A 57,388-nucleotide genomic window follows, 5' to 3' on the forward strand; every position below is an offset into this window, starting at 1 on the left:
CGGAAGACGCGTTGTCGTCGGGCAGCTGAGTGAAAAGCGGGCGAAAACTGTACAACCCGGGCGCCGCCGAAAAAAGCACGACACAAACCGCGCATTGCAGAAAAAACCGCGGATTCGAAGCAGCGGAACGAAAAAGATCGCAGTGTCAGGCGACGTAAAGTGAATGCAGATCAACGCTCTTTCCGGAGACTGACATGCTGCTGGGCCATCCCATTCTCTTCAAGTCGTTGTGCTACGTCGGCGGACGCTGGATACATAGCGACAGCGCCGCGAGCGTCGCGGTGCAGAACCCCGCCAATCAGGAAACCATCGGCCACGTGCCGATGCTGGATGCCGCACAGATCCAGCACGCGGTGACGGTCGCCGATCAGGCGTTCCAGCAATGGCGCTGGCTGCCGGTCAACAAACGCAGCGCGCTGCTGTTGCGCTGGCACGAACTGGTGCTGCGTCACGCGGACGATCTCGCCGGCATTCTGTCGCTCGAGCAAGGCAAGCCGCTCGCCGAAGCGCGCGGCGAGATCGCGTACGGCGCGAGCTTCATCGAATGGTTCGCGCACGAAGCGAAGCGCCTGAACGGCCGCACGATTCCGACACATATCGATGGCGCACAGCTTGGCACGTCGATGGAACCGGTCGGCGTTGCCGCTTTGATCACGCCGTGGAATTTCCCGAACGCGATGATCACGCGCAAGGCCGCGGCCGCGATGGCCGCCGGCTGCACGGTCATCGTGAAGCCCGCGCACGAAACGCCGTTCTCCGCGCTCGCGCTGGCGCAGCTCGCGGAAGAAGCGGGCCTGCCGGCAGGCGTATTCAACGTCGTGATCGGCGAGCCGCAGATGGCGATGGAAACGCTCGTCAGCGACAAGCGCGTGCGTTCGGTGAGCTTCACGGGCTCCACGCGCGTCGGTTCGCTGGTGATGCAGACGGCAGCGCGCGCTGGCATCAAGAAGCTCGCGCTCGAACTGGGCGGTAACGCGCCGTTCATCGTCACCGAAGATGCGGATATCGAGCATGCGGTGAAGGTCGCGGTCGCGGCGAAGTTCCAGACCTCGGGACAGGACTGCTGCGCGGCGAACCGCATCCTGGTTGCGCGGCCGCTGTACGAGCGCTTCGTGCTGCGCTATGCGCAGGCGGTGCGCGAACTGAAGGTGGGTACCGCATTCGAAGCGAACGTCGACGTCGGTCCGCTGATGCACCAGGCCGCGTTCGATACGACGCTCGCGCGCGTCAAGGATGCCCGCGAAAAGGGCGCGCGCATCCTGACGGGTGGCGCTGCGCACGCGCTCGGCGGCTGGTTCTTCGAGCCGACGGTGGTGGCCGATGCGGCGCCCGGCATGCGCATCTACGACGAGGAAAATTTCGCGCCGATCTCCGCGGTGTCGTCGTTCGACACGCTCGACGAAGCGGTGGAACGCGCGAACGACACCGAATACGGACTGGCCGCGTACGTCTGCTCGCGCGACATGAACACCGTGTTCCAGCTGCTGCGCTGTCTCGACTTCGCGATGGTGTCCGTCAATGGCGCGAAGTTTACCGGCGCGCCGATCCCGTTCGGCGGCGTCAAGGCTTCGGGCCTCGGGCGCGAAGGCGGCGCCGAGGGCTTCGAGCCGTTCGTCGAAACCCGTTACTTCTGTCTCGGTCAGCTCGGTCTGCCCGTGGTGAGCGTCGACGCCGTCGAAGCCGCTGCGCACGCCGCCTGACATTCATCATTCAAGGGAGTTTGCGATGACCCAATACGATCAACTGTTCGAAGCCGACCGCGCGCATTTCATGCACCCGTCCACCCACGCGCACGACCACGCGAGCGGCGCGCTGCCGGGCCGCATCGTGACCGGCGCGAAAGGCATCCGCATCGAAGACCATCAGGGCAAGCAGTTTCTCGATGCGTTCGCGGGCCTGTACTGCGTGAACATCGGCTATGGCCGCACCGAAGTGGCCGATGCGATGTACGAGCAGGCGAAGCAGCTGGCGTACTACCACGCGTACGTTGGCCATTCGACTGACACGATCATTGAGCTGTCGTCGCGCATCATCGACTGGTCGCCGAAGGGCATGAAGAAGGTCTACTACGGTATGTCCGGCTCGGACGCAAACGAAACGCAGATCAAGATCGTCTGGTATTACAACAATGTGAAGGGCCGGCCGAATAAAAAGAAGATCATCTCGCGCCAGCGCGGCTATCACGGCTCGGGCATCGTGACGGGCAGCCTCACCGGTCTGCCGAGCTTCCATCAGTTCTTCGATCTGCCGATCGATCGCGTGAAGCACACCATTTGCCCGCACTGGTATCGCCAGGCGCCGAAGGGCATGAACGAAGCGCAGTTCGTCAACTACTGCGTCGACGAGCTCGAAAAGCTGATCGCGAAAGAAGGCGCGGACACCATCGCGGCGTTCATCGGCGAGCCGGTGATGGGCACGGGCGGCATCGTGCCGCCGCCGGCCGGTTACTGGCCCGCGATCCAGGCGGTGCTGAAGAAGCACGACATCCTGCTGATCTGCGACGAAGTGGTGTGCGGTTTCGGCCGTCTCGGTTCGAAAATGGGCGCGCAGCACTACGGCATCGAGCCGGACCTGATCACGGTCGCGAAGGGCCTCACGAGCGCGTATGCGCCGCTATCCGGCGTGATCGTCGGCGAACGCGTGTGGGACGTGATCGACAAGGCTTCGCAGGAATCGGGCGCGATGGGCCACGGCTGGACCTACTCCGGCCACCCGGTGTGCGCGGCGGCGGCGCTCGCGAATCTCGACATCCTGGAGCGCGAGAATCTCGCGCAGAACGCGGCCGATACGGGCGCGTACTTCCTGAAGCAGCTGCACGAAACCTTCGACAGTCACCCGCTCGTCGGCGAAGTGCGCGGAGCAGGCATGCTGGCTGCTATCGAGTTCATGGCCGACAGCGCCGAGCGCCGTCCGTTCGATGCCGCGCTGAAGGTCGGGCCGCGTGTGTCCGCCGCCGCGCTGCAACGTGGACTGATCGCACGGGCGATGCCGCACGGCGACATCCTCGGCTTCGCGCCGCCGCTCGTAACGACGCGCGCCGAAGCCGACGAGATCGTGCGGCTCGCGAAGGGCGCGGTTGACGACGTGGCTTCGGAGGTTTTGACCCAGCACGCATAACGCTTCTCACACGGTTCTGGCCGCTCTTGTTACAGCGGCCTTTCGCAGCGATTTCCTGCTGCGCGCGCGCCGCCGGATCATCGCGCGTCATCACGGCTTCATGCGAGCCGCTCGATGCGCACGATGGTTTGGCGGCGCGCGCGTCTCGTGTAGAGTGCTGCCCTTGCGGTCATGGCCTATTCAATCAATAAACCGACTGGGGGCATTCAATGAGCATCAGCAGTATCGCAAAGGGCACCGTGACGAGTATCGCGCTCGCGGCAGCACTCGTCGTCGCAAGCGGTTTCGTCGAGACCTCGCCGGCTTACGCGAAAACCGCCACGCAGCAGCCGGTGTTTTCCGCGTCGGCGATCGCCGCGGCGGACCAGTACAGCGCCAACGCGGCACAACAGATTCTTGACGAAGGCGGCAACGCGGTCGATGCCGCGGTCGCCATCGCGTTCACGCTGGCGGTCACCTATCCGGAGGCCGGCAACATCGGCGGCGGCGGTTTCATGACGCTGTATGTGAACGGCAAGCCGTACTTCCTCGACTATCGCGAACGCGCGCCGCTTGCCGCGACGAAGAACATGTACCTCGACGACAAGGGCGAGGTCGTGAAGGGCAAGAGTCTCGTCGGCTATGCGGCGGTGGGCGTGCCGGGTACGGTCGAAGGCATGTGGCAGGCGCAGCGGCGCTTCGGCAAGCTGAAGTGGAAACAGGTGCTCGCGCCCGCCATCCATTACGCGACCGACGGCTTCACGCCCGATGACCAGTTGATCCAGCGCCGCAACGATTCGCAGAAGGACTTCGGCGGCACGACCAATTTCGACACCTACTTCGGCAGCATGAAGTCGGGCGTCAACTTCAAGCAGCCCGAGCTGGCCGCGGTGCTTACGCGCATCGCCGACAACGGCGAAAGCGACTTCTACCGCGGCAAGACCGCGGACCTGATCGCGGCATCGATGCGCGGTCACGGCCTCATCACGAAGCAGGACCTCGAGCTGTACAAGGCCGTGTGGCGCCAGCCGGTGGAAGCGGACTGGAACGGCTATCACGTGATCACCGCGCCGCCGCCGAGTTCCGGTGGCGTCGGCCTCGTGCAGTTGCTGAAGATGAAGGCTGACCTTGCCGACGACTTCAACAACGTGCCGCTCAACTCGGTGCAGTACATCCATCTGATCGCCGAAATCGAGAAGCGCGTGTTCGCGGACCGGGCGCAGTATCTCGGCGATCCGGATTTCTACAAGGTGCCGGTCGCGCAGCTGATCGACGACGCGTATCTGCACAAGCGCGCCGCCGAAGTGAACCCGAATACGCCGTCCGATACGAAGAGCGTGCAGCCGGGCCTCGGCACGTCGATGCCGGAGAAGGCGGAAACCACGCACTTCTCGGTGGTCGACAAGTGGGGTAACGCGGTGTCGAACACCTACACGCTCAACGGCTACTTCGGCTCGGGCGTCGTGGTGGATGGCACGGGCATCGTGCTGAACGACGAGATGGACGACTTCTCGACGAAGCCGGGCGTCGCGAACCAGTTCGGCGTGGTGGGCAGCGACGCGAACGCGATCGAACCGAAGAAGCGTCCGCTGTCTTCGATGACGCCGACCATCCTGACGAAGGACGGCAAGGTCTCGCTCGTGATCGGCACGCCGGGCGGCTCGCGCATCTTCACGTCGATCTTCCAGGTGATCAACAACGTGTACGACTTCCACATGCCGCTCGCGGACGCGGTGGCGGCGATGCGCTTCCATCACCAGCTGCTGCCGCCGAACACGATCTTCTGGGAGCCGTACAAGCCAATCACCGGCGAGCTCGCGCAGCAGCTCGAGGCGAAGGGCTACAAGCTGGAAGGGCAGGACTTCAACGGCGACATCCAGGCGATCAAGATCGACGCCGATGCGCCGCACGCGGTGGCCGATCCGCGTGGGCGCGGCGTGGTGCGGCTGATTCCGTAACGCACGCCGGCGAGCTGGCCGCGAAGGGCTAGCTCGCCTGTTCGACCGGCGTCAGCGTCAACGCGACCCGTTGCGCGCCGCGCAGCACATCGATCGCGACGGCCTTGTCGATCCGCGACGCGTCGAGCACGCGCTGCAGGCTGTCGACGCTCTCCACCGCGATGCCGTCGATCGCCGCGATCGTATCGTCGGTACGCAGCCCCGCGAGCGAAGCGGGGCTGCCTTTTACCACCTCCATCACGCGTACCGCGCTCGTCGATTCGAGCGCGAAGTAGCGTTGCGCGCGGCGCGACAGCGGCACCGTCGTGCCCGCGACGCCGATGTACGCGCGCCGCACGCGGCCGTGCGCGAAGAGCTGCATGATCACCCACTTGGCCGTATCGATTGCGGTGGCGAAGCAGATGGCCTGCGCGCCCGGAATGATCGCGGTGTTCACGCCGATCACCTGGCCCGCCGAGTTGATCAGCGGGCCGCCCGAGTTGCCCGGGTTCAGCGCGGCGTCGGTCTGGATCACGTCGTAGATCATCCGGCCCGAAGTGGAGCGCAGCGAGCGGCCAAGCGCCGACACCACGCCGGTCGTGACCGTTTGCGCGAGCCCGAGTGGATTGCCGACCGCGATCGCGATCTGGCCGACGCGCAGCTTGCCGGAATCGCCCAGCTCGACGTGCGGCAATGCCTCGGTGGTACCGATGCGCAGCACCGCGAGGTCGCTGCCGGGGTCGTCGCCGATCAGGTCGGCGTCGTGCTCGGTGCCGTCCGCGAGCGTGACGCGCAGATGCGTCGCGCCGTGCACGACGTGGCTGTTGGTCAGCAGATATCCGTCGGGCGTGAAGAGAAATCCCGAGCCGGTGCCGCCGCGCGCGCCGCGGGCGTTCTGCCGGCCCGGCAGATGGCGTTCGACCGAAATGAACACGACGGCCTGCTGCACGCGTTCGAGCGCGCCGATCACGGTGCGCGAGTACGCGTCGAGCAGCGCGGCGTCGTCACTTGCGGCGGGATTCGATGCGGGATTCGGGCGATCGCGATCGTCACGACCCTGCGCGGCCTCCGACAGGTTGTCGATGAAACGTGGACGGCTTCCCATGATTTGAAGCTCCAGCGAAACGGGATCGCACTTGCAGGGCAGCCGGAGTGTTTTCAAGGGCGGGGGCGGGCGGCGTGCCGGCAGACGCGGGTCAGGGTCCGTGCGACACTGGCAGGCAGCCCCGCGGGCTGGATGGCGCGCGGTCGAACACGAGAACGGAGACATCCCATGACGACACAGCAGCCCGCGAACCGTCCGGACAGCCATAGCGAACCCGAAGCCGTGCGGGTCGAATCGCTGAGCGCGGTCACGCTCTCGACGGCCGATATGGCGCGCGCATTCCGCTTCTACGACGCTTTGGGTTTCGAGCTGAACTATGGCGGTCCGGACACCGCGTTCACGTCGTTCGCGCTGGGTTCGTCATACCTGAATCTGATCGCCGAGTCGCGCGGACCGATCCACTGGTGGGGGCGCGTGATCGTGTACGTGTCCGACGTCGACGCGATGTACCGGCGCGCGCTCGCCGCCGGTCTGACGCCGCAGATGCCGCCCGCCGACGCGACCTGGGGCGAGCGCTACTTCCACATCGACGATCCGGACGGGCACGAACTGAGCTTCGCGAGGCCGCTGCGGAGTTGACGCGGGATTCGCATGGGCGCGCCCGCGCGACTGGATTAATATGGCTGACACTCCGCGAGCCGAGAATCGGGCGCGGTGGCGCTGCATACGCGCCTGATCCGCACGCCATTCGCCAACTTTCGCCGCACAGGAGAACGTGATGAACCAGGAAGATCCGCGATCCCTTCCCGATACGCTCGAAGAAGCTGAGCGCCAGCGGCGCTTCCGGGAAGACATCATCGACAGCTATGACGAAGAGCTGGAGATGGAAATCGACGACCGCATTCTCGACGGCGACGACGCTTACTCGGACGAGTCGCGCGCCGCGCGCAAACAGTATTTCCGCGAGCTGTTCCGCCTGCAGGGCGAGCTCGTGAAGCTGCAGGACTGGATCGTGAACACCGGCCACCGGCTCGTCGTGATCTTCGAAGGCCGCGATGCGGCGGGCAAGGGCGGCGCGATCAAGCGCGTCACGCAGCGTCTGAATCCGCGCGTCTGCCGCGTGGCCGCGCTGCCCGCGCCGAACAACCGCGAGCGCACCCAGTGGTACTTCCAGCGCTATGTCGCGCATCTGCCGGCGGGCGGCGAAATGGTGCTGTTCGACCGCAGCTGGTACAACCGCGCGGGCGTGGAGCGCGTGATGAACTTCTGCACCGACGAGGAGTACGAAGAGTTCTTCCGCTCGGTGCCGGAGTTCGAGAAGATGCTGGTGCGCAGCGGCGTCCAGATCATCAAGTACTGGTTTTCGATCACCGACGAAGAGCAGGAAGTGCGCTTCAAGGCGCGGATTGAAGACCCGCTCAAGCAGTGGAAGCTGAGCCCGATGGACCTCGAGAGCCGCCGTCGCTGGGAAGCGTATACGCAGGCGAAAGAAGTGATGCTGCAGCGCTCGCATATTCCCGAGGCGCCGTGGTGGGTCGTGCAGGCGGTCGACAAGAAGCGCGCGCGCCTGAACTGCATTCACCATCTGCTCTCGCAGGTGCCGTACAAGGAGGTCGATCACCCGTCGGTCGTACTGCCGGGCCGGGAGCATCATGCCGACTATCTGCGTCAGCCGGTGCCGGGCAATATGATCGTGCCGGAGCTTTACTGAGTTTTCTTGCTTGCGGAAGCGGGGCGTCGCGTGGCGGCGTGCACCGCTCCGCGGATAAACGAAGGGCTGGCAGCGTGTGAACGCTGCCAGCCCTTTTTGCTTTCGTCGCTTGCGAGAGACCGATCAGAACAGGTGGCGGAACAGCCAGTACAGTCCGCCCGCGAGCGCGATCGACACCGGCAGCGTCAGCACCCACGCGAGCACCAGGCTGCGCACCGTGCCCCACTGCAGGCCCGAGCCGTTCGCCGCCATCGTGCCCGCCACGCCGGACGACAGCACGTGCGTCGTCGACACCGGCAGGCCGTACACGTCGGCCATGCCGATCGTCAGCATCGCGACCGCTTCCGCCGATGCGCCCTGGCCGTAGGTCAGGTGCTGCTTGCCGATCTTTTCGCCGACCGTTACCACGATCCGCTTCCAGCCCACCATCGTACCGAGCCCCAGTGCAATTGCGACCGCAACCTTCACCCACGTCGGGATGAACTTGGTCGCGTGATCGAGCTGCTTCTTGTAGTTGTCGATGATCTTGTGATCGTCGGCGGAGAAGGCCGGCTGCTGCGCTTTGTCCATCAGGCGAATCGCTTCGGACGCGATATACATGTTGTTGCGCACGTTATCGACTTCCGACACCGGCACGGTCGAGATCGCACCCGACCGGCTCACCTGGTCGGCGATGCCCAGCGTGAGTTGCTGCAACGCCGGCACCGTGTCAGGTGTGAGCGTGCGCGTCTGCACGAAGCGTTCGACCGTCTGACGGGGATGGTCGCCGGCCGGCACGCCGTTCGCGTATTTGCCGATCGTCGCGGCGCTCTCGTGCGACACCGCGATGAAGGTCTGCGTCTCGGCGCTGTTGACGGCCTTGTTCAGCGCATACGCGGTGGGCACCGTGCCGATCAGGATCAGCATGATGAGGCCCATGCCCTTCTGGCCGTCGTTCGAACCGTGCGCGAACGACACGCCCGTGCAGGTCAGGATCAGCAGCGCGCGGATCCAGAACGGCGGCGCTTCGTTGCCCTTCGGCTCGGCGTACAGCGCCGGCACGCGCACCACGGCCTTCAGGACCAGCAGCAGCAACCCCGACAGCAGGAAGCCGACGATCGGCGAGAACAGCAGCGACTTGCCGACGCCGAGCGCCTGGTTCCAGTCCACGCCGCTCGTGCCGTTCGCGCCGTGCATCAACTGGTTCATCAGGCCGACGCCGATGATCGAGCCGATCAGCGTGTGCGAGCTCGACGACGGCAGTCCGAAGTACCACGTGCCGAGGTTCCAGATGATCGCCGCGATCAGCAGCGCGAACACCATCGCGAAGCCCGCGCTGCTGCCCACCTGCAGGATCAGCTCGACGGGCAGCAGTTGCAGCACGCCGAACGCGACCGCGCCGGTCGACGTCAGCACGCCGAGGAAATTCCACGTGCCCGACCAGATCACCGCGAGGTTCGGCGACAGCGAGTGCGTGTAGATCACGGTCGCGACCGCATTGGCCGTATCGTGAAAGCCGTTTACGAACTCGAAGCCGAGCGCGATCAGCAATGCGATGCCGAGCAGGATGAAGGGCAGTACCGACGACTGCCGGACGCCTGACAGATCGTCGACCAGATGGACCGCGCAGTAAGCCGCGCCAATCAGCAGTACGAGGAGAAACAGGCCAAAGCTCAGGCTGCGGCCGCGCGTGGCGGGCCCGCCCGGCTGGGCATAGGAAGTGTCCGGCATGGCTGTGCCCCTGGGATCGGTGTAAGGCGGATGGGAGAACCTCCGATCCTGACGCTGCTTTGTGTCGGTTCGATGACAATGATGTGTCCATTATGCCCTTTCACTGTCAGGCGCCGTCAGCCGGGCGTCAGCGCGTTGTTAGCGGTTTGCGAAGACGCGGGCACTCCGCCGCGGCATCGGAGCGCCCCCGCGTACCGCGTAAAATGTGCGTCCCTGACGATTGCCCATCGAGCCTCCGTTGAAACGCAAGATGCCCGCGCTGAACGCGCTGAAAGCCTTCGAGATTGCCGGCCTGACCGGCAGCTTCACGCACGCGGCCGAACTGCTGAACGTGACCCAGGGGGCAGTGAGCCGGCAGGTTCGGCAGCTCGAAGAGCAGCTGGGCGAAGCGCTGCTGCTGCGCCGTCATCACCGGCTCGAGCTGACCGCCGCGGGGCGCGTGCTGCTGCGCGCGCTGCAGCAGTCGTTCGACAAGATCGAACTTACGGTGCGCGGCATCCAGGAAAAGACCCATCTGAACCGGCTGCGCGTGAATGCGCCACCGACCTTCGCGAGCCGCTGGCTGCTGCCGCGGCTCGGCCGCTTGCGCGCCGAGCACCCGGAACTCGAGATCAGCCTGACGTCGAAGCTCGCGGACAATCTCGCGGAATCGAGCGTGCTCGACTGCGCGATCCGCTTTGGCAACGGCGAGTGGGAAGGGCAGGACAACCGGCTGCTGATGAACGAGCAGCACGTGGCCGTGTGCTCGCCGGCGCTGCTGGCTCGTCACAGTCAGGATGCCCATCAGCAGCAGCCGGTCGACCTGAATCAGTTCACGCTGCTGCACGTGCTGGCGAGCGAGGATCAGCGCTATCTGACCTGGCAGCACTGGCTGAAGGCGGCGGGCATCGAAGGCGTGGATACGAGCGACGGCTACGAATTCGATCTGCTCGACTTCGCGATCCGCGCGGCGATCGACGGTCTCGGCATCACGATCGCTGACCGCCACATGATTGCCCGCGAACTCGCAACCGGGCAGCTCACGCAGGTGCTCAACGTGCACGTCGACGGACACCAGTCGTACTGGCTCGTCACGCGGCCGGGGCAGGGCGACCTGCCGCATATCGCGCTCTTCGCGGCCTGGCTCGAACAGGAAGTCTGGCTCGCCACGCGCAGCTTCGAGTCGTCGGCCGCGCCGGGTTCGCGCGCTTGATGCCACACGATGCGCCGCAATCGCGCAATGCCGCGCAATGCGGCGATTCGACGCAACCTGTATCGCTCCCCAAAAGTTCTCGAGGTTTTTAAGGCTGAATTAATTTTCCGTCCTCATCATCAAGCTCCCCATACCTGTTAGGCCGCCGGAGTATTGGCGGCCCCCTTTTTCCCCTAGGGACTCAAGATGGTCGAAAAGGAATCGAAGCGCGGGCGAGCGTTGGTTCAGGATCGGGTGAGAGAACTGCTCAGAACGATGTCGCGCGCCGAACGGGGTTTCGCGCCGCGCTCCTGCAAGGTGTCCGAAGCGGTGGAGCCGCTGTTCGGACGTCCGTATCGTGTCGTCGAATGGTCGGTGCCGCGCGAAGGCGATGCGCGTCGCCGGGTGGTGCCGGCGGATAGCTCGGCCATGGAAATCGTGTCGCTGGTGATGTCGCACGTGCCGGGCCGTCGTTTCAGCCTGGCATTCGACGATAGCGACCTCGGCGGCGATACGCTGGCGCTGCCGGTCGCGCACGCGGGCTGAGGCAAATTCGTGGCTAACCCGTCGCGCGGGTACGGCGCGGCTGGTCCATGCGCTTCGGCGCAAGGCCGCGTAGCGTCACCGGTTTGCACGGTGTTTCGCCGCTAATCGCGACGTCCTGTGCCGTACCTGAAGCGTCGTCGCGCGACGACAGTTGCGACATCCCTCGCGTCATCTCTCCTGCCGGCATCGTGGCCTCCACCGGATAGCCGCGCCGTCGCCACGCATCCACATCCCCCTTGCGCGAACGAACCTGCGTGAAGCCGCTGCTGCGCATGCGCGCGCTGACCTGTGAAGCGATCGCCTCGTTCGGACACACGCAGTACACGACACCGCGATGCATCGCGAGCGCCGCATCCACGTTACCGGGCGATTCAAGGTCGAGCGGCATCGCGTTCGCTTTCCATGGTTCGCGGTCGATGCGCGCATAGGCCGGCCGCCCGTCGATCACGAGTGGCATCGACGTCCTGCGCAGCGACAGATCGACATCGTTCGATACGAGCGGCGTGGCGGTGCGTCCCGGGCGGAAGCGCCGCAGCAGGCGCCACGCGAGATACGCGACACACACCACGACGAGCAGATCGATCACGGTCCAGCCATGCGCGCGGACCAGTTCGACCGCCATGCGCAGCTGATCGCGCGCTGCGGCGCCGCCTAGCAGCCAGAACGACGCCCAGGCGGCCGTGCCCGCCGCATCCCACGCGACGTAGATGCGCCAGTCGACGCGCGTCGTGCCCATCAGCGGCGGCGTGATGAACGCGAGCCCCGGCACGAACTTGCACACGGCGACGAGCGGCACGCCGAAGCGCTCGAACAGCGCGCGGGAGGTCTGCAGATGCGCGTCGATCTGCGGTGCGAGACGTCCGAGGGTGGTCAGCACGCGGCGCCCCACCACGCGGCCCGCGGCAAACCAGCTGCTGTCGCCGAGCATCGCGCCCGCGACGGCCGCAACGAAGATCGCCCAGAACGACAGCGTGCCGCCCGCGATCGCGGAGCCGGCAAAGAGCAGGATGGGGATGGCGGGAAGCGGCACGCCGAGCCGGGTCAGCAGCACGTTCAGGAACACGATCGCGCCGCCCCACGTGGAAATCGCCGTCGACGAAATCTGGATCACTGCAGCCGCTCCTGCGCGATTGCCGAAGCTAGAGAGTTGAAGCCGGTGGTACCCCGGGCAGAGCGTTGGTTCGGCCGGTCGATCCTGGTCGGCATCGCATCCTGCGAGGTCGATCCAGAATACCTGATTCGGCCGGGTACCGCCCGCGGCGACGCATGGGTATGCATGGGGCGAAAGTCACGTGGGTGGTGCGTCTCGCGGCGCCCGGGCGCGTGTAATTTTCCACGCCGGCCGCCGTTTTTACATAGTGAGCTGACCTGCGGACGATCAGTGCCGAAGCGGAGCGAGCAGGCGGATCAGTTCGAGCAGCCGCGCCGCGGCGAACGGTTTGCGCAGGAACCCGCTGATCGGCACACTTGGCGCGGACGCGACCGCGGACGTCAACACCACCGGCACGTCGGACAACAGCGGGCTCGCCTTCAGCGCGAGGCACAGCGCCTCGCCGTCCATCACGGGCATCATGCAGTCGGTCACGACCACGTCCGGCCGTTCGTGCTGCGCGATATCCATCGCAGCCTGGCCGTTGGGGGCTGTGCGGACCCGATGCCCAGCGCCGTTGACGAGCGTCTGAAGCGCCTGCAGCAGATTGACGTCGTCGTCGACGAGCAGCACTGTCGCCATGCTTCCAAATCCTCCTTTGCCGGTCGGATGGAGCAATGACCGTTCCAGCGCGCGTTGCCGCGCCAGCCGGTGCTCCCGGCGCGCCCGGCAGGATTCGCATTTTGCAAATTGGCGCGCGATCGTCCAATACTGGAGAAGGGCGCGGCTGCGCGCGTTGCGGAACGCATTCCGCGGAGATCAGGGCAGTCCGGAATGGCTGAGGGCATGGCCATGCGGTAGCGTTTTGATATCGGGCGCTGTGGGGCGCCTCGCGACGCGCGGTGTGTCGACACCGCGGTTGCGGATCCGATCGGGCGAAACACGAGGGAGACAAACGCGCGTGGGATACCAGGTTCTTCCGCTGCGCTGGCGCTGGCGGAAAAGTCTGCGTCAAAGTGCCGCGGCGATGTCGCGAGCGGTGGGCAATCGCCCGTTCGCGACCGGACTCGCCGGCACGCTGATCGCGGCCGCAATGGCGGTGTTGACCTTCGCGACGTTGCTCTCGGGCCGTTACGATGCGCTCGAGCATGCGCGCGAGACGTCGGAGAGCCTCGTGTCGATTATTTCGAGCGACCTCGAACGCACGGTCGAGACGTCCGATCTTTCGTTGCAGTCGATCGTCGAGGGCGCGGAACGCAGCGACATCTGGCAGTTGCCGGTGGATGTCAGGCAAAGCGTGATGTTCGATCGCGCGACGACCGCGGGCTATCTCGGCGGCGCGTATCTGATCGACGCCGAAGGCAAGGTGCTCGCGGTGCAGGATGGCAAGCTCAATCCGAACGTTCGGTTGAACGATCGCGACTACTTCACGGAGCAGGCGCGCAACCCGTCGCTCGGGCTCTTCATTTCGCATCCGTACCGCTCGCGTCTGCGCGCGAACGACTGGTCGATCGGCCTCTCGCGCCGGATCAATCGCGCGGACGGATCGTTCGGCGGCATCGCGCTGCTGGCGATCCGCATCGACTATCTGCAGCGGCTCGTCGATCGCGTCAATGCCGGGCGCGTGGGCTCGGTGTTCGTGGTGCTCGACGACGGCACCCTGCTCGCGCGCAAGCCGTTTTCGCAGACAGACACTGGTGCGAATATCGCGGCGTCGCCAACCTTCCATCAGATGACGTCGCAGCAGTCGGGCTCGTACGTGGCCCAGTCGTCGCGCGATGGCGTGTCGCGGATCTTCACGTTCGCGCGCGTTCCCGGCACGCCGCTGATCGTCGCGGTGGCACCCGCGTACGACGACGTGCTGCAGCCTTGGCGCCGTCGCAGCCTGTTCGTCGGCGCGCTGACGCTCGGCTTCGGCGCGGCGCTCGTGCTGGTGTCGTGGTGTCTCGCGTTCGCGCTGCGCGGCAAGGTCGAAGCCGAGGCCGAGCTGACCCGTCTCGCCGCCACGGATCCGCTCACGGGCCTCGGCAACCGCCGGGTGCTCGACCGGCGGCTCGACGAGGAGTGGCGGCGCGCACGCCGGCTCGGTACGGCGCTCTCTGTGCTGTTCATCGATATCGATCACTTCAAGCTCTTCAACGACACCTATGGGCACGCGGCCGGCGACGAAGTGCTCGCGGTGGTGGCCGAGTGCATTGCGTCGACGGTGCGACGGCCTGTCGACACCGTCGTGCGCTACGGCGGCGAAGAGTTCGCGGTGGTGCTGCCCGACACGCCCGGCCCGGGCGCGGCGAAAGTAGCCGAGAAGATCCGCGCGACGGTCGAAGCCGTGAAGCTCGTGCGGCACAGTTCGACGCAGGACGAGCGCGTCACCGTAAGCGTGGGCTGCGCGACCTGCCTGCCGGCGGACGGGATGACGGCGCTCGCGCTGCTCGCCGCCGCCGACGAACGGCTGTACGCAGCGAAGGCGGCGGGACGCAACCGCATCAGAAGCGTCGTGGAGGGCGTCGCCACGCGAGGCACGCTGTATTCATGAATTGCATGATGCGTTCGTGACGCGCGGCAGGTTCGCCCACGGCACGTTGCGCGGTGCATTTTTCGCGCGCAGGCGGTGGCGGTATGACGTATGCTTCCCGCGCGAGGGGGGCTCCGCGGCGCGTGGCGTCGCTGGCGGATGTCCACTGGACGCATGCAGAGGAACGGAAGAACAGAGGACCGTCAATTGCCAATCGATGCACTGAGCGAATCGAGCGAACCTGCGATACCGTCGCGCAATTTTGCCGCGACGCGCCGCATCCTCGCGACCGTGCTGGTTGCATCGGTCGTTCTTCCGCTCGTGTGTTTCGCAGGCTATGCATACTTCGACTACCAGCATCGCATGGCCGTCGCCAACGACGATCTCGCGCGCCTCGCGCTCGTCGGCCAGGAACATTCGCTGAAGGTGCTCGATCTCAATACCGCGATCGCGGCGCGTGTTACAGACTGGCTCGGCGGGAGCAACGACGACGACATCGCGCGTCAGGAAAAGCAGATCCATACGCGTCTGTCCGACATGAGCGACGACTACCCGCAGGTCGCGTCGATGTCGCTCTACGGGCGCAGCGGCAAGCTGCTCGCGAGCAGCGCGGTGTCGCCTCCGCCGGTGGAGTCGATCGCGGATCGCGACGATTTCGCGGCCGCGCGAACGATGCGTCCGCATCCTTATTTCTCGCTGCCGCCGCCCGGACGCGTGAACCGCGAAAGCGTCGTCACGACGACGATCGGACGCAGCGATGCAAACGGCGCATTCCTCGGCGAAATCGCGATCGCCGTGCGGCGTCAGTACTTCATCGATTTCTACCAGCAGCTCGTCGGCAACGACGTCGGTTTTTCGATCGGGCTCTATCGTCGCGACGACGGCGCGTCGCTCGTGCGCGTCGCGAACGACGGCCTCACGGCCAGCCCGTCCGCGAGCCCGTCGGCGAGCGCCGCATTCGTCGAGGCGCTGCACGAGAACGTGCTGTTCGGCAGTCTGAACACGCGCACGGCGGGCGGCGCGTCGGGCGTGCTGGTCAACTTCCGGCGCGTCGGCGACTACCCGGTGTACGTCGCGACGACGTTCGACAACGCGCTCCTGATGCGCGAATGGCTGATCCATCTGCTTGGCGTCGCCGCAGTGATGGCGCTGCCGTGCGCGGCGGTGTGGGCACTCGTGCTGTTCTCGTTCCTGCAGCTGCGCACCGAAGAGCTCGCGTGGAAACGCTGGCAGACCGAGGTCGCGATGCGCGTGTCGGCGGAATCGGCCAATCGCGAGTTCATGCGGATGGGTGCGATGGGCAATCTCGTCGCGAACGTCGCGCATGCGTTCAACAATCTGCTCGCGGTGGTGTCGACCAACATGTCGCTCGCGCGCGAGAAGGCGTTTCGCGACGTCGAATCCGAAGTGCTGGCGGTCGAAGGCGCGACCATCGATGCGCAGACGCTCGCGCAGCGCTTGATGAGCGTCGCGCGCAAGCAGGTGCTGCGGCCGCGTGTGCTGAACCTCGAGCAGTGGCTCGAAGACGAGCGCAACGTGATCGAGACCGCGCTGGGTGAACGCGCATCGCTCGTTGTGCAGGTCGAAGGCTGCTGGGCGGTGCGGGTCGATCCGCGCGAGCTGCAGTTCGCGATCGTCAATGTCGCGGTGAATGCGCGCGACGCGATGCCCAACGGCGGTCGCTTCATGATCCGCTGCAAGAACGTGCGCTTGCCTGGCGGCACGCCACCGGTGCAGAGCGGCGAATACGTGCTGATCTCGCTGTCCGACAACGGCGTGGGCATGACCGAAGCCGTGGAGCGGCGCGCGTTCGAGCCGTTCTTCACGACGCGTGTCGGCGTGGCGGGCACCGGGCTCGGACTGACCCAGGTGCTCGCGATGTGCGAACAGGCGGGCGGTACCGCGCGCCTGAGCAGCGCGCAGGGCAAGGGCACCACGGTGCGACTCTATCTGCCGCGCTACGCGGGCCCACAGGCGCCTGCCGAAGGCGACGGCGAACGTGTCGGTGCGGATTTCGCGGCGGGCGCCGACGACGCGGCGGGCGGCGCCGTCGCCTCCACCGCCGAGGAAGGCGAGGCGAAGGCGCCGGCGGTACTGCTCGTGGAAGACGACCGTCACGTCGCCGCTGGCGTGACGGCGGTGATCGAGCTGTTCGGCTGCCGCGTCACGCACGACGTCAATGCCGACGATGCGCTGCGACGCCTGTCGGGCGGCGAACGCTTCGACGTCGTGATTTCCGATGTGCAGATGCCGGGCGTGCACGACGGGCTCGACCTCGCGGAAGAGGTGCAGCGCCGCTGGCCTGGCTCGCGGCTCGCGCTGATGACCGGCTATGCGAGCGAAATAGGCCGCGCGAAGGGCATTGGCGTGCCCGTGTTCGTGAAGCCGTTCAATCTCGAGGAACTGCGCGGCTTCATCTTCGGCGCGCCGGGCAAGCTGGGCTTTGCGGGCCGCTAGCCGGCAGACGCTCGGACGATTCTCCGGTCCGCTCGGATCACTGCGGGAATTTTCTCGCAGTAACATGAGTTTTTCTCAGTTTACTCGATCGAAATAGTCGCTTGCGAGCCTTGGGACGGGCGAGAAGAATCGTGGTCATGCGCTGACGGCATGTTTGTCATAGCCGCCGGCCATGCGATCCGACGAACGCCTCACCAGGACCCGACCCATGCGCATCGACCGCAATTTCGTGAACGGACGCTTCATCGCGCCCGCCTCCGACGACCGCATCTCCGTTCGCAACCCCGCTACCGGCGCGATCGTCGCCGAGGTCGCGGCTGCTTCGGACGCGCAGGCCATCGAAGCGGTCGAGGCCGCCACCATTGCGCAGAAGGCGTGGCGCAAGCTGCCGTCGGCGGAACGCGCGGCACACCTGCACAAGCTCGCGGCTGCGTTGACCGACTGCGCGCCGGCCATCGGCGCCGCACTGGCGCTCGAATCGGGCAAGAGCGTGGCCGACGCGACGAACGAAGCCGTCTACGCCGGCCAGATCGCGCGCTATCACGCCGAGTGGGCGCGCCGCATCGAAGGCGAGGTGATTCCGAGCGACACGCCCGACGAGAACCTCGTGCTGCATCGCGAGCCGATCGGCGTCGTCGCGTGCCTGATTCCGTTCAACTACCCCGTCTACACGCTGATGCGCAAGGTGGCGCCCGCGCTCATCGCCGGCAACACGGTCGTCGTGCGGCCGAGCAACAACACGCCGACCTCCGCGTTCGAAATCGCGAAGGCGGTGGAGCGCGCGGGTCTGCCGGCGGGCGTCGTCAACATCCTCGCGATGCAGCACGCCACGGCGGAAGTGCTGTGCACGCACCCGGCAGTCGGCATGATCACGCTGACCGGCAGTGTCAACGCCGGCCGCAAGGTGCTCGACTACTGCAAGACCAACATCGCGAAGCCTTCGCTGGAGCTGGGCGGCAAGACGCCGGCCATCATCGAGCCGGATGCGGACCTCGAGAAGGCGGCGCGCGAACTCGTCGCATCGAAGACCACGCACTGCGGCCAGCTCTGCACGGCGATCGAGCGCGTCTATGTGCATGACAGCGTGCACGACCGCTTCGTCGCGCTACTGCGTGAGCACATGTCGAACGTGAAGTCCGGCGACCGCGTGACGAACCCGGCGCACATGGGACCGCTCGTGAACAGTGCGGCGCGCGCGTCGATCCATGCGATGGTCGAGCGGGCGGTCGCGCAAGGCGCGACGCTCGAAACCGGCGGCGCGATTCCCGCGGGCGACGGCTTCTTCTATCCGGCCACGCTGCTGTCGAACTGCCGTCAGGACATGGAGATCGTCCAGGAAGAGACCTTCGGTCCGGTGCTCCCGGTGGTCCGCTACCACACGCTCGACGAAGCGCTCGCGATGGCGAACGATCACCAGTTCGGCCTTTCGTCGGTGCTCTATACAGAAAACTACCGTGCCGCGATGAAGATCGCGAACGGCATCGAAGCGGGCGAGCTCTACGTGAACCGTACGCCGGCCGACCCGTATCAAGGCTTTCACGCGGGCTGGAAACGCTCCGGCCTCGGCGGCGACGACGGCAAGCACGGCATGCTCGAATTCACGCAGACGCGCCTCGTCGTCATGAAGTACTGAGTCGTCCGGCGTACCGCGTCGGATGGCGCGGTACGCCGTTTCCCCAGGCGGCGCCCAAGAATGCACCGCCATCCAATCCATCGATGGATCAGGACTACCGATCAAATCGGCGCGGTCCAAACAGGAGCGAGACATGTCATCTACCCATCCCGCCTCGGGCCGCGAGGCCGTTTCGACGCGGCCTGACGGTGCGACCCGCGAGACCCACGAGACCGGCGCGACCCGGCACGCCGGCACGCAGCGCTACGTGCAGCTTGCGCTGCTGGTGATCGCCGCGGGCGCGATCTACCCGATTCTCTATCTGCGGCAGGTCTATCAGCCGACGATGCTGGAGTTCTTCCACATCACCGAGAGCCAGCTCGGCTATCTCTACTCGATGCTCGGCACGATCTTCCTCATCAGCTATCTGCCGAGCGGCTGGCTCGCGGATCGCATCGCGCCGCGCCTGCTGATCTGCTTCTCGCTCGTCGCGACGGGTGCGCTCGGTCTGCTGTACGCGAGCGCGCCGCCGTTTCCGGTCTTGATGATGGTGTTCGGCGGCTGGGGGCTGACCACCGGCCTCACGTTCTGGGCCGCGGTGATCAAGCGCGTGAACCTGCTGGCGGGCGCGGACGAACAGGGGCGCTTCTTCGGCGTGCTCGACGGCGGCCGCGGTCTCGTCGAAGCGATGCTCGCGACGATCGCGATCTCGCTGTTCGCGTGGCTGACGCAGTCGAAGTCGCTGCCGGTTGCGACGGGCTTTCGCTCGGTCGTGCATCTGTACGCATTCCTGTGCATCGCGCTTGGCGTGCTGCTCGCGTTCGTCAAAGATCCGGATGCCGAACGCGCCGAACAGCGTGCCATGAGCCACGGCCGCCGCAACGTGCTGGCCGATCTGCTGACGCTCGCGAAGATTCCCGAGCTGTGGCTCGTCGCGGCGATCGTCTTCTGCGGCTATCAGGTGTTCTGGGCCACCTACAGCTTTTCGGCCTATCTGCACGAAGGCGCGATCGGCCTCTCCGTCGTGATGGCCGGCACGATCACCACGCTCAAGCTGTGGATGCGGCCGATCGGCGGCATCGGCGGCGGCTTCCTCGGCGACCGTCTGTCGAAGATCAGCGTGCTCGTGATCGCGCTCTTTCTCGCGGCGCTGTCGCTCGTCGGTCTGATCGCCGCGCCATCGATCGACAACCACCTGCTGCTGGTGTTCCTCGTGCTCTTTATCGGCGTGCTGACCTACGCGATTCGCGGTCTGTACTGGTCGCTGCTCGATCGCTGCAACGTGCCGGCGCCGGTCACGGGTCTCGCGATCGGCCTGATTTCCGTGCTCGGCTATTCGCCCGACGTGTTCCTGCCGCTGATCAACGGCTGGCTGACCACGAACTATCCGGGCGTGGCCGGCTATCAGATGTATTTCGGTTATGTGGCCGCGGTGTCGGCCGTCGGCGGCGTCGCGGGGCTCGTGCTCAGAAGCCGCTTCAACAGGGAAGTCCGCTCATGAAAGTCGTCTCGCTGGAAACGTATGTCGTTGCCGTGCCGCCGCCGCATGTCGGCGGCATGTACTGGATCTTCGTGAAGCTCACGACGGATTGCGGAATCGAAGGCGTCGGCGAGATCTATTCCGCGACGTTCCACCCGAACGCGATGACGCATGTGATCGACGACGTGTTTGCGCGCTACCTGCAGGACCGCGATCCGCATCATGTCGAACGGCTGTGGCGCGAAGCGTATTCGAGCGGCTTCACGCAGCGTCCCGACCTGACGATGATGGGCGTCGTCAGCGGCCTCGAAATGGCGTGCTGGGACATCGTCGGCAAGGCGGCGGGCAAGCCGGTGTACGAGCTGCTCGGCGGCCGCGTGCACGAGCGGCTGCGCTCGTACACGTATCTGTATCCGAAGAACGCTCGCGGCGAGTACGACTACGACGACCCCGATCTCGCGGCGGAATGCGCGCTGCAGAACGTGAAGCGCGGCTTCACCGCGGTCAAGTTCGATCCCGCCGGTCCGTACACCGCGTACTCCGGGCATCAGCTGTCGCTCGACGTGATGGACCGCTGTGAGACGTTCTGCCGGCGCATTCGCGAAGCGGTGGGCAGCAAGGCCGATCTGCTGTTCGGTACGCACGGGCAGATGGTGCCGTCGTCAGCGATCCGCCTCGCGAAGCGTCTCGAGAAATACGACCCGCTGTGGTTCGAGGAACCGGTGCCGCCCGGCCAGGAAGCCGCGATGGCCGAAGTGGCGCGTCACACCAGCATCCCGATTTCGGCAGGCGAGCGCCTCACGACGAAGTACGAGTTCCACCGTCTGCTCGACGCGCGCGCAGCGTCGATCATCCAGCTGAATGTGGGCCGCGTCGGCGGCCTGCTCGAAGCGAAGAAGGTGGCCGCGCTTGCCGAGGTGTACTACGCGCAGATCGCGCCGCATCTGTACAACGGGCCCGTCGGCGCGGCGGCCAGCATCCAGTTCGCCGCCTGCACGCCGAACTTCCTGATCCAGGAAAGCATCGGCACGTGGGACGGCTTTCACGCGGAAGTCGTGAAGACGCCGATCCGTTGGGAAGACGGCTACATCATCCCGTCGACGGAACCCGGCCTCGGTATCGAACTGAACATGGACGTCGTGAAGCGGCATACGCCATACACCGGCGAGCGCCTGCATCTGCAGATGGCGAGCACGCCGTTCGACGTGAAAGATCGCGCGCCTGCGAAGGGCTAAAGCCTGCAGACGCAAGCGTAGACACGAACGCGAACGCCAACCCACGAAGAAGCGAAGGCATCACATGAATTACGACTACATCATCGTCGGCGCGGGCTCGGCGGGCTGCATTCTCGCGAACCGGCTGTCGGAATCGGGCGAACACTCGGTGCTGCTGCTCGAAGCGGGCGGCAAGGACGACTCGTTCTGGTTCAAGATTCCGGTCGGCTTCACGAAGACCTACTACAACGAGAAGTACAACTGGATGTACTACAGCGAGCCGGAGAAAGAGCTCGACAACCGCTCGCTGTACTGCCCGCGCGGCAAGGTGCAGGGCGGCTCCGGCTCGATCAACGCAATGATCTACGTGCGCGGCCAGCAGCGCGATTTCGACGACTGGGCCGCGGCCGGCAATCCGGGCTGGTCGTATCGCGACGTGCTGCCGACCTTCCGCAAGCTCGAGTCGCATCCGCTCGGCAACACTGCATACCACGGCGCGAACGGCCCGATCTCCATTTCGCCGATGAGGGGCGCCGTGCATCCGATCTGCCACGTGTTCCTCGAAGGCTGCGAGCAGGCCGGCTATCGCCGCACGGACGACTTCAACGGCGAGCAGTTCGAAGGCGCCGGCATCTACGACGTGAACACGCGCGCTGGCCGGCGTTCGTCGAGCAGCTTCGAATATCTGCATCCGGCGCTAGGACGCGCCAATCTCACGGTCGAACGCAACGCACTGGCGAGCCGTATCCTGTTCGACGGCGAGCGGCGTGCGATCGGCGTGGTGGTGCGGCAGAACGGCGACGTGCGGCGCTTCGCGGCGAAGCGCGAGGTGATCGTGGCGGCAGGCGCGGTGGATACGCCGAAGCTGCTGCAACTGTCGGGTGTCGGGCCGCGTGCATTGCTCGACGCGCACAACGTTCCGGTCGTGCACGATCTGCCGGCCGTCGGGCAGAACCTGCAGGACCATCTGTGCGTGAGCTTCTACTATCGTGCGAACTGCAAGACGCTCAACGACGAAATGCGGCCGCTACTCGGCAAGCTGAAGCTTGCGTTGCAGTACGTGCTGACGCACAAGGGGCCGCTCTCGATGAGCGTGAACCAGTCGGGCGGTTTTTTCAAAGGACGCGACGACGAACCGCACCCGAACCTGCAGCTGTATTTCAACCCGCTGTCGTACCGGATTCCGAAGAGCAGCAAGGCGAGCCTCGAACCGGAGCCGTATTCGGGCTTTCTGCTTGCGTTCAATCCGTGCCGGCCGACGAGTCGCGGTTCGATCGAGATCGCATCCAACCGCCCGGAAGATGCCGCGAAGATCCACATCAACGCGCTGACCACGCAGAAAGATATCGACGAGGTGATTCAGGGCTGCGAACTGGTGCGCCGCGTGATGTCGGCGCCTGCGCTGAAAGCGATCACGGTCGAGGAGATTTCGCCGGGACCGCAGGTGCAGGACCGCGACGCGCTGCTGCAGTATTTCCGCGAGCAGTCGGGTTCGATCTACCACCTGTGCGGCTCGTGCGCGATGGGCGCGGACTCGGCGACGTCGGTCGTGGATGCGCGGTTGCGCGTGCATGGCATGAACGCGTTGCGGATCGTCGATGCGTCGGTGTTCCCGAACATCACGTCGGGCAATATCAACGCGCCGACGATGATGGTCGCGGAGAAGGGCGCACAGATGATTCTTGAAGACTCGCAGCGCGTCGAGATTCGTGCTGCGCGGCCGGTCGAGGCCGTGGCGCGCGCCGTGTGAGTTGGCACGCGGCGTCGACGCTCAGTTGGCGCTCAGTTGGCGCTCAGTTGACGCTCAGCCGGCGCTGTCCTCGGCATCGGGAAAACGCGCGCGACCTTGCGTCATGTCGCGCAAGCTTTCGCGTGCAGCATCCACTGCCGTCACCGGCAGGCGGATCGTGAGCCGAACATCCATGTCGTACGCGCTGTCCGCAGGCGCGAACTGTTCCTGCTCGATCCAGCGCCGCACGCGGGCTTCGTCAGCGTAATCGATCGCGACCGTCAGCGATGCCTGCGCAATCCGTTCGACGCGCGGCGCGTCGTGCAGCGCCGTCGCGATCGCATCGGTGTAGGCGCGCACGAGGCCGCCCGCGCCGAGCTTCACGCCGCCGTAGTAGCGGATCACCGCGGCGAGCACACCATCCAGGTCGTGGTGTCGCAAGACCTCCAGAATGGGCCGGCCGGCAGTGCCGGACGGTTCGCCGTCGTCGGACATGCCGGACTGGCCGCCCGCCAGCAGTGCCCAGCAGATATGCGTCGCGGCCGGGTGCGCTTCGTGCAGACGGCGCAGTTCGGCCATCGCGGCGTCGCGATCGGCGACCGGTATCGCATGTGCGATGAAGCGGCTCTTGCGGATGTCGAGTTCCGCGGTCAGTTCGGAGGGAAGGGTGTAGGTGGGCAAGACGGTGGGGCAACGCAGCTGGCTGGACGCATCTGGGTCGATGCGCGAAGTGGGTATGGTAGCTGATCCTTTCCACCGATCATCGATCGGGCGCGTTGTGCAGGTTCGCCGCGACGGACGCCAAGCTGTGCGCGCCAGAGGCTAACCGAAGTTCAGCGCAGGCTTGAACACCATCAGGTAGTAGACGCCGAGCATCGCAACGAACGCCGGATAGCCGAGCCGCTCCCAGCGCGCCGCATACTGCCAGTACCTGGGCGGCAGCACCGCTGCGCCTTGCGCCAAAGCGGCATTCGACATCGCCGCGAGTTCGATCTGCAGCCATACGACGGGCAGCCAGCACACGCCGGCGATCGCATACAGGCTGAGCGCAACGAGAATCCACGGCGTACTCCACGACCAGCCGGCAATATGCGCGAGCCACAGTCCGGATAGCGGCTGGAAGATCACGGCCGGCGTCGTGAACCACCAGTCGGCGCGCACGACGAGACGCGCGACCGTCGCAATCGCGGCGACGTTGCGGCTGCGGTTCGCGAAGTAGAAAAAGAACGCGGTGCCGAAGCCGGTGCCGACCAGCAGTACCGACGAAAGAATATGCAGCGTCTTGATCGCAAGATAGAGGTTCATGGTCGCGGATCCTCGGCAAACAGGATGAACAGCGCCGCAAAAATCGGGATGTTCTTGAGCACCGGTCCGAATGGATGCAGTAGCAGATCCGGCATCGTCGCGCAGATGACGAGCGTGTAACCGGCGATGGTCAATGCCTGCGCGGCCCACAGGCCTTTGCCTGGCCGCACGAGTGTCGCAACGCCGAAGACTCCGTCGAGCAACGCGGCGCCGTACAGTAGCGCCACCGCCATTGCGCCATGCAGATGCGCGCGCGACAGCAGCGCGAGGCTGGCGCTTCGCGGATACAGCAGCGCACTGACGATCGCGGTCCAGAGCCACGTTGCTGCCAATGCGCCGCGCAGCAGCAGCGAGCGCCAGATGGCCGCTGCTTCGTACCGTGCAGAGATGGCTTCAGCGCGTCCGATAAATGTCTCGATACCCGCGGGCGACCGGCCGAGCAGCGCACTTGTTGCTGCCGCCGATGCTGAATTGCCGGACCGCAGCATGCGCCATGTGTCGCGCGTCAGCGTGGAGCCAGGTACACGATCGAGCAGCATTGCCGCGGCATCGATCATCCATGCCGGGATGCCGATGTGGCTTGCTGGCGGCAGTCCCATCGACGCGCGGTAAGTGTCCAGCATGCCGCGATAGTCGACGTCCGTTGCGCCGACAACGTCCACCGTCTGTCTGTCCTGCATGTCGTTCGAAGCGAGCCGCACGACGATCTGCGCTACATCGTCGATGTGAACGGGGCGCAACCGTTGCCGGCCGCCTGCGGGCAACAGGTGCAGCGGCAGACTGGCCAGCGTGCGGAACAATCCCGACGACGCGCCGCCTTGGCCGTAGACCAGTGCCGGCCGCACGATCTGATAGCTCAGATTCGACCCGCGCAGATGCTCGTCGGCGGCGCGCTTGCTGCGGAAATATCGGGTATCGCCGCTGTCCGCGCCGAGGGCCGAGACTTGCACGACGCGTCCGACGCCGGCCAGGCGGCACGCGTCGAACAGCGCGACCGGCGCGCGCCGGTGAATCGAATCGAAGGTCTGGCCGTTACGCTCGATCAGGATTCCGACCGCATTGACGACGACGTCGATGCCGGACAAGCGTGCCCGCCACGTGTCGACGTCGAGATCGCGCGTAAAGTCGATGCCGATCTCTCCCGCCGCTACTGGATGCCTGACGCCGCGCAGCACACGATGTCCGGCGCGCTCGAACGCGTCGCCGATCGCCCGTCCGATGAAGCCGTTCGCGCCGCAAATGAGGACGTTCATGCTGTGGTCTCCTATTGCTGTTGTTTCTGTAGAAACAGAAATTTAAATTCCAAAAAAAGCGGACGTTGTCGTCCGCCTGCGTCAATCAAACCTTCTTTCGCCGTACCGTGCGACTGATCCTGGCGCCCATGCCGAGGGTCTTCATCAGCGTATCCGGCTTGAGTCTCAGCATCTCGTCCGACCATGTGGTCAGTGTTTCGAGGAACGACAGCGTGTCGCGCAGCCGTTGTTCGGTGTTGTGGGATTCGTTCGCGAGTTCGTCGCTGACCAGTGCGTCGCGCAGCATGGTCAGCGTTGGATCGATCTCGCGTTGGCGCCGGCCTTCGACGATCAGCTTGAACAACTCCCAGATGTCCGTGGAGGTTTCGAAGTGATCACGCCGGTCACCCATCACGTGCACGACTTTCGCGAGGCGCCAGGCTTGCAGTTCCTTGAGGCTCGTACTGACGTTGGATCGCGCGACGCCTAACGTATCCGCGATCTCGTCCGCGGCAAGCGGACGGCCCATCAGGTAGAGCAGCGCGTGGATCTGCGCGACGGTGCGGTTGACGCCCCAACGCGAGCCCATTTCGCCCCAGTGAAGAATGAATCGTTCAGCGATCGGTGTGAGTTCCATGTCGAGCATTCTCGGAATTTCAGATATTTCTGTCAAGAGAGAAATTTGTCTTGACGGATGAGGTGCGCGCACCTAATTTCTGTTTTGACAGAAATGACCGTATAAATCGCAAGGGGATAGATGATGAGCAAGCCTGCGCTGACGCTGTATTTCGATGGAGCCTGTCCGTTCTGTGTAGCCGAGATCACCCGGCTGCGCAGCTGGGATGAACAGGGTCGCATACGTTTCGTCGACATTGCCGTGCCGGAATTCGAAGCGCCGCCCGGTGTGGACCTTGCGGCGCTGAATCGCGAAATGCATGGCCGTACCGCGGAAGGCGCGTGGTTGACAGGCATCGACTGCATCGTCGCCGCGTATGACACAGTTGGCCGAGGGTGGCTCGTTGCGCCGTTGAGGGTGCGTGCGATGCGGCCGCTGTTCCGGCGCGGCTACCGCCTGTTCGCGCGCCATCGTCAGCGGATTTCGCGCTGGCTGGGACTGAAGGTCGAGCCGATGTGCACGGACGGCCGATGCGCGCTCCGCGGTCGAACCGACAGCTGACGGACGCGTTGCAAACGAAAAAAAAGCCGCCCGAACATCAGCGGCTCAACAGGGGATCATGAGTCACTATCGTGGCAGCCGAAAATTAAGCCAGGCTTAAACGTGCGAATTCGCGGGTTGCGAACGTCCGCAATGCTCAAAAATCCTCACGTCAGCTTTCAGTTGTCGCGCGCGGAGATCGCGAAATGCGAGCGCCGGCCAAACGTTTGCGCGCTGAAAACCAGCACTGGCGGGCGTTTGCGCGATTTTCGCATTCAAGATACGCTGCGTCCGGCCGTAAACGTGGCTGTTGGGGTTCCAAGCCCGCTGATGCCGCGATGCTTCGATAACGATAAACGTGACGACTCCTGCCTCGAATCCATTTACCGATCGAATGCGTGCGCTCGTGGACAGGGTCCAGCACAACGAGCGCACGCTGCGCCGTTTCCAGCGCATGGAGCTGCAGCTGATCGGCGCGCAGGATTTCGCGTCGTTCCTCGCGACACTGTTCGTCGATCTGCCGAAGGAGTTTTCGCTGGATGCGGTGGTGGTGTGGGTCGACGAACGCGCGCCGCTGATGGCCGACATGGTGGGCGCCGAAGCGCTTGAGGCGCTCGGCCAGCCGGCGCTGAAGACTGCGCAGACCACCGGCTTCGCGCTCGCGCGGCTGTGCCCGGCCGCGAGCCCATGGCTCGGCGCACTCGAAGAAGTCGACGCGAAGACCCGCGCGAACCTGTTCGGCGAGGGCTCGCCGTGCGTGTGCACGATCGTGCTGCCGCTGAAGCTCAACGGCCGCACGAACGGCTATCTGTGTCTCGGCAGCGCGACCGCGGGCCGCTTCGGGCCCGGCATGGCGACCGACATTCTGGAGCGTTTCGCGAGCATCGTCGCCGCGAGCCTCGATAACGTCGCGCATCGCGAGCGCCTGAAGCTCTACGGGATGACCGATGCGCTGACGGGCCTCGCGAACCGTCGTCACTTCGACGAACGTCTGCGCGAGGAGCTGATGCGGGCGGCGCGCTATGCGCTGCCGGTCGGCTGCCTGTTTATCGACATCGACCGCTTCAAGCAGATCAACGACACGCACGGCCACGCGACCGGCGACCGCGTGCTAGCGACCGTCGCCGCGTGCCTGCGCCAGCAGCTGCGGATCGGCGACACGCTGGCGCGTCATGGCGGCGAGGAGTTCGCGGCGCTGCTGCAGGGCGACCGTGAAGAGATCCTGATCGCGGCGGAGCGGGTGCGCCGCGCGGTGGCATCGCTCGAAGTGCACGACGAACGCGGCGCACGCATCGCGGTGACCGTCTCGATCGGCGCGACCTCGCATACCGTGCCGGGTCCGCAGGAAGCGGCGCGGGTCGGCGCCGCGCTGCTTGAGGAAGCGGATCACGCGCTCTACCGCGCGAAGCACAACGGACGCAACCGCGTCGAGAGCTACACGCATCCCACCATCCAGTAACGGTTCAGCACCGTTCCAGCCTCAGCTGGTTCCGCATACAGCGCTCACATCACACGCCTCACGTCCTGCAGCAAGACCGTTTCAAGGCCCCGCGCCCGTTCCGCCACGATATTCGGTCAACGCTACGCGCAAACGTTTGAAAATGCGGTCCACACGGCCGTCTGACAGATGCGCCGTCTCCGGCGCGGCGTGTTTGAAGGCGTCCTCAGGCATCGGCCGGACGCCTTCTTTTTTCCGCATGAACGGGCGCGTTCGCCCGCGTCGCGATGCTGTCGCCGCTACAAAGAACAAGGGCGCATGTCGTCACCTCGCGGTGAACGGCATGCGCCCCAGTCCGGCTGCACTCCCTGATGGCTGCCTTTGGCGGGTGTCGTGCACCCGTCCTTGTCGTGTTATCTGTGTCGCGGACCCGAAGCTCAGGCCGGCAGCGCGAAGCTCGAGATCGCTTCGCGCAGCACGGTCGCCTGATCGCGCAGCGAATGCGCGGCGGCCGCGGCCTGTTCGACGAGCGCGGCGTTCTGCTGCGTCACCTGATCCATTTCGCCCACCGCGCGGTTGACCTGCTCGATGCCGGCGCTCTGTTCGCGCGACGCCTGGCTGATCTCGTCGAGGATGCCCGTCACGCGGCGCACCGACTGCACGATCTCCGTCATCGTCGAACCGGCGTTCGTCACGAGCGACGCGCCTTCCTCGACCGTATGCGTCGAGGTCTCGATCAGCGCCTTGATTTCCTTCGCCGCCGTGGCCGAGCGCTGCGCGAGGCTGCGCACTTCCTGCGCGACCACCGCGAAGCCGCGGCCCTGCTCGCCGGCGCGCGCTGCTTCCACGGCCGCGTTCAGCGCGAGGATGTTGGTCTGGAACGCGATGCCGTCGATCACGCCGATGATGTCGCCGATCTGCCGCGAACTCGCGGTGATCTCGCCCATCGTGCGGACCACGTCGTCGACCACTTCGCTGCCGCGCGTCGCGACGTCCGCTGCCTGACCCGCGAGATGCGCGGCCTGCTGCGCGCTCTCGGCGCTCTGGCGCACGTTCGACGTCATCTGGTCCATGCTCGACGCGGTCTGGACGAGCGCGGCGGCCTGCTCTTCCGTGCGCTGCGACAGGTCGGTGTTGCCCGCGGCGATTTCGTTCGCGCCGACGTTGATGTTCTCCGCGCCGCTGCGCACGCGCGAGATCGTGTCGATCAGGCCCGCCTGCATCGAGCGCAGCGCGCCCAGCAGGCTGTGTTCGTCGCCGTGCGTGGCCGGCACCTCGTTCGCGAGGTTGCCGCGCGCCATCTGCTGCGCGGCCGCGAGCGCCACTTCGAGTTCGCCGCCCAGGTCGCGCCGCACGCTGCGCAGCACGGCGACCATCGCGAAGGTCGCCGCGCCGCCGAGCAGCACCGTGATGCCGAGCCAGCGCAGCACGTCCGCGTAGAACGCGTCCTGCAGGTCGTCCATGTACATGCCGGTGACGAGATACCAGTCCCACGGCGCGAAGCGCAGCGAGTAGCTGGTCTTCGCGACGGGCTTCTCGCTGCCGGGCTTCGACCACAGATAGTTGACGAAGCCGCCGCCGTCTCCGTTGCCGGCCTTGACGATGTCGACGAACAGATGGTTGCCGGCCGGATCGGTGAACTGCGACAGGTTCTTGCCGATGAGTTCAGGCTTGATCGGATGCATCAGCATGACCGACTGCGAATCGTTGACGGACAGGTAGCCGTCCTTGCCGTAGCGCAGCGCGGACAGATCGGCGAGCGCCTGCTTCTTCGCGTCGTCCTCGCTGATCGTGTGCTGTTGCGACAACTGGTAGTAACGGTTGACGATGCTGTTCGCTTCCTGGATCAGCGCGGTCAACTGCCCGCGGCGATCCTCCATCATCGAGGCACGGCTGTGCCACGCACCAAAGCAGCCGACGATCACCAACCCCACCCATAGCACCGCGATCATTGACGCGAGCTTCTTGTTCAAAGTCATCGTAATTGTCCGTATGTTCGTGCGTTCGTCGTGGAAAGACAAAAACGCTCTAACCCGTTTACGGCGCGTGGTATGTGGCTTTGCAGCAGGGAAAAACCCGTAGTGATCGGAGGAATCAAGGTGCGGAACGCCGGCACTTCAAGCTGAGCGATGCGTTGATTGCGGGCGGAGGCAGGGGGACGAGGCGCTGAAGCGCGCCGCGATTCGACGGGCGGGCAGGCGGCGGCGTTCGCCGCGCGAGCCCGGCATAAGGCGTTGGCTTGCTGCAGGCGGCGCGCGGCCGCCGGGTTGCCGCTAGCAGACCGCGACGGCGTCCAGCATGCGCTGTTCGGTCACCGGGTCTTTGTCGGGTGGCCCTTCAGGCCGCTGCGGCTCGTCGTTGTGATGACCGGGCGACGGCGGCGCGAGCGGATCGCCTTCGGGGTCGCGCGTCGGGTCCGCAATCGGGTCGGGAACCGGGTTGGTATGCAGATGAAAGCTCATGACGTCGCCTCGATGGTTGCGCCGGGCGGCGCACACCACGCCACCCGTTTCAGCTTAGTCGCAAATCGCGCGCAGTACAGCGGTTTGCCGCGCAAAAATCGAGCCACATTTCTTTGGCGTTACAGCGCCGCTTCCACGGCCACCTGGCTGCACAGCGCGTCCAGATCGACCAGCATCAGCGTGCCGTGTCCCGGCCGTTCGACGACTTCGTTCATGCAGTGCTTCAGCGCGCCCGCGGCCTGGTTCTTCACGATCGACGGCACCTTCAGGCGATCCTTGCCGTCGATCGTCACGATATCGTCGACGGAATCGACCACGAGGCCGTACTTGTCGCCTTCGTGCTCGACGATCAGCACCTTCGTCGTCTCGATGCTGTCGTATGCCGCCATCCCGAGCATTGCGCGCAGGTCGACCACCGTGACGAGCTCGCGGCGCAGATGCAGCACGCCGCGCACGATCGCGGGCGAACCCGGCGCGCGCACGATGTCCGGCGAGTAGTCGATTACCTCGCGCAGCTGTTTGATCCGCACGCCGAGCAGATGGTTGAGGCGGAACGTCACGTAGGTCTCGCGCGGGCCGCGCGCGCGTTCCGCGGATTTGTCCGCGCTGACGCGGCCGCGGAACAGATCGTGGTGACCTTCGGCGAGCGATGCGAGCTGCGGATGCGCAAAGAGCGCGTCCGGGCTCAGCAGGATGATGCTGTCGCGTCCCTCGATCGTGATGCAGCCGGTGAAGAGCGACACGTGACGGCGCGCGTAAGCGGGCATCGGCAGCAGTTCGTCGTCGCGATAGCCGACGATGCTGCTCACCTCGTCCACCATGAAGCCGAAGCGCACGTCGTGCTGCTTCAGGATCACGACGCGCCGGTCGTCGCCTTCGGTCGTGACCGTAAGTGTCGCATCGACGTGCCGGTGATGATCGACGTCTTCCTGCGAGAGGCCGATCACGCGCGCGAAATCGATCACCGGAATCGTGATGCCGCGCAGGTTCAGGAGGCCGATGCACACCGGGTCCGTTAGCGGCGACGGATGCAGCACCGGCACGCGGATGATTTCCTGGATCGCTTCCATCGGCAGCGCGAGATTCGCGCCCATCACACGGAACGACACGGTCGGATGGCGCTGCGCCTGTTTCACGCGGCGCCGCGACTGCGACTCCAGATGATGCAGATGCGGCACCTCGGGCAGGCCGAGCAGCGCTGCGGCCGAGAGCACCTGCACGATGCGCTCGCCGTCGTCGAGTTTCAGCGCGCCCGCGATCACGGGCGGATGCCCGTCGCTGTGGTCGAACGTGACGATGTGCGCGGCCGGCACGCGCAGGATCTCGCCCGTCGCGTCGAACAGCAGGCCGACGCGATATTCGCCGAGCTCGACGATCGCGACCTTGCGCGCGGTGCCGGCGTGATCCGCGGTGCTGTCGGCGGGCATCTTCAGCAGCGGCCGCAGATCGACGATCGGGATCAGCGTGCCGCGCAGATTGAACAGGCCGAGCAGATGCGCGGGCGCGAGCGGCACCGGCGTGATCGACGCGGGGTAGTTGACGACTTCCTGCAATGCGGCGACCGGCAGCGCGAGTTCCGTCTGCGCGATCTGGAACGAGCCGTACAGTTCGACGGCGCCTCGGCTCGACTGGTTGCGGTTTTCCATGCTGGTTTCGGGTCCGGTTGGCGCGCCGTCGAAGCGGCGCGCGGTTTACTGGGGACGGGCGATACGTTTGACCATGTACTGATGCTGCGCGCAGTCGATCGACAGTTGCCGCCCGCATTCGCCGCCGACGTCGACGTGCACGACGCGCATGCCCGCCGATTCGAGCAGACGCTGCGCGGTACGCACGTTCTGCTCGCCGATCGGGCCGTGACGCGGCGGCGGCGATAGATTCACCATGTTCGCGCCGCCCGCGAGCACCGCTTCGATGCTGCCGCGCGGCGCGCGCTCCGCTTCCATCATCGCGAGCAGCGCGGGGATCGCGTGCGTCACGTACTTCGCGCCGCGTTCTTCATTCGCGGGTTCGCCGCGCGGCGGCTCCGGCAGCAGACAGTGTGCGAGTCCGTACAGCGACCGCTCGCGCCACATCAGGCCGATGCCGACGCACGAACCGAGGATCGCGCGCAGCACGTCCTGACCGCTGCCGACCGCGAGCTGGCACATCCGGACCTGCACGTCGCGTGCGTTATCCAAGCGTGGCTCCGTTGGAATGGCCGTTGCGATAGATGAGCGGCTGCTCGAACACGAAGCCTGTGTCGAAGCGCGACAGCGACTCCGATTCACCGACGATCAACACACCCTGCGGCACGAGCGCGCGACGCACGTTTTCGAGCACGGCCAGTTGCCCGTCCGCATCGAAGTAGATCAGCACGTTGCGCAGGAACGCGAGATCGTGCGTGCCGAGCTCGCGCGGCGATGCATACAGGTTGTGCTGGCGGAAGCTGACGTTCGCACGCAGCGTGCCGTTCGCCGTGAAGCCGTCGTCGCGCGGGGTGAAATACTTCTGCAGCAGATGCGGATGCGCCTGCTTCAGCCCCTCGGCGCTACGGCCGCGAAAGTGCGCGTTGCACGCATCGCGCACGATCGCCTCCGAGATGTCGGTGCCGAGAATGCGATAGCGAAACGACGGATGCCGCGCGCGGAACTCCTCGCACAGCATCGCCGCCGAATACGCTTCCTCGCCGCTCGACGACGCCGCGGACCACAGCCGCAGCGTGCCTTGCGGATTCCCTGCGAACCACGCCGGCAGGAACTGCGTGCCGAAGTAGTCCCACACGCGCGGCGTGCGGAAGAACGACGTCTCGTTGGTCGTGACGAGATCGATGAAATCCGTCACCTCGGCGGGCTTCGCCTCGAGCACCTGCAGATAGTCGCGATAGCCCGGCAGTTCCAGCGCGCGGATACGGCGCCGCAGGCGACCTTCCAGCATCGCCCACTTGCGCTCGTTCATCACGATGCCGGTATGACGGCGCACCTGCTCGAACAGCGCGAGCCGGGTCGCCTGATCGGCGTCACGGTCGAAAGACACACTGCGCTCCTGTCAAACTACGAAGCGCGCGACCGTCTGGTCGAGTGTTTCCGCACCTTGCGACAACGTGGCGGTTGCACGGGCGATCGAATCGCACGCGGCGGCGGATTTCTCCGTCTCCTCGGCAACCTGCTGGATCGCGGTGCTGACCTCGCGCGCGGCAATCGACTGCTCTTCCGCGCCGCACGAGATTTCGGAGATCGCCTGGGTGGTGCGGCCGACGCCGGTCGCGATGCGCTCGAACGCATCGCCTGCCTGCTTCGAGATTTCGCTGCCTTGAGCCACGCGCTTGACCGACTCGTTGATCAGCTTCGAGATTTCCTTGGTGGCCTGCGACGAGCGCTCGGCGAGCTTGCGCACTTCGTCCGCGACCACCGAGAAGCCGAGGCCGTGTTCGCCGGCGCGCGCCGCTTCGATCGCGGCATTGAACGCGAGCAGGTTGGTCTGGCTCGCGATCTCGCCGATCACCTTGATGATCTCGCTGATGTCTTCCGACGACTTGTTGATCAGCTCCATCGATTCGATCGAACGCGCGATCGCCTTCTGGCCGCGCTCGGCTTCCTGCTGTGTGTCCTTCGCGAGCTGGTCGGCGTTGCGCGAGTTTTCCGCGATCGAGTTGATCGCGGCGGTCAGTTCCTCGACCGATGCGTTCATCTCCTCGACGGTCGCGCCGAGCAGCTGCGCGCCGCTCGACACGGTATTCGCGCGGCCCGAGATGTCCTGCGACGAGCTGGAGAAATCCGTCGCCGACGTGACGATCTTGCCGATCACGCCGCGCAGGTCGCCCATCATGTGCTTGATGCCGCCCGCGAGCTGGTCGATCGGGTCGTTGCCGGCCGCGTCGATCGCGCCCGTCAGGTCGCCGGCTGCCGCGCGGTTCACGGTGGCGAGCAAGGCTTCGACCTTGCGCTGATCTTCTTCCGCGCGGCGTTTCACGAGCTCTTCGAGCTCGACCTGCGCGGTCACGTCGGTCGCGAACTTCACGACCTTCTCGAGGCGGCCGCGGATGTCGTAGATCGGGTTGTACGTCGCCTGGATCCACACGACGCGACCGCCGCGGCCAACACGGCGGTAACGGCCAGCGTCGAACTCGCCGCGGTTGAGCTTTTCCCAGAACGCCTTGTATTCCGGGCTCGCCGCGTAGACGTCGTCGCAGAACATGCGGTGATGCTTGCCCTGAATGTCTTCGAGGCGATAGCCGACGGTGTCGAGGAAGTTCTGGTTCGCGCTGCGCACGATGCCCGTCAGATCGAATTCGATCACGGCCTGCGCGCGATCGACCGCGCGCACCTTGCCTTCGTATTCGGCGTTCTGCTGGCGCGACGCGGTGACGTCGGTCGCGAACTTGATGACCTTGTAGGGCTTGCCGTTGTCGTCGAACACCGGGTTATACGATGCGTTGATCCAGATCTCGCGTCCGCCGCGGCCAAGCCGCAGATATTCGCCGTGATCGAACTCGCCGCGGCCGAGCCGTTCCCAGAACTGCCGGTACTCGATGCTTTCCGCATGCGCGGGTTCGCAGAACATCCGGTGGTGCTGGCCGCGCACTTCGTCGAGCGTATAGCCCAGGGTCTTCAGGAAGTTGTCGTTCGCATGCAGGATGATGCCGTTCAGGTCGAACTCGATGACGGCCTGGACGCGGTTAAGCGCAATGCTGACGGCACGCAGCTCATGCAGCTCGAGACTGCGTTCGGTATTCGTGTGTTCCATCGCGTTCTCCTCGTTGAACGGACGATATTGGCGGGATGCAGACGGACGCGGCGCTGCCGCTCTCCGGATGCACGTTTCTCTCGGTGTTGTATTGGCGTATCAGGCGCGGCGTACCGCACGCGGGCCCCTGCTCCCGCGATATCGCCAGCACCTTTCGACGTTATCGGCCGGGGCGGATTTAACCTTTATACCGATGCGACAGATCGGCGTGGCCGCGGCGCGCGAAAGCTGCCGGAATACACGACCACGGGAGTGAAATCGTCCACCTGAGGGTGGCGCGAGCGCGTGAACGCGGAGCTGGGGGACAGAAAACCGGCTGAAGCTTGCGGAATGGGGTTCGGGTACTGATTTGCCGTGGTTGCCGTGACCGCGCTTCAACCGTTCGATGCGACGTTCGCTTCGCCCGCTTGCCGGTTCCTGCGCTTCGCCGCGAACATCGACGCGACGGTGACCACGCCGCCAAGCGCGCCCATGCCGAGCGCGATGGCCGTGACGACGAGACTCACGCGCCCATGCGACGAGAACAGACCGACGAGCAGCCCCGCGAGCGGCTGCGTGAGGTTGTTCAGCGAGATTACGACGCCCGTGGTCTTGCCGTAGTCCTTCGGCGGAATGATCTGCTGGCGCGCGCTGCGGATGTACACGTTGAACATCTTGTCGAAACCTGTGACCAGCAGGAAGCCCACCACGTAGACCCACGCCGACGGGCTCGTGCCCGCGATCAGTCCGCCCGCGAAGATCGCCGAGAACGACATCAGCCCCAGCAGCCTGCGCGAGATCGTGGTGCGCGCGATCGCGAACAGAATCGCGATCGTCGCGACTGCGCCGGCCGCCTGCAGCACGCCGTAGAACGTGCCCGACTGCCCGTGCACGCCGGTCACCATCGCCGCCGACGTCGCGAGCGTGACGCCGATCACGAGATTCTCCGCCGCCGCGAGCAGCACGAGCCGCCCGAGCCCCGGCAGCCGCACAACGTTGACGAGCGCGGTGCGGATCGGATGCGTCCAGTGCGCGGGCGCGGCTTCGGGCGCGTGGAGGTCGAACGTGCCAGTGCGCTGCCAGAGTGTGGTCGCGGCATCCGCGGTGAGGAACAGCAGCGCGGTCGCGGCCACGACGAACTCCCAGCGCATCCAGCCGAGCAGCAGCGCCGCGAGCATCGGCCCAAGTACGACGCCAAGTTGCTCCGCGAGTTGCGACCACGACAGCACGCGTTCAAAGCGATGCGTCTTGAATACCTGCGGCAACAGCACTTCACGCGCGACGAGTCCCTGGCTCGTGAACACGCCGCAGAACGCGGACAGCGCAATCAGCCAGCCGATCCCGCCGATCGCGGCGAAGCCCACGATGCCGCCGAGACACGCAAGCGCGCGATAGAGCTGGCTCAGGCGCAGCACCTTGATCGGCGACACGCGGTCGCACAGCGCGCCGCAGACCGGGAACACCAGATAGCGCGGCAGCGCTTCGATGAAGAACGCGATGCCGGACCACGTGGCCTGATGCGTGGTCTGGAAGACGACGAGCGGAACGAGGAACAGCAGGATCTGGTCGGCGAGCCGTGCGAGGAACAGCGAGCTGAAGAACGCCGGGTAGTGAAGCGAGGCGGGGAGAGAGGCGGCTCGACGCATGAGGGCGGCGCACGGAAGGGGATAACGGACGTTATCACACGTGCGCCGCCGCCCGGCACCGACCGGCCCCGCTGCGATGCTTACGGCCGCAGCAGATCGAACCCGCCCAGCACGACGACGCCGGAGAGCACGATCATCGCGGGCGAATGCTGGCCGAAATACAGGATCGCGGCGGCCAGCCAGCTCGCGACGCAAAACGCTCCGATGCGTGCCATCGCAGGCTCCTCAACGGTGGTGATAACGGTATTCCTGCGTCTTGCCGCCATAACCGTAGGAAGCGGCGCGCACATCCTGCACGTAGATGTAGCTTTCTTCGTGCAGATTGCCGAGCAGGTGTTCGAAGGCCGCGAAGACTTCCGCGATGTAGCGGGCCTTCTCGTCCTTCGTGTTGGTTTCGTCGGTGATCTTGATGTCGAAGTAGAGGCTGCTTTTGTTCTGCTCCGACAGCGTTCTGCCGCCGACGATCCAGTCGTCCGGATCGACGTAGTCGATCGCGATCGCGGTGAGGTTGGGATCCTTCCCGAGAATGCGCGTGGTCAGTTCGAGCAGGATGGACGCAATTTTACCGGTCATTTCCGGCGACTTCTTTGCAGCGACTTTCACGTTGAGAATAGGCATCGCGACCTCCATTGATTAGCTATGCAACTATCGGTGAATGAAAAAAGCACGCTCAATCCAGTACCGAACGCGCTTTGCGGATCTTCTGGACGGTGTCCACGAATGCCGGGCCGCCCATCTGCTTCTTCAATCTCGCGGTGACGTCGCCGCTCGCGTCGTTCAACGGCCGCTTGATGGCCACCGCTTCCGCCGTAGGGAAGATCGCGACCTCGCGGCCGTCGCCTTCAGTGCGGCGCCGTTCGATGTAGCCCCGCGCTTCGAGGCCATCCAGCGCGCGGGTTGCCGTGGGTCGCGCGATGGACAGCTCGTCGGACAGCTCCCGTTGCAGCATGCCTGGGCGATCGAGAATCGCGCGCAGCATGAAGCCTTGCGGCGGCGTGACGCCGAATGGCTCGAAGGCTTCGGTCCATTCGCGCTCGAGACGCCGTGCCAGTGCCGACGTGTTGAAGTAAAGGCATTGATCGAACATGGACCTGACTATAGTCGCAAATAGTTAGCTTTGCAACTACTTGCGTGTGCTTTTTTTCGCTTCGGGGACGAGGGCGTGAGTGAACACCGTGGCGACGGTCGCCACCACGGTTCGACGGCTCGATACTCGATGCGCCAGATAGCGCCGCAGTCAGTCGACGATCTGCAGCTGGTCGAGATCGTACGCGGACGGTGCGGGCGAGGCGGTGGCAGCGGAAGTGCGGCGAGGTCGCCTGGCGAGCGCCGGCGGCGGCACGCGCAGCGCGGCGGAGGTCTGCCCGAGGGCGAGTAGCGCGTCGCTGAGTTTTTTCACGCGCGCACGTTGCGTCGGCAACGTGGCGGCCCCGGTGAGTGCGGCGACGCGAGCTTGCCAGTACGCAAGCGGAATCGGATCGTTGAGGCCGATGCGCGCGACGATGAACTCGAGGTGCGTCAGTTCTTTTTCGAGTGTGCGATGGTTCATTGTTGTTAGCGTCCGCGCGGCGTCCGGTTCAGGGAGTGTGCGCGTCGTTCCTTTTCAAAAAAAGGTCATACAGGCTGCCGAAAAAAAACCGCGACGCGGATGCCGACGGCAGCGGGGGATGATTCGGGTAGCGGGCGCTCCTGCAGAAAGAAAGGTGGGTACGACGGACGGCCGCTGCCGTCGAAGGACGACGGCAAGTCGGCCACGCTCAACTGCGTTGGGTTTTGCGCAGCAGCCGGTTGTCCTCGGCGTCGGGGTCGACGTCAGGGTCGAGCGGCGGTGCGTCGGGGTCCTGCGACGGGCCGATGTCGGGATAGTCGGTCGGTACCGTGTCGGACCGTTCCGGACTGATCGGGTTATCCCGGGGTGGGGAAGGGGCGGTGACCATCGTGAACTCCTCAGCTGCATTTATCTGCACAGCATGGGAGACGCAAGTTCCGGTCCTGACCGGTGGCAATGGTGACCAGCCCGATGAAAAGCGCGTTGCCGCGAGCGCGGCGCAGCGTTTGAATCGTACAGCGAGCGGCGCCGAAGCCTCAGGTGGGAAAGCGTTCGCCGAGCAGTTCGAACAGCCGGCTCAGGTTGCACGGTTTGACGAAGTACGCGTCGATGCCGATTTCCTCCGACCGGATCCACTCGGCTCGCGACGTGAAGCCCGTGTGGGCAACGAGGAATACCTCAGGGTCGTACGAACGGATCGCGGCTGCCGCTTCCCAGCCGTCGCCGAGCGGCATCGATAGATCGAGCAGCACCGCGCCCGGCTTCCACTGCTTCGCGGCCCTGACTGCATCGAGTCCGGTGTGCGTGGTGCGCGTCGCGAAGCCGGCTTCGTCGAGCGCGATGGCGAGCGCGTGCGCGCCGCGGATGTCGTCGTCCGCGATCAGGATGCGCCGCTCGCGCGCATCCGCGAGGCGCACAGGAATTCGCCAGATGGTTTCGACCGGCGCCGCCTGGAACTCCGTCATGATTCGATCTCCTCGACCCTCTCTGTATTCGTGCGTGGACCATGCTGTGTGTCCGCGCCGCGCTTGCGCATTGTTCAGTTCTTTTCCCCTCTTACCCCTACATCTTCACCTGCATGTGGTTTTGCATCAGCCAGGCATTTACCGGATATGGCGGCGCAATTTGAACGGTCATGGTGAGGCGGATGCTGCTATCGGTTTTGCGTCGCGTTCATTGCACGCGCGGTTCGACGAGCGCGCAGCGACGCGCGCCGCCGCCCATCTGCAGACGGTAGCGATGCGTCTTTTTTGTAAGCGCTGGCGACGAGCGGCGAGCACGTTCGCGGCGATTGCACCGTCCCACATGCCGGGCTGCCGCGGGGCACGTAGATCGCCGTCTGGAGCGCGCGTGAATCTACGGGTTGCACCTTGGAAGGCTGCAACCCCGCGCGTGAAAACACGGCCGTACGGATTTAGCAGACGGCATGCCCGGACCGTGGCGCCGGATCGTTTGAATTGATTGAGTGACGCAGAAGCACAGCGTGGTGATCAGGATGGCGAATCAATCGGATCCGATGCGACGCAGATCGTCCGGCGTATCGACGTCCTGCACGACGCCTGGATCGTCGACGTCGATGCGGGTGACCGGATGCATCGCGAACAGCGCGCGTGCGCCGGCGTCGCCATCGAGCGCCTGGAGCTCGGCAAGATGCTCGGGACCGAAGCCGACGGGATGGCCACGCTGCTCGCCATAGAATGGCGCCGCGATCGACGCGCCGTCGTCGATCGCGCGCGCGACGTGTTCGATCGTGGAGATCGCAATGCGTGGCATGTCGGCGAGCGCAACCACCCAGCCGTCCGCGTCGGCGCTCGCGTCGATGCCGGCGGCGAGGCTTGCGCCCATGCCGCGCTCCACCGCGGCGCTGAACACCACATCGCAGCCCGCGTCGTTCAGCACGCGGGCCAGCGCGTCCGTGCCGGGCCTGACGACAGCGACCACGCGCGGCACGACGAGCAACAGACGATGCGCAGCCTCATGGGCGACCGGGGTGCCGTCCGGCAGGCGCGCGAGCAGCTTGTTGTGCAAGCCCTGCGGATCGAAGCGCGTGCCGAGACCGGCGGCGAGCAACACGCCGGTGGCGAACGAAGCGTAGGCCATGGATCGGCACCGGAGGTGGGAGAGCCCTGATTGTGCGGTGCAACTGGTGTCGAGGCAAGCGACGATTGCGTGTAATCGCTAAACCATCACCTTGTCCAGCGTCACCGGCAGGTCACGCACGCGCACGCCAGTCGCGTGATACACGCCGTTCGCGATCGCCGCGACCACACCCGTGATACCGATCTCGCCGATGCCGCGCACGCCGAGCGAATTGAAATGCGGGTCCGGCTGATCGAGGAAGGTGACGTCGATCGTACCCACGTCCGCGTTCACCGGCACGTGATATTCGGCCAGATTCGCGTTCGTGAAGCGACCGTAGCGCGTATCGAGCAGCGTTTCCTCTTCGAGCGCCGCGCCGATGCCCCACACGAGGCCGCCCATCAACTGGCTGCGCGCGGTCTTGCGATTGAGGATGCGCCCCACGTCGTACACCGCGACGATACGCGGCACGCGGATCGTGCCGAGCGATTCGTCGACATGCACTTCCACGAACACCGCGCCGAACGAATGAAACGCGTATTGCTGGCGCTCGGGGCCGGACTTCGTGGTGGCCTGCGCTTCGATCGGCTGGCCGCCCGCGCGCGCGATGATCGCCGCAGCGGGGTCGCGCTTCGTCGCATCCGTTCGACTCACAACCCAGCCGTTCTCGACGCTCAGGTCTTCGAGCGACATGCCGTGCACGGGCGATGCAGGATCGGCGAGCGCCATCGACAGCAGCTTGTCGCGCGCCTGCGAGCACGCTTCGCGCACCGCGGGCGATACGCTCGCCGCCGATTGCGAGCCGCCCGAGCCCGGCGCCTTCGGCAACGTCGAGTCGCCGAGCGCGAAATGAATGCCCTGCGGCGGAAAGCCCAGCGCGTCCGCCGCGACCTGGGTCATCACCGTGTAGGTGCCGGTGCCGAGCTCCTGGGTGCCCGATGCGACCATCGCGGTGCCGTCCGGCAGGATGCGCGCGAGCGCCGCCGCTTCGTTGCGGTTCGCCGGGTAGGTTGCGGTGCCGAGGCCATAGCCGATCAGCGTGTTGCCGCTGCGCATCGAGCGCGGCGCCATCGAACGCTTCGACCAGCCGAAGCGCTCGGCGCCCTGCTCATAGCACGCGCGCAGCACCTTCGACGAAAACGGCTTGTTTTCGGTTGGATCGACGTCCGTGTAGTTCTTCAGCCGCAGCGCGAGCGGATCCATATTCAGCTTCGCGGCCAGTTCGTCCATCGCGGATTCGAGCGCGAACGAGCCGGTCGTCTCGCCCGGCGCGCGCATGAAGGTCGGCGTGCCCGCGTTGATCTTGACGAGGCGGTGCGTGGTCACCTGATTCGGCACCGCGTACAGCATGCGCGTGACCATGCAGCAGGTCTCCGTCCAGTCTTCGAACGTCGACGTGTGCGAGTACGAGTCGTGCCGCATCGCGGTCAGTGTGCCGTCGTGCCGCGCGGCGAGCTGGATGCGTTGCTGCGTGTACGGCCGCGCGCCCACCGGACCGAACATCTGCGGCCGTTCGAGCGCGAGCCGCACCGGCCTGCCCACCTGGTGCGACGCCATCGCGGCGAGCGCGACATGCGACCACGACGAGCCCTTGCAGCCGAAGCCGCCGCCGAGGAACGGCGAGATCACGCGCACGTTGTCGGGATGCACGCCGAGCGTCGCCGCGACCGCGTTCTTCGCGCCGGTCACGCCCTGCGTCGCGTCGTACAACGTCAGCTGCGGACCGTCCCAGTGCGCGAGCGTTGCGTGCGGTTCCATCGGATTGTGATGTTCGATCGGCGTCGTATAGATCTCGTCGACGTGCACCACGCCCTCGCGCACGCCGGCGTCGAAATCGCCGCGCGCGGTATCGGTCTTGCGCCCCTGCGGATTGTCCGGCGGATACGCGTCGTTCAGCGCGCCGCGGAAGTCGAGTATCGCGGGTTGCTGCGCATACGTGATGCGCAGATGGCGGCCGGCGTCGGTTGCGTGTTCGAGCGTATCCGCGACGATCACCGCGACCGGCTCGTTACTGTAGCGAACCTCGTTGTTCTGCAGCAGCGACAGGTGCCGGCCCGCGGGCGGCGATAGCGGCGACTTGCCGTTATTCGGCAGACGCGGCGCGTTCAGATACGTCATCACGAGCAGCACGCCCGGCATCGACTGCACGCGGTCGACGTTGTCGATCGACGTGATCGTGCCGTGCGCGATCGTGCTCGTGACGAGCACCGCATGCGCGAGCCGCGCTTCCGGAAACTCGGCCGCATAGCGTGCTTCGCCGGTGACCTTGAGCACACCGTCCGTGCGGTCGAGCGGCTGTCCGACGATCGTGCTCATGCGACACCTCCAGTGCGGACCGCGGCCGGATTGGCTGCGAGATTGATCGTGCGCACGATCGCGCGTTGCGCGAGCTGCACCTTGAAGCGGTTCGACGTTTGCGGCTGCGCATCGCGCAGCGCGGCGGTGGCCGCTTCACGCAACGTGCCTTCGCCAAGCTCGTGACCCGCGAGCATCTGTTCCGCGGCGCTCGCGCGCCACGGCTTGTGCGCGACGCCGCCCAGCGCAATGCGCGCCTGCTTCACCGTCCTGCCGTCCATCTGCAGTGCGGCCGCCACCGACACGAGCGCGAACGCGTAGCTCGCGCGGTCGCGAATTTTCAGGTAGTGCGAATGATCGGCGAAGAGCGGCGGCGGCAGATCGACTGCGGTGATCAGCTCGCCTGGCGCCAACGTCGTATCGAGATCGGGGCGATCGCCCGGCAGACGATGGAACTGATCGAACGCGATCGTGCGCTCGCCTTGCGGACCATCGACGCGCACCGTTGCATCGAGCGCTGCAAGCGCGACGCTCATATCGGACGGGTTCACCGCGATGCATTGCGGGCTCGCGCCGAGGATCGCGTGCATCCGGTTGTGGCCGCCGATCGCCGCGCAGCCGCTGCCCAGGTTGCGCTTGTTGCACTGGTCGAACGCGGTGTCGTAGAAGTAGCCGCAGCGCGTGCGTTGCATCAGGTTGCCGCCCACTGTCGCCATGTTGCGCAACTGCGGCGATGCGCCCGCGAGCAGCGCTTGGGAAAGCAGCGGATAGCGCGTGCGAATGAGCGCGTGATTTGCCGCGTCGCTGTTGCGCACCAGCGCGCCGATCCGCAGGCCGCCGTCGGGCAGCGTGTCGATGCTGTCGAGCGAGCGGATGCGCGTGATGTCGACCAGATGCACGGGGTTTTCGACGCCGCCCTTCATCAGGTCGAGCAGGTTCGTGCCACCGCCGATGAACATCGTGCCCGGCTGCTGAGCGGCGCGCAGCGCGCCCGCGATGTCGCCTGCGCGCTCATAGGTGATTGCTTGCATGCGCGCCTCCGTCAGGCTTTACCGAACTGGCCGCCGTGCGCACCTTGCACGGCGGCCACGATGTTCGCGTAGGCGCCGCAGCGACAGATGTTGCCGCTCATGCGCTCGCGCACTTCGTCGTCGGTCAGTTTGGAGACTCGTGCTCTGACGTCGGCCGTTGCCGCGCTCGGCGTGCCCGCGTCGAATTCGCGCAGCATCGCGGTCGCCGAACACAGCTGGCCGGGCGTACAGTACCCGCACTGAAACGCGTCGTGCTCGACGAACGCGCGTTGCATCGGGCTCAGCTGACCGTTCTGCGCGAGCCCTTCGACGGTCGTGATCGATTGCCCTTCGTGCATCACCGCGAGCGTGAGACACGAATTGATGCGACGTCCGTCGATCATCACCGTGCACGCGCCGCACTGGCCGCGGTCGCAGCCCTTCTTCGTGCCCATCAGCCCGGCGTACTCGCGCAGCGCATCGAGCAGCGTCACGCGCGGCTCGAGCTGCAGCGTGTAGTTGCGGCCGTTGATGTTCAGCTGCACCGGCCGCGGCGGCGCGGGAGGCGGGGCGGCCGCGGGTTGGTCAGGCTGCTGGATGTGCGTCTGTGCGTGCAGATGCGGTGTGGCGCCGAGCGTCGCCGCTGCGGCGGCGGACTGCAGGAAGCGGCGGCGTGACGGTCGCGGCGCCGTGGCGGTCTGGTAGGTCTGACCGTTGCCGGAACCTTGAGGATCGTGATCGTTGGACATGACGTTCTGCTTGCTCCGTGAAAGAGAATTCCGGGCGAACGCATTGTGCGATGCGTGGGCAGCTGAATCATTCGGGCCGAGCAAATTCGGTGCCGCATACGCGTGCGCTGGCAGTTGCGTGACACGGCGTGCGGAGCGCGTCGAACGACGGCGCAACGGTCGGCCAGCGAATGCTCAAAGCGAGCGTTGCACGTAACGGATGACGAAGTAAAGGCGCGTCGCCGAGGATGACGACGCGGTCAGTTTCGCGTCATCTGCGGGCCAGAAACACGCGATGTGGATGGCAGGGCGGTCATCGTTGCGCGTTCAAACGCCGGCGGTTTGCAGATGGCTTTCGATGTGCGATCGCGTGATCGCTCACTCGCGTCGTCGCTGAGTCAGGCAGCCGCGATCTCGCCAAGCGTCCGAACCAGCCACATCAGCGACGGGTCGCGATGATTGCGCGGATGCCATGCCGCGAACAGCGAAAAACCTTGTGCATCGAACGGCAGCGCGAACGCATCGAGCCGGTCGCCGAAATGCGCGGCGAGCCGCGAAGGCAGCGTCGATACGTAGTCGGTATGCGCCAGCAGCTCCGGCACGGCCATGAAGTGCTGCACGGACATCACCACGCGACGTTCGCGTCGAAGCGTTTCGAGGTGTTCGTCCATGAAGCCGTGGAAGCTGCCGCCGCTGATCGATACGAGCACGTGGTTCAGCGCGCAGTACGTGTCGAGATCGAGCGGCGCCGTGCCGCGCGGGTGGCCTTTGCGCTGCACCGCGACGAAGTGCTCGTCGAACAGCTTGCGCGCTTTCATGGAGGGCGGAACCATGCGCTCCGAACCGATCAGCAGATCGACCTCGCCGCGATCGAGCCGCGCGGTGATAGTGGGCGGATCGACATTGATGAACGCGATGCGCACGCCGGGATTGGCGATGGACGGCAGCCGGCATAGCAGCGGCAGGCCGAGCGAGCCGATCGCGAAATCGTGGGCGGCGATCGTGAAGCGCCGCGCGTCCGCCAGCGGATCGAAAGCCGGCTTGTGACGCACCACGCTTTCGAGATTCTTCAACGCCGCGTGCAACGGCTCCATCAGTTCGAGCGCATGCGCGCTGCGTGTCATCCCGCGGCCGTTCTCGGCGGGAATCAGGAGCGGATCGCCGAAGATCTGCCGCAGCCGCGCAAGTTGCGTCGAGACGGCAGGCTGCGTCAGATGCAGCCGCTCGGCGGCGCGCGTCACGTTCGATTCCGCGAGCAGCGCGTCCAGCGATACCAGCAGATTCAAGTCGATTCCACGTAGATCGATCATGGCAGTAGATGGGTCGCATACGAATCATTGATTTCAAGAATACGTAGGCGCTGCCTAGAGTTCAACCGTGTTCCGCTGGCTCCTCAGCTGGACTGCCCACTCAACGGAGAACTCGATGAAAGCCTGGATGCTCGATGAACCCGGCAAGCCGATCGCACTGCGCGAAGTCGATCAGCCGCAACCCCGGCCGAACGCGGTGCTGGTCAAGATGGACGCCGTGCCGCTCCTCAGCTACACGCGCGACTACCTGGAAGGCAAGCTGCCTTACTGGTATCCGCCTGCGCCGTTCACGCCCGGCACCAATGGCGTGGGCCGCGTCGCCGCGGTCGGCGAGGGCGTGATGGCGTATCGCGCGGGACAGCGCGTGCTGGTGAATCCGTACTGGATCGCGGATGAAGCGGCGCAGGAGCCCGAGCAGATCCTGATCGGCCTGACTGGCATGAGCGCGGGCAGCGGGCCGATGCTCGCCGCTTTTCCGCATGGCTCGCTGCGCGAATTCGCCGAGTTTCCCGCGTCGACGGTGATTCCGCTCGACGGCTTCGACGATCAGCCGGCCGAGCGGCTCGCCGCGTTCGGCAAGCTTGCGGTGCCGTTCGGCGGTTTGCGTCGCGGTCGGCTGGCTGCCGGCGAAACCGTGGTGATCAACGGCGCGACCGGCTACTTCGGCTCGGCCGCCGTGCTCGAAGCGCTGGCGATGGGCGCGGCGCGCGTGGTCGTGCTGGGACGGCGGGCCGATGCGCTCGCGGCGCTGGCGGAGCACAGCGGCGGTGGCCGCCGGGTCGTGCCGGTGGTGCTGACGGGCGACGCGCAGCAGGACGTCGCGGCGATCCGCGCGGCGTCGAACGGCGGCGCGCATCTCGCGTTCGACATGGTGGGCCGCGCGACCGACGCGAACGCGACGCTCGCGACGCTGCGCAGTCTGCGCCGCAACGGCCGGCTCGTGCTGATGGGCAGCATGAGCACCGATCTGCCGATCGTCTACAGCGAGATGCTGGCGAACAGCTGGGAGCTGATCGGTAATTTCATGTACACGCGGGCCGACTATCTGGCGCTGGTGTCGCTCGTCACAGCAGGGCAGCTGCGGCTCGATGCGATCGACGTGAAGACCTTCGCGTTCACCGAACTCGAGGCCGCGATGGATGCCGCGGCGCGGATGCAGGGGCTCGACTGCACGGTGGTGACGCTCGGGTAATCCATTGCGCCAGCACACGCCGGCGGTCGTCAAAGAAAAAGCGCGATGCGGTTCACACCCGCATCGCGCTTTTTTCCGTTCAACGAGGCACGCTACTGCCGCACTCAGTCGATGCCGTGAAAGACCGCGTCGTCCGGGCCGAGGTAGGTCGGCGGATGCCACGCCGCGTCGCGCATCGAATGCTGCACGAGCTTCTCGACGCCGAGCAGCACCGCGAAGATCGCCATCCGCACCGGAATGCCGTTGTCGGTCTGGCGGAAGATCGCGAGCCGCGAGTCGTGATTCAGGTCGGTGCTGAGGTCGTTCGCGCCGGGGCGGCTGTCGCGCGGCAGCGGGTGCATGATCAGCGTGTCGCGGCCGCAGACCGAATCGACCAGCGCCTGGTTGATCTGGAAGTCGGGCGTGTAGCCTTCGAACGACTCGTCGGCGAAGCGCTCCTTCTGGATCCGCGTCGCGTACACGACGTCGGCGCCGGTCAGGCCTGCCGCGAGATCGTGCGTCTGCTCGATCACGTTGCCGTTGCGCGCGATCTGCTCGACGATATACGCGGGCATTTCGAGCGAAGGCGGCGACACGAGCGTGAACTTGATGCCGCGATACAGCGCGAGCAGCTTCACGAGCGAGTGCACCGTGCGCCCGTACTTCAGGTCGCCGACGAGCGCGATATGCGCGCCGTCGACGATCTTGCCGAGCCGCGAGAACTCGCGCTGGATCGTGTACAGGTCGAGCAGCGCCTGGCTCGGGTGTTCGCCCGGACCGTCGCCGCCGTTGATCACCGGGATGTTGGTCGCGCGCGCGAATTCGGCCACCGATCCTTGCTCCGGATGGCGGATCACCATCGCGTCCACATAGCCGGCCATCACGCGGCTCGTGTCGTAGATCGACTCGCCCTTCGCCATTGACGAAAACGTGAAGCCCGTCGTGTCGCACACCGAACCGCCGAGACGGCAGAACGCCGCGCCGAAGCTCACGCGGGTACGCGTGCTGGCTTCGAAGAACAGGTTGCCGAGCACCGCGCCTTCGAGCACGCGCGAGATTTTCCGGCGCCGCGCGATCGGCTGCATGATGTCGGCGACACGGAACAGCGCCTCCACCGCATCGCGCGAGAACTGGTCCACCGACAGCAGCTGCGGCTTGCCTTCGAACAGCATCTGGCTCGCGAGTGGCTGCGAGTCTACGCTCTGCGTATATTTTTCGCCGGGTTCGGCATTCACGATTTCCGACACGAAGCGTTCGACGATCTCCGGCATGGCGCGCGATTCCTGCGAGTCGTCGGGCAGCAGCCACGTATCAAGCGCGCGGCGCGACACGCCGATTCGGCTGGCGAACGTTTCACGGGTCATGTTGAGGCGACGCATCGCGTCGCGGAGGAAAGCTTGTTGCGGAACGCTCATGCGGTCACCTCTGAAGGGCGGGGTTGATGTACGCGGTGCGTATATTAGTCGCCCGGTGGCGCAAGTCAAGCCCTTTCGCGGCGGCGCGGCGCCTGAAGCCATTTCAAGCCGCTTCTTGCCCGAATTTCGAGATGCCGGTTACACTGCCGGCCATGACTTCGGCCCGTTTTCCCGCACATCGCAGCCCGGCCTTCGGCGCTGCCGCTCTCACCGTCACCACGACGGTGAATGGCGCGTGCGCGTTCGCCGACGTCAAAAAAGCCAAACAGCCGCTCATCTGACCGGAGCCAGCTGTTCCGTCAGATGGGCGACGGAACAGTCAAACGGGCTCGGCCGCACGTCTTTCCCGCTTTCGACCCTCGTGTCCTCGCACCGCTGAACGGTTTCGATACGGTCGCGTTCGAGGTCTTGTCATGTCGATAGCATCTGGAATCTGGATTCCCCTTGTCACACCGTTCGCCGCTGACGGCGCGGTCGATCACGCCGCGCTGCGCGCGCTGGTGCGCCGCTACGCCGACGCCGGCGTGGCGGGCATCGTCGCGCTCGGCACCACCGGCGAGCCCGCCGCGCTGGATGCGGCCGAAGCCGACGCGGTGCTCGCCACCATTCTTGCCGCCGCGCACGAAGGGGACGTGCCGCTGCCGGTGGTCGTCGGGGTGAGCGGCAACCGCAGCGCGAGCCTGCATGCGCGGATCGCGCAACTGAACGCGTTGCCGGTGGCGGGCGTGCTGATTTCGGCGCCGTACTACATCCGTCCGTCGCAGGCGGCGCTCGTCGAGCATTTCACGTCGCTCGCGGATCATAGCCAGAAGCCCATCCTGATCTACGACATTCCGGCGCGCACGGGCGTGCGGATCGAACTGGAGACGCTGCTGACGCTCGCCGCGCATCCGCGCATCGTCGGCGTGAAGGACTGCGCGGGCTCGCTCGCGACGACGCTCGCGCTGATTCTCGACGGCCGCCTGCAGGTGTTCGCCGGCGACGACCTCGACGCGTTCGCGACGCTGTGTCTGGGCGGCGCGGGCGCGATTGCCGCGACGGCGCACGTCGCGCCGGAACGTTTCGTCGAGCTCGATCGTGCGGTGCGGACAGGGCGGCTTGCCGACGCGCGCGCGAATTTCCATCGGCTCGTGCCGCTGATCCACGCGACGTTCGCGGAGCCGAACCCCGCGCCGGTGAAGGCCGCGCTGGCCGCGCAAGGATGGCTGCGCGACGAGCTGCGCGCGCCGATGCTGCCGGCGACGTCCGCGCTGCGGGAGCGGTTGGTGCGGCTGGTTGCGGAGCTCGCGGGGCCGGATGTTTCGCACGCGCTGGAACCGGCGGCGACGGGTCTCGCGGCGGCGTGACCCGACGGCCATCGCGCGGCGCTATGCGTCGCGCAGCCACAGATCGGCAAACGGTACGAGACCGAACGCCGTGCTGGCCGCGCCGGACACACGGGCATCGACCTGTACGTGCCGGACGTCGTGAGCGACCGGAATGGCCCAGCCTTCCTGCACGATCAGGCGACCGATGGCAGCGTAGGCCGCCATCCGGTCAGCCGGGTCCTGCATGCGGCGGATGGCCTGCAGCCGCGCGTCCAGCACGCGATTGCGCTCCGCCGACATCCAGCGGCGAAACTGCGTGTCGCCGGCAAACCATTCGTAGCATCCGAGATCTTCGTCGTCTTCCAGTGCCTCGTTGCACAACGCCACGTCCGCCACGTCGGTCCATTTTCGCTGGACGAACTCTTCGAACGGCAGTGCGACGATTTTCACCTCGATCTGCGCCGCGTTCAGCCGCATCCGGATTTTTTCCGCGAGCCGTAAGTGACTGTCGGATCGCGCCGTCAACAGCGTGAGCACGGTTTGCTTCGGAATCCGTATTGAGTGACGACGCCCACCATCGCGGTGCTTCCATGCCGGCAGCATGCCCGCTGCGGGACGCCAGTCGGCGTCATCGTCGTCGAGCAGGTCGGGCGCGGTGAGCCAGTCCGCCAGCCCCATTCGTTGAGCGACGGTTCGGAACCATGGACGCGTGGTATTGCACATGAGATAGGCGCAGCCCGAGAGCATCCGGACCATGCTGTTCGTCGCGCCTGGACTCGCCGCGCCATTGCCGAAATGCAGGTCGAAGTCCGCGGATGCGCCGGCCTGCGATATCACCCAGAGGTCGATTTCGTCGAGCAGCGCGCGCTCGCGATAGTAGTCTTCGAAGGCCGACAGCGTGAGACGGTACTCGCTCCGTCGGGACAATCTGAACGGACCGGTACCGACGGGCAGCAGTCCGAAGTCCGCGCTCCGCTGGCGAGGAGCGATCGACGCGTTGGCCGATGCAAGGAAGTGCGGCCACAGATAGTCCGTGTGCTGAAGACGGCAGGTCACTCTGCGTTGACTGCCGGTTTCGACCGAGACGAGATGCCGGTAGAGCGCCTGGTAGTGTCCCGGGGTGTCGCGCAATCGCAGCAGCGTGTGCCGCACGTCCTCGGGATCGAGATCGCTTCCGTCGTGAAAGCGCACACCGGGCCGCAGCCAGAAGTGCCAGACCTTTCCTTCGTCGTCCGATTCCCAGTAGTGCGCGAGAGCGGGGACGAGACGCTGCGTGCGCCGGTCGAACTCGGTCAACCTGGAAAAGATCTGGCCGATCAGATGCCCTTCGATAGCGGCCATAACGCCACATGGATCGAGCGTACCCACGCTTCGGGGCAGCGGTATGCGAAGACGGGCGCCCGAGTCGCCGGCGGCGCGCGCGTGAAGATAGTCCGGCAGGCGGGCGGCGAGCTGCTTGCGCTGTTCGCCGTCGAGACTGGCAAACGCCTCTTCGAGTTCGCCCTTTTCGAGCAGTCCCGACACGCGATCGAGCAACAGTTGCTGCGACGACGCAAGCAGTTGCAGGCGGGAGAAACGCCCTCTGCCCCGGGCCGCTTCCCAGCGTAGCCAACCGAGCTGCTCCATCTTTCGCAGCAGGAGCCGCGCATTGCGTTCGCTGCAGCTCAGCGCATTCGCCAGCGCGGGGAGCCCCGGCTGCTCGCCGCGTTCCGCGAGAAAGCTGGACAGTTTCTGGAACTGGTCGATGAGGCGCATAAAGAGGAAAAATGCTCGCGACGATTGTCCATTTTTGTCATCCCCTTTCTTCGGCATGATGTCCACGTGCCCGGCCGTTCGACGAAATCGAGCCGTCGGCAACTGGAGCAGCGCTTCGCCGACCTGGAGATGATCATGAATCAGCAGCACGTCGAGAGCAGTGCAAACATAGTGCTGGCGCGAGCATGCTATGGCGCGAGCCCGGTGTGCGAATGTGAGGCTGCCCTCCGAAGCATGGGAGCATGGCTCGATGAAGGTCTGCGCGCGGTGCGCGAGCGGCCGGTCGTCTGGCTCGCGATCATCCTGTTCAGTGCCGATCTGGCGACCGTCCTCGAACACTTCACGCCGCTGGGGATTCTTGCGACGGTACTCGTGCCGGCCGTGACCGGTGCGATGGTGCTGCGATGGGAGCGAGGCCACGCGATGCGGCGAACCCTGTCGAGAACGCGTCTTCGTCCCGCGTTGCACACGTGGCCCGTTGCCGTCTGCTATGCGGTGTGGACGATTGCCGGCCTGTCGGTCGTCGCGGTCGCGCCGGTGCTGGTGCGTGGTCTGCTGGTGACACCTCTGATGAGCGCGTTCGTGCTGCTGTCGATGCACGGAAGTGCTCGAGACCGCCGCGCAAGATTGTTCCGGACGAGGTCGGGTCCGTCCGTGGTGCGGTCGGGCTGGTAGCGATCGGGAGATCGCGTCGCGGCCGTTTCATGGTCACCCCGCCGGCACACCCGGCACGCTGACGCCGAACGTCTGCAGCAGCAACAGCACGTTGAGCGCGGTCACGGCGAGCGCCGCGGCGATCGATATTACGATCGTCCCCGCGCCGTTACGGAACGCGCCCATCACGTCGCGCCGGCAGGTGAACCAGACGAGCGTGAACATCGGCACCGGCAGCGCGAAGCTGAGCACCGCCTGGCTGATGATCAGCGCGTGCGTCGCGTCGACGCCCAGCGCGACCACGACGAAGCTCGGCGCCATCGTGATCGCGCGGCGCAGCCACAGCGGCGTGCGGAAGCCGACGAAGCCCTGCATGATCAGCTGGCCCGCCATCGTGCCGACGACGGAGCTCGACACGCCCGACGCAATCAGCGACAGCAGAAAGATCCATGCGGCAGCAGAGCCCAGCAACGGCACGAGCGTGTGATACGCGGACTCGATCTGCGCGACTTCCGGGTGGCCGCTGTGGAAGGCGCCGGACGCCATCATGATCATCGCCATGTTGACGAGCCCCGCGATCGTCAGCGCGATCAGTACCTCGATGTTCGAGTAGCGCAGCAGGCGCGCGCGTTCGGGCTCGCTGCGCGGCGGCGCGCGCCGCTGCGTGAGCCCGGAGTGCAGGAAAAGCGCGTGCGGCATCACCGTCGCGCCGATGATACCGACCGCGACCGTCAGCGCCTCCGCATCGGGCAGCGCGGGCGTGACGAGATGCCGCGCCGCGTCCATCCACTGCACCGGTGTGATGAAAAGTTCGACCAGATACGACAGCCCGATGATGCCGACGAGCCCGCCGATCGCGAGTTCGAGCGGACGCACGCCGCGCCGTTCGAGCAGCAGCAGCGCGTAGGTGACGATGGCGGTGACCACCATGCCCGCGAGCAGCGGCAGATGCATCAGCAACGCGAGACCGATCGCGCCGCCGAGGAATTCGGCGAGGTCGGTCGCCATCGCGGCGATTTCGCTGACGAGCCACATCGCGAGCACGAGCGGCTTCGGCAGATGCATGCGGCACAGTTCGGCGAGATTGTGGCCGGTGACGATGCCGAGCTTCGCGGACAGCGCCTGGAACAGCATCGCGATCACATTCGCGAGCAGCACGACCCACAGCAGCGCGTAGCCGTAGCGCGCGCCGGCCTGGATGTTGGTCGCGAAGTTGCCCGGGTCCATGTACGCGACCGACACGACCACCGCCGGCCCCGCGAACGGCAGCAGCATCGCGGCGCCGCGGCGCCGGCCGTCGAGCGCATCGCGGATCGCCCGGGTTTCCGGCGAAGTGCGGTCTCGCACGCGATCGTCCATGTTTAATTCCGGGTGGCCGCCGGACGTGACATCGGTTGCATCTTATGACCCCGCTTTTTGCAGCCCTTCAATTCGCCACAGCGCGCGAAATTTGTCGGGTAATTGAAAAATAGGCGGAAAAACTCGGGCTGTCGGGCATTTTTTCTTGCGGAAAGCGCGTCGCGCGTCATCGCAAGGCACGGTTCGCGCGTTAACATGGCGGCTGCCGTACCCCTCATCCCATTTCCGCACTATGCCCGTTTCCCCCTTTTCCCTGATTAGCCTGCGACGGATCGCGGCGGCTGCGCTTGGTTGCGCGTGTCTCGCCGGCGGCGTCGCCCATGCCACCGAAGTCATCGTGCTCGATTCCGGCGAAGCCCGGCTCACGCTGATCGACGAGGCCACGCACAAGGTGCTGTCCACCCAGCCCACCGGCAAGGAACCGCACCACCTGATGATTACCCCGGACGGCCATTCGCTGATCGTCGCGGATTCGGTGTCCAACAACCTGATGTTCGTCGATCCGCAGAATGGCCGCGTGCAGCGCACGGTCGAGGACATCGAAGATCCGTATCAGCTCGGCTTTTCGCCCGACCGCAAATGGTTCGTGACGGCGGGGCTGCGCCTCGACCGCGTGGACGTGTATCACTACGACGGTCAGAACGTATCGTTAGCAAAGCGCATTCCGCTCGGAAAAACGCCGAGCCACATGACGTTTTCGTCGGATAGTCGTACGGTATACGTGACGCTGCAGGACACGGGCGAAGTCGCGGCGATCGATCTGGCCACGCAAACCGTGCGCTGGAAGATGAAGGTCGGCAACACGCCGGCCGGCCTGTGGATGACGCCGGGCGACAAGTACCTGCTGGTCGGCATGACGGGCGAAGACGACGTCGCCGTGGTGGACCCGCGCACGCAGCAGGTCGTGAAGCGGATCCAGACCGGCCGCGGCGCGCACAATTTCCGCAATCTCGACGACGGCAGCCACATCGCCGTGTCGAACCGGGTGTCGAGCACGATCAGCATTCTCGACTACAACACGCTGACGAAAGTCGCCGACATTACCGGGCTGATGCCGGGGCCGGACGACATGGAACTCTCGAAGGACAAGCGCTATCTATGGGTGACGTTCCGTTTCGCGCGGCACGTCGGCGTGATCGATCTGGCTTCGCACAAGCTGATCGACACGATCGAGGTGGGCCGCTCGCCGCACGGCATCTATTTTGCCGACGCGGCGCCGGTGTACGCGCCCAATCCGGACTGATCAACGCGAGGAACTTGCATGATTCATGAGGTGATCGCGCAGCTCGACAACGGTGTCTCGTGGCTGCAGACCCTGCTCTATATCGACGTGGTGCAGCCGCTGTTCTACAAGTTCGGCTGGATGGGCTACGACGAAGACACCTATGACGCGCTTTACTGGGTCGTCATCGGCGGCTTGCAGGTCGTCCTGATGTACGTGCTGCTGCGTCCGCTCGAAGCGCTGCGCCCGCTCGAAACGTGGCAGAACCGGCGCGTGCTGCGCGCGGATGTGATCTACACGTGGATCGGCAAGCTCGGCGTGATCAACCTCGTATTCTTCATGCTGCTGCAGCCGCTGTTCTTCCAGCTGCAGAGCCTGATGACGATCCACAACATCCCGAACATCGACATCGACAGCGTGTGGCCGGGCGTGACCGACCAGCCGCTCGTGTCGTTCACGATCTATCTGATCCTGCTCGATTTCGCGGGTTACTGGTATCACCGCTGGCAGCACCGCTTCGGAGTGTGGTGGGAATTGCACGCGGTGCATCACAGCCAGCAGCAGATGTCGCTGTGGTGCGACGATCGCAACCACTTCGTCGACGACATCATCCAGGCTGCGTTCTTTGCCGCGATTTCGCTTTTCATCGGCGTGCAGCCGTCGCAGTTCGTCGTGCTCGTCGCCGTCGGCAACTTCCTGCAGAGCGTGCAGCACGTGAATGCGAACCTGCCGTTCGGCTGGGTGCTGGAGCGGATTCTCGTGAGCCCGCAGTTCCATCGCCGTCACCATGCGATCGGCTACGGTCATGAAGGCACGCGGTACGGTTGCAACTTCGGCGTGCTGTTCCCGTGGTGGGACATGATGTTCGGCACCGCGTCGTGGAACCGCGAGGTCGAACCCACCGGCATCCGCGACCAGCTCGCCGCGCCGCAGGGCACGGCGCGCAGCTACGGCGAAGGCGTACTCGCGCAGCAGTGGACCGCGTTCGAACGCATCGTCGAACGGCTGCGCGGGCGCCGCGTGTATACGAGCGATATCGTCGGCTGACGCAGCAGGGATTTGTCGCCGCTACGGGTGAGTTTTGGGCAGGTGCGATGAAATAACGGAGGTCGTGTGATGTAGTTCACATGGCCTCCGTTTTTGCTACGCGCGCTTTGTTCGATGTGGAGCGCCGTGTCGTCGAATCCGGCTACTCGATTCCGCTGCCTCCTGGGGTGACGGGCGAGGCCAGAGTCGGCGGCGGCGCGGGTTCGCTCACTGGAGTGTTCGGCGGGTTCTGCGCGGACTTGCTGGCAACGATGCGCACAAGTACGCTGCCCCGGTTCTTCCAGTACGTTCCTGGTATAGCGTTCGCGAAGCAATACAGGTATCCGGAATCTTCCGCTTTGAAGACACGCGTGTTGCCGATCCGGATCAGATACGGTGCGGGCGGCACGCCTCCCACGGTTGGCTCGCCCTCCACCATGATCGCCCCGCACAACTCGAACCAGTTGGCGTCTTTGTCACGTTTGGCCCACGACATCAACGAGCCGAACCAGCTGGGCGGCCAGCCGTCCGCGCCAGAGGGCAGATGCCAGTCAAGCCAGCCCTGGTTGGGCAACACCTGAAAACTGTAGGTGTTGTCCTTTTCGATGTAGACGCCAGTCCAGTTCCACAGAGGGCGCGCGAATACTCGTACCACGATACCGCCGCTGTCGAACGGTGAAGCGTTGGGTCGATAGGGTGCCTGTGCGATTGGAGGATTCAGTTGACGGGCCAGCGCGATGTTCGATATCTGTTGCTCGTTGCGACCGACACCAGGGGCAATTTTCGGAACCGATCGGGGACGATAGCCGATCTCGCGAAACAGCCCTGTCAGCGAGTTGTGTGCTACGCAGTGCATGCATGCGCCGAAGTTCTTCGTTGCGGAATCGACCTGAGCCAGCATGTCAGGTTCGAATACCGCGCCACACGTTGTGGCCTCGTCGATCATCCATTTGAGCGTGAAATCCGAAAGCTGCGTTTCGCGGTAGCCTCCGCCCACGTCTGCGTGAACACCCGGAAACCATACTTGCGAAACGCGCCCAGGTTCGGGCGGTTCCTTGAATTCCCACAACGTCGGAAAGAAGTTGTTGCGCTCTTCGTCAATCGCGAGTGCCTGAACGGCGCGCTGGACTTCCGGCGCGAGTCCGAGATCGTGAAAGCGATAGCGGCCGGCAAGAATCCGTAGCGGATCGAAGCTCTCCGGAATACCGAGCGCTCCGACCGTGTCCCAGACGCCCAGGAAACGGATCGCGGGGCA

52 protein-coding genes (2 of these 52 cut by a window edge) are annotated in these 57,388 nt (G+C 65.5%); 22 read left to right on the plus strand and 30 right to left on the minus strand.

The window, feature by feature from the left end:
* The 4 genes from DVS29_RS08580 to ggt all read left to right on the plus strand — a co-directional run.
* Positions 1-29: the end of an Lrp/AsnC family transcriptional regulator gene (locus tag DVS29_RS08580; RefSeq protein ID WP_118180017.1), read on the plus strand. Its footprint begins 463 nt before the window's first position; only the last 29 of its 492 coding nucleotides appear in the window; its start codon lies off the left edge, out of view; it ends in the stop codon at positions 27-29.
* A 165-nt stretch (positions 30-194) separates the two neighbouring features.
* Positions 195-1,700 (plus strand): NAD-dependent succinate-semialdehyde dehydrogenase, encoded by a 1,506-nt coding sequence (locus DVS29_RS08585; RefSeq protein ID WP_118180018.1) that lies wholly within the window; start codon positions 195-197, stop codon positions 1,698-1,700.
* 25 nt (positions 1,701-1,725) lie between these two features.
* The gene (locus tag DVS29_RS08590; protein ID WP_118180019.1) at positions 1,726-3,117 is read left to right on the plus strand and encodes an aspartate aminotransferase family protein; all 1,392 of its coding nucleotides are present in this window, start codon (positions 1,726-1,728) and stop codon (positions 3,115-3,117) included.
* A gap of 209 nt (positions 3,118-3,326) precedes the next feature.
* The gene (gene ggt, locus DVS29_RS08595; protein WP_118180020.1) at positions 3,327-5,054 is read left to right on the plus strand and encodes a gamma-glutamyltransferase; all 1,728 of its coding nucleotides are present in this window, start codon (positions 3,327-3,329) and stop codon (positions 5,052-5,054) included.
* Positions 5,055-5,082: 28 nt separating this feature from the next.
* Here the strand turns inward: ggt and DVS29_RS08600 are convergent, their stop codons facing one another.
* A complete protein-coding gene (locus tag DVS29_RS08600) occupies positions 5,083-6,138 on the minus strand; it encodes a S1C family serine protease (protein ID WP_118180021.1) in 1,056 nt (351 codons plus the stop codon).
* Positions 6,139-6,306: 168 nt separating this feature from the next.
* On the opposite strand from DVS29_RS08600, the gene DVS29_RS08605 reads away from it, so the two are divergent.
* Together DVS29_RS08605 and ppk2 are read left to right on the plus strand one after the other, a co-directional pair.
* Positions 6,307-6,717: a VOC family protein gene (locus tag DVS29_RS08605; RefSeq protein ID WP_118180022.1), complete on the plus strand. Its 411-nt coding sequence runs from the start codon at positions 6,307-6,309 to the stop codon at positions 6,715-6,717.
* 139 nt (positions 6,718-6,856) lie between these two features.
* On the plus strand, positions 6,857-7,789 hold the full coding sequence (gene ppk2 / locus DVS29_RS08610) for a polyphosphate kinase 2 (RefSeq protein WP_118180023.1): 933 nt from the start codon (positions 6,857-6,859) through the stop codon (positions 7,787-7,789).
* A gap of 123 nt (positions 7,790-7,912) precedes the next feature.
* Here ppk2 and DVS29_RS08615 read toward each other — a convergent pair whose 3' ends face one another.
* Positions 7,913-9,499, minus strand: a complete 1,587-nt coding sequence (locus tag DVS29_RS08615) for an inorganic phosphate transporter (protein WP_118180024.1) — start codon at positions 9,497-9,499, stop codon at positions 7,913-7,915.
* Between the two features lie 250 nt (positions 9,500-9,749).
* On the opposite strand from DVS29_RS08615, the gene DVS29_RS08620 reads away from it, so the two are divergent.
* Together DVS29_RS08620 and DVS29_RS08625 are read left to right on the plus strand one after the other, a co-directional pair.
* Positions 9,750-10,691, plus strand: a complete 942-nt coding sequence (locus tag DVS29_RS08620; protein ID WP_118180146.1) for a LysR substrate-binding domain-containing protein — start codon at positions 9,750-9,752, stop codon at positions 10,689-10,691.
* Positions 10,692-10,925: 234 nt separating this feature from the next.
* A complete protein-coding gene (locus DVS29_RS08625; RefSeq protein WP_164707869.1) occupies positions 10,926-11,216 on the plus strand; it encodes a DUF2866 domain-containing protein in 291 nt (96 codons plus the stop codon).
* 13 nt (positions 11,217-11,229) lie between these two features.
* Here DVS29_RS08625 and DVS29_RS08630 read toward each other — a convergent pair whose 3' ends face one another.
* Positions 11,230-12,327, minus strand: a complete 1,098-nt coding sequence (locus tag DVS29_RS08630; RefSeq protein ID WP_164707870.1) for a VTT domain-containing protein — start codon at positions 12,325-12,327, stop codon at positions 11,230-11,232.
* Between the two features lie 267 nt (positions 12,328-12,594).
* Positions 12,595-12,948, minus strand: coding sequence for a response regulator (locus DVS29_RS08635; protein ID WP_118180027.1), 354 nt, complete (start codon positions 12,946-12,948; stop codon positions 12,595-12,597).
* 385 nt (positions 12,949-13,333) lie between these two features.
* Here DVS29_RS08635 and DVS29_RS08640 point away from each other — a divergent pair, with 385 nt between their 5' ends.
* The 6 genes from DVS29_RS08640 (at position 13,334) to DVS29_RS08665 (ending at position 23,334) form a co-directional block, all read left to right on the plus strand.
* Positions 13,334-14,842 (plus strand): GGDEF domain-containing protein, encoded by a 1,509-nt coding sequence (locus DVS29_RS08640; RefSeq protein WP_118180147.1) that lies wholly within the window; start codon positions 13,334-13,336, stop codon positions 14,840-14,842.
* 186 nt (positions 14,843-15,028) lie between these two features.
* A complete protein-coding gene (locus DVS29_RS08645; protein ID WP_240655516.1) occupies positions 15,029-17,278 on the plus strand; it encodes an ATP-binding protein in 2,250 nt (749 codons plus the stop codon).
* Between the two features lie 208 nt (positions 17,279-17,486).
* Complete coding sequence (aldA, locus tag DVS29_RS08650) at positions 17,487-18,911, plus strand: aldehyde dehydrogenase (RefSeq protein WP_118180029.1); 1,425 nt, start codon at positions 17,487-17,489, stop codon at positions 18,909-18,911.
* A 133-nt stretch (positions 18,912-19,044) separates the two neighbouring features.
* Complete coding sequence (locus tag DVS29_RS08655) at positions 19,045-20,391, plus strand: MFS transporter (protein WP_118180030.1); 1,347 nt, start codon at positions 19,045-19,047, stop codon at positions 20,389-20,391.
* Complete coding sequence (locus DVS29_RS08660) at positions 20,388-21,605, plus strand: mandelate racemase/muconate lactonizing enzyme family protein (protein ID WP_118180031.1); 1,218 nt, start codon at positions 20,388-20,390, stop codon at positions 21,603-21,605. Before DVS29_RS08655 ends, DVS29_RS08660 begins: the two co-directional genes overlap by 4 nt.
* Before the next feature lie 64 nt (positions 21,606-21,669).
* The gene (locus DVS29_RS08665) at positions 21,670-23,334 is read left to right on the plus strand and encodes a GMC family oxidoreductase (protein ID WP_118180032.1); all 1,665 of its coding nucleotides are present in this window, start codon (positions 21,670-21,672) and stop codon (positions 23,332-23,334) included.
* Positions 23,335-23,388: 54 nt separating this feature from the next.
* On the opposite strand, the gene DVS29_RS08670 is transcribed toward DVS29_RS08665, so the two are convergent.
* The 4 genes from DVS29_RS08670 to DVS29_RS08685 all read right to left on the minus strand — a co-directional run bounded on the left by DVS29_RS08670 (position 23,389) and on the right by DVS29_RS08685 (position 26,487).
* On the minus strand, positions 23,389-23,994 hold the full coding sequence (locus DVS29_RS08670; protein WP_118180033.1) for an IMPACT family protein: 606 nt from the start codon (positions 23,992-23,994) through the stop codon (positions 23,389-23,391).
* 141 nt (positions 23,995-24,135) lie between these two features.
* A complete protein-coding gene (locus DVS29_RS08675; RefSeq protein ID WP_118180034.1) occupies positions 24,136-24,618 on the minus strand; it encodes a DUF2269 family protein in 483 nt (160 codons plus the stop codon).
* Positions 24,615-25,871 carry an SDR family oxidoreductase gene (locus DVS29_RS08680; RefSeq protein ID WP_118180035.1) on the minus strand — a complete coding sequence of 419 codons (1,257 nt, stop codon included), beginning with the start codon at positions 25,869-25,871 and terminating at the stop codon, positions 24,615-24,617. Before DVS29_RS08680 ends, DVS29_RS08675 begins: the two co-directional genes overlap by 4 nt.
* 85 nt (positions 25,872-25,956) lie before the next feature.
* Entirely contained in the window at positions 25,957-26,487 is a 531-nt protein-coding gene (locus tag DVS29_RS08685; protein WP_118180148.1) for a GbsR/MarR family transcriptional regulator, read from the minus strand.
* A 123-nt stretch (positions 26,488-26,610) separates the two neighbouring features.
* On the opposite strand from DVS29_RS08685, the gene DVS29_RS08690 reads away from it, so the two are divergent.
* Complete coding sequence (locus DVS29_RS08690) at positions 26,611-27,027, plus strand: thiol-disulfide oxidoreductase DCC family protein (RefSeq protein ID WP_164707871.1); 417 nt, start codon at positions 26,611-26,613, stop codon at positions 27,025-27,027.
* Between the two features lie 337 nt (positions 27,028-27,364).
* Complete coding sequence (locus DVS29_RS08695) at positions 27,365-28,465, plus strand: GGDEF domain-containing protein (protein ID WP_420816081.1); 1,101 nt, start codon at positions 27,365-27,367, stop codon at positions 28,463-28,465.
* A gap of 416 nt (positions 28,466-28,881) precedes the next feature.
* On the opposite strand, the gene DVS29_RS08700 is transcribed toward DVS29_RS08695, so the two are convergent.
* The 18 genes from DVS29_RS08700 to DVS29_RS08780 form a co-directional block, all read right to left on the minus strand.
* Positions 28,882-30,423, minus strand: coding sequence for a methyl-accepting chemotaxis protein (locus tag DVS29_RS08700; protein WP_118180038.1), 1,542 nt, complete (start codon positions 30,421-30,423; stop codon positions 28,882-28,884).
* Between the two features lie 294 nt (positions 30,424-30,717).
* Positions 30,718-30,906: a hypothetical protein gene (locus DVS29_RS08705; protein ID WP_118180039.1), complete on the minus strand. Its 189-nt coding sequence runs from the start codon at positions 30,904-30,906 to the stop codon at positions 30,718-30,720.
* A gap of 119 nt (positions 30,907-31,025) precedes the next feature.
* Positions 31,026-32,552 (minus strand): chemotaxis protein CheW, encoded by a 1,527-nt coding sequence (locus tag DVS29_RS08710; protein WP_118180040.1) that lies wholly within the window; start codon positions 32,550-32,552, stop codon positions 31,026-31,028.
* A gap of 45 nt (positions 32,553-32,597) precedes the next feature.
* Positions 32,598-33,083, minus strand: a complete 486-nt coding sequence (locus tag DVS29_RS08715) for a chemotaxis protein CheD (protein WP_118180041.1) — start codon at positions 33,081-33,083, stop codon at positions 32,598-32,600.
* The gene (locus tag DVS29_RS08720; protein ID WP_118180042.1) at positions 33,076-33,918 is read right to left on the minus strand and encodes a CheR family methyltransferase; all 843 of its coding nucleotides are present in this window, start codon (positions 33,916-33,918) and stop codon (positions 33,076-33,078) included. The genes DVS29_RS08715 and DVS29_RS08720 overlap by 8 nt, the downstream gene beginning before the upstream one ends.
* Before the next feature lie 12 nt (positions 33,919-33,930).
* Positions 33,931-35,628, minus strand: a complete 1,698-nt coding sequence (locus DVS29_RS08725; RefSeq protein WP_118180043.1) for a methyl-accepting chemotaxis protein — start codon at positions 35,626-35,628, stop codon at positions 33,931-33,933.
* A 374-nt stretch (positions 35,629-36,002) separates the two neighbouring features.
* A complete protein-coding gene (locus DVS29_RS08730) occupies positions 36,003-37,253 on the minus strand; it encodes an MFS transporter (protein WP_118180044.1) in 1,251 nt (416 codons plus the stop codon).
* Between the two features lie 80 nt (positions 37,254-37,333).
* Complete coding sequence (locus tag DVS29_RS38115; RefSeq protein ID WP_276314294.1) at positions 37,334-37,468, minus strand: hypothetical protein; 135 nt, start codon at positions 37,466-37,468, stop codon at positions 37,334-37,336.
* A 10-nt stretch (positions 37,469-37,478) separates the two neighbouring features.
* Complete coding sequence (locus DVS29_RS08735) at positions 37,479-37,871, minus strand: tautomerase family protein (protein WP_118180149.1); 393 nt, start codon at positions 37,869-37,871, stop codon at positions 37,479-37,481.
* Between the two features lie 52 nt (positions 37,872-37,923).
* Positions 37,924-38,340, minus strand: a complete 417-nt coding sequence (locus DVS29_RS08740) for a MarR family winged helix-turn-helix transcriptional regulator (RefSeq protein ID WP_118180045.1) — start codon at positions 38,338-38,340, stop codon at positions 37,924-37,926.
* Positions 38,341-38,490: 150 nt separating this feature from the next.
* Positions 38,491-38,802: a hypothetical protein gene (locus tag DVS29_RS37605; RefSeq protein ID WP_205962419.1), complete on the minus strand. Its 312-nt coding sequence runs from the start codon at positions 38,800-38,802 to the stop codon at positions 38,491-38,493.
* Between the two features lie 208 nt (positions 38,803-39,010).
* On the minus strand, positions 39,011-39,190 hold the full coding sequence (locus tag DVS29_RS08750; RefSeq protein WP_118180150.1) for a hypothetical protein: 180 nt from the start codon (positions 39,188-39,190) through the stop codon (positions 39,011-39,013).
* Positions 39,191-39,338: 148 nt separating this feature from the next.
* The gene (locus DVS29_RS08755; protein ID WP_118180046.1) at positions 39,339-39,767 is read right to left on the minus strand and encodes a response regulator; all 429 of its coding nucleotides are present in this window, start codon (positions 39,765-39,767) and stop codon (positions 39,339-39,341) included.
* A gap of 538 nt (positions 39,768-40,305) precedes the next feature.
* Positions 40,306-40,902: a nucleotidyltransferase family protein gene (locus DVS29_RS08760; protein ID WP_118180047.1), complete on the minus strand. Its 597-nt coding sequence runs from the start codon at positions 40,900-40,902 to the stop codon at positions 40,306-40,308.
* Between the two features lie 78 nt (positions 40,903-40,980).
* Entirely contained in the window at positions 40,981-43,197 is a 2,217-nt protein-coding gene (locus DVS29_RS08765; RefSeq protein ID WP_118180048.1) for a xanthine dehydrogenase family protein molybdopterin-binding subunit, read from the minus strand.
* On the minus strand, positions 43,194-44,207 hold the full coding sequence (locus DVS29_RS08770) for an FAD binding domain-containing protein (protein WP_118180049.1): 1,014 nt from the start codon (positions 44,205-44,207) through the stop codon (positions 43,194-43,196). Before DVS29_RS08770 ends, DVS29_RS08765 begins: the two co-directional genes overlap by 4 nt.
* Before the next feature lie 11 nt (positions 44,208-44,218).
* Positions 44,219-44,935: a 2Fe-2S iron-sulfur cluster-binding protein gene (locus tag DVS29_RS08775; RefSeq protein ID WP_118180050.1), complete on the minus strand. Its 717-nt coding sequence runs from the start codon at positions 44,933-44,935 to the stop codon at positions 44,219-44,221.
* Positions 44,936-45,312: 377 nt separating this feature from the next.
* Positions 45,313-46,200, minus strand: a complete 888-nt coding sequence (locus DVS29_RS08780; protein ID WP_240655517.1) for a LysR family transcriptional regulator — start codon at positions 46,198-46,200, stop codon at positions 45,313-45,315.
* 139 nt (positions 46,201-46,339) lie between these two features.
* On the opposite strand from DVS29_RS08780, the gene DVS29_RS08785 reads away from it, so the two are divergent.
* Entirely contained in the window at positions 46,340-47,416 is a 1,077-nt protein-coding gene (locus DVS29_RS08785; RefSeq protein WP_118180052.1) for a zinc-binding dehydrogenase, read from the plus strand.
* Positions 47,417-47,520: 104 nt separating this feature from the next.
* Here DVS29_RS08785 and DVS29_RS08790 read toward each other — a convergent pair whose 3' ends face one another.
* Positions 47,521-48,810: an aspartate carbamoyltransferase gene (locus DVS29_RS08790; protein WP_118180053.1), complete on the minus strand. Its 1,290-nt coding sequence runs from the start codon at positions 48,808-48,810 to the stop codon at positions 47,521-47,523.
* Between the two features lie 131 nt (positions 48,811-48,941).
* Between DVS29_RS08790 and DVS29_RS37260 the strand changes: the two genes are divergently transcribed.
* Together DVS29_RS37260 and dapA are read left to right on the plus strand one after the other, a co-directional pair.
* Positions 48,942-49,091 (plus strand): hypothetical protein, encoded by a 150-nt coding sequence (locus tag DVS29_RS37260; RefSeq protein ID WP_164707872.1) that lies wholly within the window; start codon positions 48,942-48,944, stop codon positions 49,089-49,091.
* A gap of 132 nt (positions 49,092-49,223) precedes the next feature.
* Complete coding sequence (dapA, locus tag DVS29_RS08795; RefSeq protein ID WP_118180054.1) at positions 49,224-50,156, plus strand: 4-hydroxy-tetrahydrodipicolinate synthase; 933 nt, start codon at positions 49,224-49,226, stop codon at positions 50,154-50,156.
* Between the two features lie 21 nt (positions 50,157-50,177).
* On the opposite strand, the gene DVS29_RS08800 is transcribed toward dapA, so the two are convergent.
* Positions 50,178-51,872: an ABC transporter substrate-binding protein gene (locus DVS29_RS08800; protein WP_164707873.1), complete on the minus strand. Its 1,695-nt coding sequence runs from the start codon at positions 51,870-51,872 to the stop codon at positions 50,178-50,180.
* A 135-nt stretch (positions 51,873-52,007) separates the two neighbouring features.
* Between DVS29_RS08800 and DVS29_RS08805 the strand changes: the two genes are divergently transcribed.
* Positions 52,008-52,547 carry a hypothetical protein gene (locus DVS29_RS08805; RefSeq protein WP_124800618.1) on the plus strand — a complete coding sequence of 180 codons (540 nt, stop codon included), beginning with the start codon at positions 52,008-52,010 and terminating at the stop codon, positions 52,545-52,547.
* Between the two features lie 33 nt (positions 52,548-52,580).
* Here DVS29_RS08805 and DVS29_RS08810 read toward each other — a convergent pair whose 3' ends face one another.
* Positions 52,581-53,885: an Nramp family divalent metal transporter gene (locus tag DVS29_RS08810; protein WP_118180057.1), complete on the minus strand. Its 1,305-nt coding sequence runs from the start codon at positions 53,883-53,885 to the stop codon at positions 52,581-52,583.
* Positions 53,886-54,117: 232 nt separating this feature from the next.
* On the opposite strand from DVS29_RS08810, the gene DVS29_RS08815 reads away from it, so the two are divergent.
* Together DVS29_RS08815 and DVS29_RS08820 are read left to right on the plus strand one after the other, a co-directional pair.
* Positions 54,118-55,128 carry a YVTN family beta-propeller repeat protein gene (locus DVS29_RS08815; protein WP_118180058.1) on the plus strand — a complete coding sequence of 337 codons (1,011 nt, stop codon included), beginning with the start codon at positions 54,118-54,120 and terminating at the stop codon, positions 55,126-55,128.
* Positions 55,129-55,146: 18 nt separating this feature from the next.
* Positions 55,147-56,154: a sterol desaturase family protein gene (locus DVS29_RS08820; protein ID WP_118180059.1), complete on the plus strand. Its 1,008-nt coding sequence runs from the start codon at positions 55,147-55,149 to the stop codon at positions 56,152-56,154.
* 142 nt (positions 56,155-56,296) lie between these two features.
* Here the strand turns inward: DVS29_RS08820 and DVS29_RS08825 are convergent, their stop codons facing one another.
* Positions 56,297-57,388 carry the 3' portion of a DUF2235 domain-containing protein gene (locus DVS29_RS08825; RefSeq protein WP_118180060.1) on the minus strand. The gene runs 552 nt beyond the window's last position, so only the last 1,092 of its 1,644 coding nucleotides appear in the window; its start codon lies beyond the right edge, outside the window — the gene reads right to left on this strand; the stop codon is at positions 56,297-56,299.

Source organism: Paraburkholderia phosphatilytica, from assembly GCF_003443895.1.
Lineage (GTDB): Bacteria > Pseudomonadota > Gammaproteobacteria > Burkholderiales > Burkholderiaceae > Paraburkholderia > Paraburkholderia phosphatilytica.

What these genes read in the sequence shown, in the direction of transcription:
- DVS29_RS08585 (WP_118180018.1), top strand. Translation starts at nt 195, where the DNA reads ATGCTGCTGGGCCATCCCATTCTCTTCAAGTCGTTGTGCTACGTCGGC.
- DVS29_RS08590 (WP_118180019.1), top strand. Translation starts at nt 1,726, where the DNA reads ATGACCCAATACGATCAACTGTTCGAAGCCGACCGCGCGCATTTCATG.
- ggt (WP_118180020.1), top strand. Translation starts at nt 3,327, where the DNA reads ATGAGCATCAGCAGTATCGCAAAGGGCACCGTGACGAGTATCGCGCTC.
- DVS29_RS08600 (WP_118180021.1), bottom strand. Translation starts at nt 6,138, where the DNA reads ATGGGAAGCCGTCCACGTTTCATCGACAACCTGTCGGAGGCCGCGCAG.
- DVS29_RS08605 (WP_118180022.1), top strand. Translation starts at nt 6,307, where the DNA reads ATGACGACACAGCAGCCCGCGAACCGTCCGGACAGCCATAGCGAACCC.
- ppk2 (WP_118180023.1), top strand. Translation starts at nt 6,857, where the DNA reads ATGAACCAGGAAGATCCGCGATCCCTTCCCGATACGCTCGAAGAAGCT.
- DVS29_RS08615 (WP_118180024.1), bottom strand. Translation starts at nt 9,499, where the DNA reads ATGCCGGACACTTCCTATGCCCAGCCGGGCGGGCCCGCCACGCGCGGC.
- DVS29_RS08620 (WP_118180146.1), top strand. Translation starts at nt 9,750, where the DNA reads ATGCCCGCGCTGAACGCGCTGAAAGCCTTCGAGATTGCCGGCCTGACC.
- DVS29_RS08635 (WP_118180027.1), bottom strand. Translation starts at nt 12,948, where the DNA reads ATGGCGACAGTGCTGCTCGTCGACGACGACGTCAATCTGCTGCAGGCG.
- DVS29_RS08640 (WP_118180147.1), top strand. Translation starts at nt 13,334, where the DNA reads ATGTCGCGAGCGGTGGGCAATCGCCCGTTCGCGACCGGACTCGCCGGC.
- aldA (WP_118180029.1), top strand. Translation starts at nt 17,487, where the DNA reads ATGCGCATCGACCGCAATTTCGTGAACGGACGCTTCATCGCGCCCGCC.
- DVS29_RS08655 (WP_118180030.1), top strand. Translation starts at nt 19,045, where the DNA reads ATGTCATCTACCCATCCCGCCTCGGGCCGCGAGGCCGTTTCGACGCGG.
- DVS29_RS08660 (WP_118180031.1), top strand. Translation starts at nt 20,388, where the DNA reads ATGAAAGTCGTCTCGCTGGAAACGTATGTCGTTGCCGTGCCGCCGCCG.
- DVS29_RS08665 (WP_118180032.1), top strand. Translation starts at nt 21,670, where the DNA reads ATGAATTACGACTACATCATCGTCGGCGCGGGCTCGGCGGGCTGCATT.
- DVS29_RS08675 (WP_118180034.1), bottom strand. Translation starts at nt 24,618, where the DNA reads ATGAACCTCTATCTTGCGATCAAGACGCTGCATATTCTTTCGTCGGTA.
- DVS29_RS08680 (WP_118180035.1), bottom strand. Translation starts at nt 25,871, where the DNA reads ATGAACGTCCTCATTTGCGGCGCGAACGGCTTCATCGGACGGGCGATC.
- DVS29_RS08685 (WP_118180148.1), bottom strand. Translation starts at nt 26,487, where the DNA reads ATGGAACTCACACCGATCGCTGAACGATTCATTCTTCACTGGGGCGAA.
- DVS29_RS08690 (WP_164707871.1), top strand. Translation starts at nt 26,611, where the DNA reads ATGAGCAAGCCTGCGCTGACGCTGTATTTCGATGGAGCCTGTCCGTTC.
- DVS29_RS08700 (WP_118180038.1), bottom strand. Translation starts at nt 30,423, where the DNA reads ATGACTTTGAACAAGAAGCTCGCGTCAATGATCGCGGTGCTATGGGTG.
- DVS29_RS08705 (WP_118180039.1), bottom strand. Translation starts at nt 30,906, where the DNA reads ATGAGCTTTCATCTGCATACCAACCCGGTTCCCGACCCGATTGCGGAC.
- DVS29_RS08710 (WP_118180040.1), bottom strand. Translation starts at nt 32,552, where the DNA reads ATGGAAAACCGCAACCAGTCGAGCCGAGGCGCCGTCGAACTGTACGGC.
- DVS29_RS08725 (WP_118180043.1), bottom strand. Translation starts at nt 35,628, where the DNA reads ATGGAACACACGAATACCGAACGCAGTCTCGAGCTGCATGAGCTGCGT.
- DVS29_RS08730 (WP_118180044.1), bottom strand. Translation starts at nt 37,253, where the DNA reads ATGCGTCGAGCCGCCTCTCTCCCCGCCTCGCTTCACTACCCGGCGTTC.
- DVS29_RS38115 (WP_276314294.1), bottom strand. Translation starts at nt 37,468, where the DNA reads ATGGCACGCATCGGAGCGTTTTGCGTCGCGAGCTGGCTGGCCGCCGCG.
- DVS29_RS08735 (WP_118180149.1), bottom strand. Translation starts at nt 37,871, where the DNA reads ATGCCTATTCTCAACGTGAAAGTCGCTGCAAAGAAGTCGCCGGAAATG.
- DVS29_RS08740 (WP_118180045.1), bottom strand. Translation starts at nt 38,340, where the DNA reads ATGTTCGATCAATGCCTTTACTTCAACACGTCGGCACTGGCACGGCGT.
- DVS29_RS37605 (WP_205962419.1), bottom strand. Translation starts at nt 38,802, where the DNA reads ATGAACCATCGCACACTCGAAAAAGAACTGACGCACCTCGAGTTCATC.
- DVS29_RS08750 (WP_118180150.1), bottom strand. Translation starts at nt 39,190, where the DNA reads ATGGTCACCGCCCCTTCCCCACCCCGGGATAACCCGATCAGTCCGGAA.
- DVS29_RS08755 (WP_118180046.1), bottom strand. Translation starts at nt 39,767, where the DNA reads ATGACGGAGTTCCAGGCGGCGCCGGTCGAAACCATCTGGCGAATTCCT.
- DVS29_RS08760 (WP_118180047.1), bottom strand. Translation starts at nt 40,902, where the DNA reads ATGGCCTACGCTTCGTTCGCCACCGGCGTGTTGCTCGCCGCCGGTCTC.
- DVS29_RS08765 (WP_118180048.1), bottom strand. Translation starts at nt 43,197, where the DNA reads ATGAGCACGATCGTCGGACAGCCGCTCGACCGCACGGACGGTGTGCTC.
- DVS29_RS08770 (WP_118180049.1), bottom strand. Translation starts at nt 44,207, where the DNA reads ATGCAAGCAATCACCTATGAGCGCGCAGGCGACATCGCGGGCGCGCTG.
- DVS29_RS08775 (WP_118180050.1), bottom strand. Translation starts at nt 44,935, where the DNA reads ATGTCCAACGATCACGATCCTCAAGGTTCCGGCAACGGTCAGACCTAC.
- DVS29_RS08785 (WP_118180052.1), top strand. Translation starts at nt 46,340, where the DNA reads ATGAAAGCCTGGATGCTCGATGAACCCGGCAAGCCGATCGCACTGCGC.
- DVS29_RS08790 (WP_118180053.1), bottom strand. Translation starts at nt 48,810, where the DNA reads ATGAGCGTTCCGCAACAAGCTTTCCTCCGCGACGCGATGCGTCGCCTC.
- DVS29_RS37260 (WP_164707872.1), top strand. Translation starts at nt 48,942, where the DNA reads ATGCCGGTTACACTGCCGGCCATGACTTCGGCCCGTTTTCCCGCACAT.
- dapA (WP_118180054.1), top strand. Translation starts at nt 49,224, where the DNA reads ATGTCGATAGCATCTGGAATCTGGATTCCCCTTGTCACACCGTTCGCC.
- DVS29_RS08800 (WP_164707873.1), bottom strand. Translation starts at nt 51,872, where the DNA reads ATGCGCCTCATCGACCAGTTCCAGAAACTGTCCAGCTTTCTCGCGGAA.
- DVS29_RS08805 (WP_124800618.1), top strand. Translation starts at nt 52,008, where the DNA reads ATGAATCAGCAGCACGTCGAGAGCAGTGCAAACATAGTGCTGGCGCGA.
- DVS29_RS08810 (WP_118180057.1), bottom strand. Translation starts at nt 53,885, where the DNA reads ATGGACGATCGCGTGCGAGACCGCACTTCGCCGGAAACCCGGGCGATC.
- DVS29_RS08815 (WP_118180058.1), top strand. Translation starts at nt 54,118, where the DNA reads ATGCCCGTTTCCCCCTTTTCCCTGATTAGCCTGCGACGGATCGCGGCG.
- DVS29_RS08820 (WP_118180059.1), top strand. Translation starts at nt 55,147, where the DNA reads ATGATTCATGAGGTGATCGCGCAGCTCGACAACGGTGTCTCGTGGCTG.